Genomic DNA, 57,671 nt, shown 5'->3' with positions numbered 1-57,671 from the left:
GCCGATCGAAATTTCACCGGGGATATCGGGGCGCATGACACGCGCGCGGATATCGACGGTCTGGTAGCGGCCGTCGAGCGCCTGGGTGAGAAAGGGGAACCCATAGATGACCACGTCGGGATCGGCGGTGAGGTCGGCGCCGACACGCAGGGCACGCGACACGCGATACTCGGAGTAGGCGGCGGCGCCGAAATCGATGACTACCGCCAGTGCCACGAGGCACAGCAGCCCGATGATCAGCTTGCGCATGCGCGCAACACTACTTGGCGGTGCGTTTCGGGTATCGCACGTCTGCTGTCGAGGTGCCACACTAACCCCGGATGGCGAGGTCATCGGTGTTCACGCGCTAATCTTGCATCCGATTACCTGTGATTAGCGACGTGGCCCCGGCGGTGTGGCTGTTGTCCGGAGCTACTAGATGGGAGGAGGGCTTGTGGAGCTGCTCCTGCTGACCTCCGACCCCAACCCTGAGTCGGTACTGCCCGCACTGTCGCTGCTGGCGCACAATGTGCGTCCGGCGCCGACCGAGGTGGCGTCCCTGCTCGAGGCGGGGACCGCGGATGTCGCGCTGGTCGACGCGCGCACCGACCTGGCCGCGGCCCGCGGCCTGTGCCGACTGCTCGGCAGCACCGGCTCGTCGGTGCCGGTGGTCGCCGTGCTGACCGAGGGCGGACTGGTCGCGGTCAATGCCGACTGGGGCCTGGACGACATCCTGCTGCCCGGCACCGGACCGGCCGAGCTGGACGCTCGGCTGCGCCTGCTGGTCGGCCGCAACGGCGGTGTCGCGAGCCCGGAGAACACCGGCAAGATCACCCTCGGCGAGTTGGTGATCGATGAGGGCACCTATACCGCCCGGCTGCGCGGTCGCCCGCTGGATCTCACCTATAAGGAATTCGAACTCCTCAAATACCTCGCACAGCACGCGGGCCGGGTCTTCACTCGGGCCCAGCTGCTGCAGGAGGTGTGGGGATACGACTTCTTCGGTGGCACCCGCACGGTCGACGTGCACGTGCGACGTCTGCGCGCCAAGCTCGGCAGCGAATACGAATCGCTGATCGGCACCGTCCGCAATGTCGGCTACAAGGCCGTCCGTCCCGCGCGCACCAACAAGGGCGACCACGTCACCTTCCACGAAGACGAACCCGCCGAGGGCACCGACGACTCCCCACCCGTCACCGTCAACGGTTCCGTCCCATAGCTGCTCGAGATCAGGTGGCATCCATGGAGAAGCCGCCGCTTCCAGTTCCACCTGATCGAGGTCGGATGGAATCGCGCGGGGGATTCGCGCGTTCCTCGCGGTACCGGGTCGACGAGGGAGATGCTCATGGTTGATACGACACTGCGCTGGAGTGCCGGGCTCGATGCCGAGGTGGCGCGGGCGGTGCGTGAGTTGCTCGAGCGCGTGAGTGCCGCGGACGGTGTCGCGCCGGTTTCCGAACAGGCCGTGCTCTCGCTGGCCGCCACCGATTCCGCGGCCGAACATCTGGTCGCGCTGCATGACGGTGTCGTCGCCGGTTACGCGAATCTCGTTCTCGCACATGGCGAACACCCCGCAATGGCCGAGGTGGCGGTCGATCCCGCCGCGCGCGGAAATGGCATCGGTGCCGAATTGGTCTCGGCCGCGCTGGCGAAGGGCGGATCGGGTGCTCGGGTCTGGGCGCACGGAAATCGGCCCGCGGCGGCGGCGCTCGCGACTCGGCTCGGACTGCGCGTCGCACGTGAGTTGTGGCAGATGCGGCGGTCGCTGGCAACGCCTGAGCTACCGGAATTGGTGGTTCCGGAAGGTATCGCCCTGCGGACCTATGACGGGACCGCCGACGACGCTGAATTATTGCGGGTCAATAACGCGGCCTTCGCCTGGCATCCGGAACAGGGTGGCTGGACCGCCCGCGAGATCGCGGTCCGGCGCGAGGAGGCCTGGTTCGACCCGAAGGGGCTGTACATCGCGGTGGACCCGGTCGATCCGGACCGCATCCTCGGATTCCATTGGACCAAGGTGCATTACGAGGAGACGCCGCCGGTCGGCGAGGTTTATGTGGTAGGCATCGACCCGGCCGCACAGGGCCGGGGACTCGGCCGCCTGCTCACCCTCGCGGGCCTGCGCTACCTGCGAGAACGCGGCCTGTCGGAGGTTCTGCTCTACACCGAGGCCGACAACACCGCGGCCGTGCGCACCTACACCCGGCTCGGCTTCGCACCGGCGCATATCGACGTCGCGTATTCGGCCGCCGACTGAATAACAGGCGGACCGCCGGGGTTACTCGAGTAACACTGGGGCAAATGTCACACATAAGCGACGCATTCGCGCCGGGGTGTTCACCCTCCGTTCACCCAGCTTGGTCCAACTGTCAACCGAGCGACCTTACGTTACATAAGGGCGGCACGGTTGCCGCCTGGTGCGCAAGTTCCCCGCGAACGGCACCACGAAACCCGCCCGGGCCGGTGAGGGACCGGGCGTGTCGAACGCGATTCCCCGGAGGAATAAGTGAACTTCAAGCGCAGCAGCGCCCTGATCGGTGTGCTGGCCGCCGTCGCCATGCCCCTGGCCGCCTGTGGCAGTGACGACAACACCTCTGCCACCGGTGATTCCGGCGCCAAGGTCGACGTCGCCTGCGGCGGTAAGAAGGCCCTCAAGGCCAGCGGTTCCTCGGCCCAGAAGAACGCCATGGACCGCTTCGTCGCCGCTTACGAGGCGAACTGCAGTGGCTCCACGCTGAACTACACCTCCAGCGGTTCCGGCGCCGGTGTCAACGAATTCCTCGGCGGCCAGACCGATTTCGCCGGTTCCGACTCGCCACTGAGCGAGAAGAAGGGTGAGCCCGCCAAGGCACAGGAGCGCTGCGGCGCCCCGGCGTGGAACCTGCCGACCGTCTTCGGCCCGATCGCCATCACCTACAACATCGACGGCGTGAGCGATCTGGTGCTCGACGGCCCGACCGCCGCCAAGGTCTTCAACGGTGCCATCGCCACCTGGGACGCCCCGGAGATCAAGGCGCTGAACCCGAGCGCCAAGCTGCCCTCGGACAAGATCTCGGTGATCTTCCGCAGCGATGAGTCGGGCACCACCGACAACTTCCAGCTCTACCTGGACGCCGCCGCCGACGGCGCGTGGGGCAAGGGCGCGGGCAAGACCTTCAACGGTGGTATCGGTGAGGGCGCCAAGGGCAATGAGGGCACCTCGGCCGCCATCAAGAACACCAAGAACTCGATCACCTACAACGAGTGGTCCTTCGCCAAGGCACAGAACCTTTCCATCGCGCAGATCGTCACCTCGGCATCCAAGGACCCGGTCAAGCTGACTCCGGAGTCCGCGGCCAAGGCCGTCGACAGCGTGAAGATCAAGGGCGAGGGCAACGACCTGGTGCTCGACACCTCCTCGTTCTACAAGCCGACCGCGGCCGGTGCGTACCCGATCATCCTGCCGACCTACGAGATCGTCTGCTCGAAGTACGCCGATGCCGATACCGCCAAGGCGGTCAAGGCATTCCTGACCTCGGCCGTCAACAACGGCCAGAAGGGTCTGGACACCGCGGGCTACGTCGCGATCCCGGACAAGTTCAAGACCAAGCTGACCACCGCGACCAACGCCATCAACTGATAGCCGCCACGCCATGACCGTGCACCCTGAGGTGTCCGCCGCGGACCAGTCGGACTCGACTGGTCCGTTGGCGGCTGGAGATACTGCCCCTATGTCGAGTGAACCGAGCACCGAACCGGACTCACCGCGAGATCCGGCCGCGACACCGGCCAGGAAAGGCCACAATCAAGGGGCCGAGGTCGTCTTCCGGTCGCTTGCCACCGCAGCGGGTGCCACGGTCGTGGCGGCCATCGCACTGATCGCCCTATTCCTACTGATCCGGGCATGGCCCTCGATCATGGCGAACGAGGCGAACTTCTTCACCAGCAGCGAGTTCAACACCACCAATGCCGACCACCTGCGGTTCGGCATCCGGGACCTGCTCATGGTCACCGTGCTGAGCTCGATACTGGCGCTGATCATCGCGGTGCCCATCGGTGTGGGCATCGCGCTGTTCCTGACGCACTATTCGCCGAAGCCGATGGCGCGTCCGTTCGCGATGCTGGTCGATCTGCTGGCAGCGGTGCCGTCGATCGTGTTCGGTCTGTGGGGCTTCCTGGTGCTGGCGCCCAAGATCGAGCCCGTTGAGACATTCCTCAACGAAAAGCTCGGCTGGTTCTTCCTTTTCGCCGACGGCAATGTGTCGATCTCCGGTGGCGGCACCGTCTTCACCGCGGGCGTGGTGCTCGCGGTAATGATCCTGCCGATCATCACCTCGGTCTCGCGTGAGGTCTTCAACCTGACGCCGGTCTCGCATATCGAGGCCGCGCAGGCGCTCGGCGCGACCAAATGGGAGATGGTCCGGATGACGGTGCTGCCCTATGGCCGCAGCGGTGTGATCGCCGGATCCATGCTCGGCCTCGGTCGCGCCCTCGGTGAGACGATCGCGGTATTGGTCATCCTGCGCACTTCGGCACAGGCCGGTCACTGGTCGCTGTTCGACGGCGGCTACACCTTCGCCTCCAAAATCGCCGCCGCCGCTTCGGAATTCAGTCAGCCGCTGCCGACCGGCGCCTACATCGCGGCGGGCTTCGTGCTGTTCGCGCTGACCTTCATCGTCAATGCGCTGGCGCGACTCGTGTCCGGTGGAAGGGTGAACGGGTAATGACCACGACTCTCGACAAGCCGGTCAAGGCGCCCACCTTCCGGCATGTGAGCCCCGGGCGACGAATCAAGAACAACATCGCCACCGCGGTGGTCTGGCTCTGCTTCGCGATCGCACTCGTGCCGCTGATCTGGGTGCTGTTCATGGTGGTGTCGAAGGGCCTGGAGTCCGTCGTCTCGCCGGACTGGTGGCAGAAATCGCAGAAGGGCATCCTGCCGGACCAGTCCGGCGGCGGTGTGTACCACGCGATTTACGGCACCATCGTGCAGACCGTCGTCGCCGCGATCATCGCGGTGCCGCTGGGCATCATGGCCGCCGTGTACCTGGTCGAATACGGCCGTGGTGTGCTGGCCAAGGTCACCACGTTCATGGTGGACATCCTCGCGGGTGTGCCGTCCATCGTCGCGGCCCTGTTCATCTTCGCGCTGTGGATCGCGACATTCGGCTTCCCGCAGAGCTCCTTCGCGGTATCGCTGGCGTTGGTACTGCTGATGCTGCCGGTGGTGATCCGCAGCACCGAGGAAATGCTGAAGCTGGTTCCCGACGAGTTGCGCGAGGCCTCCTACGCACTCGGAATTCCCAAGTGGAAGACCATCGCTCGGATCGTGGTGCCGACCGCGGCGCCCGGCATGATCAGCGGCATCCTGCTCGCGCTGGCCCGCGTCATGGGTGAGACCGCGCCGGTGCTGGTGCTGGTCGGCTACAGCAAGTCGATCAACACCAATCTCTTCGACGGCAATATGGCCTCGCTGCCGCTGTTGATCTACCAAGAGTTGGCGAATCCGGAGCCTGCGGGCCGGGCGCGGGTGTGGGGTGCGGCGCTGACGCTGATCCTGCTGATCGCCCTGCTGTACGCGGCGGCCGCGGTCGTCAACAAGCTGCTCACGCGGAACCGATAGAAGCGAACGGAAAAATGGCCAAGCGGATCGACGTCAAAGACCTGAATATCTACTACGGCAAGTTCCATGCGGTTGCCGATGTCAAGCTGTCGGTATTGCCGCGCAGCGTGACCGCCTTCATCGGCCCGTCGGGTTGCGGTAAGTCCACCGTGCTGCGTTCGCTCAACCGGATGCACGAGGTGACCCCGAATGCCCGCGTCGAGGGCGCGGTGCTGCTGGACGGTGAGGACATCTACGGCTCCGCCGTCGACCCGGTCGGCGTGCGCCGCACCATCGGCATGGTGTTCCAGCGCCCGAACCCGTTCCCCACCATGTCGATTCGCGACAATGTGGTGGCCGGACTGAAGCTGCAGGGCGTGCGCAACAGGAAGGAGCTCGACGAGGTCGCCGAGCGTTCGTTGCGCGGCGCCAACCTGTGGAACGAGGTCAAGGACCGGCTGGACAAGCCGGGTGGCGGCCTCTCCGGCGGTCAGCAGCAGCGTCTGTGCATCGCGCGGGCCATCGCGGTATCGCCCGATGTGCTGCTGATGGACGAGCCGTGTTCAGCGCTGGACCCGATCTCCACCCTGGCGATCGAGGACCTGATCACCGAGCTGAAGAAGGAATTCACCATCGTCATCGTCACGCACAATATGCAGCAGGCCGCGCGCGTGAGCGACCAGACCGGGTTCTTCAACCTGGAGGCACAGGGCAAGCCGGGCAAGCTGATCGAGATCGACGATACCGAGAAGATCTTCTCCAACCCGGGACAGAAGGCGACGGAGGACTACATCTCCGGTCGCTTCGGATAGCCGATAGCGAAAGGCCCGTCCCAGGCGCGGGCCTTTATTTCCAGCCGACTCAAATGATTTCGTGAGTGCATGGGTAACTCGCCGGGTACGGGCTGACGCGATTCGCTCGTACCGTCGGCCGCCGATGTCACCTTCAGGCACATGAGTCTGGCGCCTGAAGGTGCGGGGAGGCGGGAAAGCCCGCATTGCGTATGCGGGCCTTTGTTGTCCGGCAGGCGGTTTCGCCGGAATCACAGCTCCGCGTCGGGATCCGCCGGCAGCTCACCGGTGACCAGGAAGATCACCCGGCGGCCGATCTCCACGGCGTGATCGGCGAAGCGCTCGTAGTAGCGGCCGAGCAGCGTCACATCGACGGCCGCCGCGACGCCGTACTTCCAGTCGCGGTCCATCAGCAGCGTGAACAGGTGACGGTGCAAATCGTCCATCGCCTCGTCGTCCTCGTTGAGCTGCGCGGCGCGCTCCGGATCACGGGACTCGAGCACCTCCCTGGCGCCGGCACCCATATTCACCGCGATGCGGCCCATTTCCGCGAAGTAGCCGTTCACCGCTTCGGGTAGCGCGTGGTTGGGGTGCCGCCGCCGGGTCACCTTGGCGACGTGCAGCGCCAGCGCGCCCATCCGGTTGACGTCCTGGACGATCTGGATCGCGCTCACTACCTGCCGCAGATCGCCCGCTACCGGCGCCTGCAGCGCAAGCAGGGCAAACGCCTTCTCCTCGGCGTCGGTGATCATTTCGGCGATCCGGTCGCCCTCGCTGATCACCGACTCAGCCAGAGTGAGATCGGCCTGGAGCAGCGACTGGGTGGCCCGTTCCATCGCCGAACCCGCCAGACCGGCCATCTCGCCCAGCAGGTGGGCGAGGTCAGCCATTTGCTCGTTGTAGATGACACGCATGAAAAGAGACACTAATGCCAGGTGCTGACCTAGTCACCAACACAGGGTTAATGGGCGGTGCTGAACGATTGCGGCGGTGTTGCCCCTGCTAGCGCCCGCCGCTACTTGCAGGTTTCGTCCGCGGCGTTGACGTGCTCCAGGTCCGAGGGCAGTGTGACCGGTTCCGCACTCGACACGGTGACCGAGACATTCGAGATCGGATCGCCGACCGGGGTCGGAGTTCGAATGGTCGGGTTATCGGCACCGATCACCACCTCGACGATGCCGCCGAGACTATTCGACTGCTCCATCGTCGCCCCGGGCAGGGAACTAGCCACGGTGGCCGCCTCGGCCTCGTGGCCGGGTCCGAAGCGCACCTTGGTGGCGACCTCGGAATTCCCGCCGGAGTAATTGCCGGTGTTGTAGATCTGGAAGCCCTGATTGCCGAGCTTGGTCGCCGCCTTGTTGGCCGCACCCGGTGTCTCCGAACCATTGGAGACCAGCAGCGATACCGAACTCGGATCGACCGCGGTCAGCTTCGGCGGCGCGGGCTGGGACGACGGAATCGAACCGGGGGCCGGGGTCGTCTTCTTCTCGCCGGGCAGCGGCTGGTCATCGATGATGGCGCGGAAGATCGCCTTGATATCCGTATCGCGGGGAATCTCGTTGCCGTAGGAGGTGGTGCCCGCGGTCGGGATGGTCAGGAAGGTGACCGCGCCCGCGTCCACCTTCTGCAGCGAACGACCGAGGGTAAGCAGGTCGGTCGGCTGTACCTTGTCGACGAAGGTATGGCTGGTGAATGCGGAGATGAAGCCGTTCAACTTGCCGGGATCGAAGAGCACCCGGCTCGACAGCGCGCCGCGCAGCAGCGAGGCCAGGAAGCGCTGCTGCCGGTTGATCCGGTCGTAGTCGCTGCGTTCCTCGCCGTAGACGTGCCTGGCGCGGACATAGTTGAGCGCGGTCTCGCCGTTGATGTGCTGGCGGCCCGGGTTTTCCAGCACGGTGCCGAGGATGCCGTCGACGATCGGCTTGGGCGTGCAGACTTCGACGCCGCCGACCTGATCGACCATCGCCTCGAATCCGGCGAAGTCGATGCCGATGAAGTGCCCGATGCTCAGACCCGTCATCTTGCGGATCACGTTGACCAGACACTTCGGTCCGGCGAGCGCGTACACGGCATTGAGCTTGTCGCCCATGGCCGCAGGGAAGACCTCGTTGGTGTACTCGGCCTTGTCGTTGTCCCAGCCGTTGCACTGCGGACGGCTGACATCGAGGTCGCGGGGGAACGAGACCACCACGACGCGCGAGCGGTTCTTGGGGATGTTCACCAGCATGACGGTGTCGGCGCGGGAGCCCTCGGCATCGTCCAGTGTGCCCGCGCCGACCTGGCCGTTGACGCCCGCGCGGGTGTCGGTGCCGACGAGCAGGTAATTCTCGTCGCCGAGCTGGGCGCCGGAATCGAGGACGTCTTCCGGGTGGTCGTCGAGTGCGGAGACCTGGGTGAAGCCATTGGCGGTCGAGCGTAGATAACTCCAGCCGCCGCCGGTGACCAGTAGTGCGACCACCGCGCAGATTGTCAGCCCGGCGCGGCCGGCGACCTGCAGCCGCCTATTGCGGCGCTGCCGACTCGCGGCGAGCCGGGACAGGCCGACGCGGGTGGATGCGGCCGCGGCCGCGGTTTTCGGGGCGTCCGGATCGGTGGTCGGCCAGCCGTTGGCGCGCTTCTTCGGGCGCGGGGTTTCCTCGACCGGTGGGATTACGTCGGTGACGACCTCCGGTGGCTCTTTCCCGGTAATCGTCGATGCGCGGCGTTTCCCGGTGCGCGCGGTTGTCGGGGTGCCCGCGATGTCGTCGACGACCGGGGAGGCCGAACGGCTGGCAGCTGGGGTGGCCGTCGTGCGGGGTGCGTCGGCTTTGCGTGCCGCCGGGGTGCTCGAGGTGCGGGGTGCGTCGGACTTGCGTCCGGCTGGGTTGCTCGAGGTGCGAGGTGCCGCGTCGTTACGTCCGGTGGGCATGGCCGATGTACGGGGTGCGTCGGCTTTGCGTGCGGCTGGGTTGCTCGAGGTACGTGGTGCGTCGGCTTTGCGTCCCGCTGGCATGGCCGAGGTGCGCGGCGGCGCGTCCGCTTGGCGCGCGGATGCGGCGCTCGATTTGCGCGGCGGGGTATCGGCTTGACGTTCGGGCGGCGTCGGAGCGGCCCGGTTCGCGTTCGTGGGCGGTGCGTCCGGTGTCGTGGACCGACGTCTGCGCCCGCTGCGTTCGTTGTCGACCTTCTGGACCAGGTCCTGAACCGTCAGCGGTGCCGAGCCGGAATCCGGATCGTTATGTCGGGCTCTGCGGGACGACCGTGCACCGTCGCGTTCGGTGTAATCCGCCGTGGGATAGCGCTCCCACGGGGCGCGACCTCCGGGCCGTGGCGACTGCCCGTGCCGATCGTCACCCACCAACGAACCTCGCTTTTCGTCTACGCTGCCGTTTCGGCCGCTTTCGACCGGCATGACCGATTCCGCCAATGATAACGATTCCGCCACGGCGAGCCAGCCCAGTGCGAAATCAACGGGCCGAGGTTCTGTTGCGAATCTGGATGTGTGCTGGTCGGAGGGTTTCTGGCAATCGGGTAACAGTGCGATTGCACTTACCGATCAGCCACCGCTGTGCATCAGATCCGCGCCCGCGGGGACGGCCGGATCATCGGGATCATCGAGCCAGCCGTGCGGCAGCGCCACCTTGCCCGGCGAACCCTGACGCCCGCGCGGGCCCTCGGCGTCGCGAGGGAATGGCGCGGTCGGGTCGAGTTCGCCGATGAGATCCTGCAATTGAGTGAGGCTCGACACGGTGGCGAAGGACCGGCGTAGGTCCGCGCCGACCGGGAAGCCCATCAGATACCAGGCCATATGTTTGCGCAGATCGCGCATGGCCTTGTCCTCGCCGAGGTGTTCGGCGAGCAGGGCGCCGTGCCGATACAGCACCGCCCCGACCCGTCCGAGATTCGGTGCCTCGGGCAGCGCTTGGCCGCGCAGTGCCGCCTGCAATTCGGCGAACAGCCACGGACGGCCGAGGCAGCCGCGGCCGACAACGACTCCGTCGCAACCGGTTTCGTCCATCATCCGCACCGCGTCGGCGGCGGAGAAGATATCGCCGTTGCCGAGCACCGGGATGGTGGTGACGGCCTCCTTGAGTCGGGCGATGGCCGTCCAGTCGGCCTGGCCGGAATACCGCTGCGCGGCGGTGCGGGCGTGCAGCGCCACGGCCTTGGCGCCCTCGGCCTCGGCGATGCGGCCCGCGTCCAAGTAGGTGAGGTGGTCGTCGTCGATGCCGATGCGGAACTTCACCGTCACCGGGACACCGGCCGGTTCGGCGCCGGAAACCATCGCCTTGACGATCTTGCTGAACAGTGCGCGCTTGTACGGCAGCGCCGCGCCGCCACCCAGTCGCGTGACCTTCGGCACCGGGCAGCCGAGGTTGAGGTCGATGTGATCGGCCCAGCCCTCGCCGACAATGATCCGCACGGCCTCGCCGAGTGTGGCCGGATCCACACCGTAGAGCTGCATCGAGCGCGGATGCTCGTCCTCGTCGAAGGACATCATGTGCAGCGTCTTCTCATTGCGCTCGACCACCGCCCGCGCGGTGATCATCTCGCACACATAGATCGACGTGGAGCTGCCGAACTCCCGGCACAACTTCCGAAACGCCAGGTTGGTGATGCCCGCCATCGGCGCGAGCACCACCGCCGGATCGACCGGATACGGTCCGATCCGCAGCGTGCTCTCGGCCTCAGCAGTAATCGTCACGCCCACCAGTGTCTCATCAGCGGTACAACGCCCTTTTCGGGCCGGGTCGTGATGCCGGTCATGGGACGTTCAGACGGTCACCCGCGCTGGTGACCTGTCGACCGCGACGGTGGCAAGGTCAGGGCTTTCGGCTTATCGGCCGCGCAGCCTGCGGTGGTATATCTCGCGCACGGCCGGGTCGGGTTGGGTGTAAGCCGTTGTCGCACCGGTGAATTCAGCGACACCCAACTGTGCTCGGTAGGGCAGTAACTGTGCTGATCTGATGATTGCCGCGAGCCGCCGCGGCACGGTCACCAGCGGTTTGTCCTGCCGTACCGATTTCACGATCGCTTGCCCGACATCCTCCGGATCCACCGTGGTCAGCGGCGTAATCCAGTCCGGCATATTGGCACCGGCGGACAGTTCGGTGCGTACGATGCCCGGCAGCACCGCGCCGACGTGCACGCCGTGCTCCTTCATCTCCAGATGCAGCGCCGAGGTGAACCCGACCACGGCGTGCTTGGTCGCACAGTAGGTTGCCAGACCCGGAAAGCCCTGTGTCCCAGCCAAAGAGGCGATATTGATCACGTGTCCGCTGCCGCGTTCCATGAAGCGCTGAACGGCCAGTCGCGAGCCGTAGATCATGCCGTTGAGGTTGATATCGATGATCCGCGCCGTCATCGCCTCGTCCTCGTCGGCGAACAACCCGGTCGGCATGATGCCCGCATTGTTGACCAGCACATCCAACGGGCCGAGTGCGCTGTCCACGCTGTCGAGGAAGGCGGCGAAGGAGGCCTTGTCCGTGACGTCCAGCGGCAGCCCGACGATCTTGGCATCCGGATCGGCACCCAACTCCGCCGCCGTCTTGGCGACCAGTTCGACATCGATATCGCCGATCGCTACCGCGGCGCCCGCAGCGAGGAATGCTTCCGCGGTGGCCCGTCCGATCCCGCGTGCGCCGCCGGTGATCGCGACGACCTTGCCGCCGAGCGTGGCCTTTTTCGGCATGTCCTGGCCTCCTGTGATCGGTATCACCCCAGTGTCGATGCTGCTGGGCGAATCGTCCGCGGTTTGCGGCGATACGTAGCCTGTTACCCGCGGGTAATACCTGTAACCGCCAGACACACGGAGAGGGCCGATGACGGAACGGATCGAGGGCACCGGATCGGGTGCCGACCGCAGCTCCGGCGTGGAGCTGGGCAAGACAACCGAGACGAAGGCAACCGGCGCGTCCGGGCGGCCGTCGGACCGGCGGCCGGGCACCCTGTCGATTCGGGTGTCCACCGTGGTCGTCGCCGCGGTAATCGGCGCGTTGGTGATCGCGGTCACCGTACTGAGCGGCTTTCTCATCTCGGCCCGCGGCGAGCTCGCCGATCGAAACGATCGGGAAGCAGCGGATAACAAGGCCGAGCAGGTGGCCACCGAATACGCGGTCGGTGCGGCCACCGTCAATTATCAGGACATACCGTCCTGGGTGGCCAGGCTGAAGGCGAATACCGTTCCGCAGCTGGCGAATAAGTTCGATGCGACCGCGCCCAAGCTCGAACAGATTCTGGTTCCGCTGAAGTGGACCTCCACCGCCGCGCCGATTACCGCAAAGGTGATGTCGGAGCAAGGCGGTATCTACAAAGTCGATGTCTTCGTAAATGTGAGTTCGACGAATGCGCAGAGTCCGGAAGGCGCGCAGACAACGGTGACCTACAACGTCACGCTGGATAAGAACACGGATTGGAAGATCACCGATGTCGGCGGGGTCGACGGCGCGTTGCCGGTCAAGTAGCGCCGCAAGGAGTTTCGACGGTTGAACCTATAAGTTCGCCACCGAGATCGGCGTTGCCGAACATAAACGCGCCGCCGCCGGATTTCTCCGGCGGCGGCGCGTTTACGTTTGCGGGGGCGAGATCAGCCTGCGATACCGGCGAGCTCGCGCTTCTTGGCCTCGCGGGCGAGCATACGGTCGCGCTGCTCCTCGAACTTGACGACATCCTGGCTCAGCTTCTCCAGGAACAGGCCGAGCCGCTCGCGCACGGCCTCGCCGCGTGCGGTGAAATCGGTGCGCTCGAAGATGTTCCACTTCTTCAGCACCGGCTGCACCACATCTTCGAGGTGCTGGCGCAGATCGTAGATGCCGTGCTTGGCCATCAGCACGCCGTTGCGGCGGAAGTTGGGCATACCTGCGCCGGGCATCTGGAAGTTCTCCAGGATCAGCGTGATCGCCTCGATGGCCTGGTCGGGGGACAGATCCAGGGCCGCGCCGCACATGTTGCGGTAGAAGATCATGTGCAGGTTCTCGTCGGCGGCGACGCGCTGCAGCATGCGGTCGGCGATCGGGTCGTCACAGACCCTGCCGGTGTTGCGGTGGCTGACCCGGGTGGCCAGCTCCTGGAAGGTCACGTACGCGACCGAGTGCAGGAACCCCGCATCGGCCTCCGTCGGCGAAGCGAAGCCGTTGGTCATGTGGATCATGCGCGCCTCTTCGAGCGCCACGGGATCGACACCGCGGGTCACCACGAGGTAGTCGCGCATGACGATGCCGTGGCGGTTCTCCTCGGCGGTCCAGCGGCCCACCCAGGTGCCCCAGGCGCCGTCCTGCGAGAAGTTCTCGGCGATCTCGCGGTGGTAGGAGGGCAAATTGTCTTCGGTGAGCAGATTCGTGATCATGGCCGCCTTCGCGACCTCGTTCAATCGGGACTGCTCAGGGTCCCAGTCGACCCCGCCGAGTGCCGCGAAGTTGCGGCCCTCATCCCACGGGACATAGTCGTGCGGATGCCATTCCTTTGCCAGGGAGAGGTGCCGGTTGACGTTTTCTGCGGCAACCGGCTCCAACTCCGTGAGCAGCTCGAGTTGAGTCAGATCCCTTGCCATATACAAGCCCTTCATGTGTGTGCTCTTGCTGGTCAGTTCCCCGGGGTAGACCGTGTGCCGATGCGGCCATACCTTACGGCACCGTAGGTGTGATGCGAAACGCATCTGGCTGACAAATGAGACCTCGTGATAGAGGTCATACGCCGATGTCGGCGTTCGACAACCACACCGAGTGTAGGGGCTCGGCCCGCAGCAAGGGGTTTATCGTCAGGGGCCGAGAGCTGTTAGCCCAGCGTGCTGTAACGCACAAAGCCCACGGTCTGGCGACCTCGGTCGGCCAGCGTCGGCGGCCGAAAGTTCGCCGAGGAGATGCCCGATCGGACCACCTGCCTTCTGGGCCAACGCTTCTCCGTGCGCGCCGCTGATGCCGTTCGATCTTGCCGCTGCCACCGAGCAGACCACAGGTTTGTCGCCGATGCCGTCGCTGGACCGCGTCTGTGGTGCATCCCACCGCTCAGCTCGGCCGGATAGGCCAGCACGAAGCCGGCATCGGCGATCAGATTGTCGCCGCCGGTGCCATCCGTCACACCGAGCGTTGATCTAGCGCGTTGACCGACGAAGCCGCACCCTCGGACTCTGTCGCCTTGGACTGCAACCCGCCGCGCAATGTCGCCCGCCTTTACCGCATTCGTGGCGGTGGCTTGGTCGACTTGTCCGCCATCGGTGCAATGGGAACCTGCGAGAGCAAATCATCGAGCTGAGTCATCGAGACCGGAAAATGACTCAGGCGTCCGGTATACAAACCGGACGCCTGCCAACGTGCCCCCAGTAGGGCTCGAACCTACGACCTGCGGATTAAAAGTCCGTAGCTCTACCAACTGAGCTATAGGGGCGCGGATGGACAGTGTAGTGGGCCGGGAGCGGATCGGGTAACCGGGGGCGGGGCGCGTCGATCGGGGGCTCGGTTCGGTTCGCTCGGCGTTGTCGGGTACCGGTGTCGAGTGGTGCTGGCGCACCGGGTAACACGATGCGTGCGGGCAGCGATGCTGCCGGTAAACATTTGGTACCCAGCTTTGTTCATTCCTGCCGTGCCGGGCTACCATCCAATCATGTTGCGTACCAATGTCTTTGGATTTGCGGGGGGAGTAGGGTCAGTGCGCGGGGGGACGCAGCGAGGCGGCTGGCCGGTATCGCGCGGTCGGCGCAGCGGTGACCGGGTCGCTGGTCGACGCGGGTGAACAGTGCTGCGTCGCTGTCGAATTCGGAAATCCGAGGCATCACTTTGTTCGATTGCGTGAAGTTTGCTGTAACAGATATCCGGATGTTTCGCCCGCTGGAGTCTTCGGTTTGCCGCGTGTCGGATGGCGTTTCCGGGTACGGTGACGACTTGGTGAATTACGGAAGAATCGCCGACTTACCCGGCGATCCGGAATTCGGCTTATCGTTGGTGTGCCCGAACGTGTCGCGGCCGGTACGGCCGATCGCGACTTCCTACGAGTCGACGCCGGGGGAGGCAGATCCGAGACGAAGTAATGCCCAGGTGCGCACCCCCTGCGGCGCACCTGGGCAAGAAAACTATACCAGCTGGTGTGTTTCAGGATTTTCGCAAGTTTTCGTACCGAAAGTTTGAAACGGGGCGAAATCCCGGTTTGAAGTATTGATAAAACTCATAACTTCGCGCCAAGGGTCCGTTCCTTTGGGGGCACCGATTGGCGACGAGTAGGCTTCGGAGGCGTTTCGAGCATGGCACGGCAGCAAGAGCGGGCCCGCCGGACACGCGCGGCGATAATCAGGTCCGCCGCCGTTGAGTTCGGGAAGAGCGGCTATGCCGCTGCATCGCTCAACCGCATTTTGGAAGGTTCACGCGCCACCAAGGGCGCCATGTACTTTCATTTCGATTCAAAGGAAGATCTCGCACGCGCGGTACTCGAGACCGCGGTCGATCGATATCGCACATCGGCCGAGCGTTGGCTTGCCAGAACGGATCTCGGCCCACTCGACGTCCTGCACGGGATGGTCGACGAGGTGGCGCTGCGACTCGAGCACGACATCATCGTGCAGGCCGAATTCCGATTGATCATCGAACCCGACTTCTATCGCGATGTGCAGACCGGCGGCGGTCGCATACTCGGCCGCGCCACCCGGGCGCTCGCGGTCCGTGCCATCGATCAGGGGCAGCTGCGCGCCGACGCCGACCCGGACCGTTTCACCCGCACCATTTCCGCCGCCCTCGCCGGCCAGCGTTATCTGATCGACACCTTCGGCAGCGGGGTCGATCTGCGGGCGCGCTTCCAGGAGGCGCTGGAGGTCGTGGTCGAGGCGATGGCCACCCCGGAATGGGCCGAGAAGTTCCGCAACGACGGCTGGCGCGCGCAGGCCCGACTCGAAGAGCTCGGTTTGGGAGCCTGAACAGCCGATTTGGGAAACGTGGCCGGTCTGTCATAAGCTATCCCAGCTCCCAACGGACAGCCGTTGAAGCCGGTCCGGAGAAATCCGGGGCGAGCCCCCTTCGTCTAGCGGCCTAGGACGCCGCCCTTTCAAGGCGGTAGCGCGGGTTCGAATCCCGTAGGGGGTACGGTCTAAGGATCGTTGGAAGCAACGCAAGGCCCTGTGGCGCAGTTGGTTAGCGCGCCGCCCTGTCACGGCGGAGGTCGCGGGTTCGAGTCCCGTCAGGGTCGCAAAAGTAAGCGCCGGAGCAATCCGGCGTTTCGCGTATGGCATTCACCACGGGTGCCTGCGGCCAGGTAGCTCAGTTGGTACGAGCGTCCGCCTGAAAAGCGGAAGGTCGCCGGTTCGATCCCGGCCCTGGCCACCAAATCCCCTTGACATTGCACGAGGTCAGGGGGATTTTTGGTGTCAATACCCCGTAGGGGCATGGGGCAGTACTCGACCCGGGTTGACCGCTGAAAACCGAGGCTTGGTGCACGTGGGTGGCACGCCCGAATGGTGATGTTCGCCTCTCCGGCTCGTTCGCCCATCGATAACCGCTTGGTCGGTGAGGTCATCTGCCTGCGTCATCGCTGTTCGCTGCTATCGAAACTTTGTTCGATTCGGAGTAATCTCCGCTCATGCCACTTTCTCGACTCGACTGGGCACGCATGAACCTGGAGCAGGTGCGCACGCAACTCCTGGATGCTGCCGCGTTCGGCAAGTATCTGCCTCCCGAGCAACTGGAGAACGCAGCGGGCAAGATCGCCGAGGGCATGCGTATCTACGCAGAGGAAACCCAGCGCGGGTAGATCGTGAATCCTTCATCTACTGGTCCCGATGGCTTGTGGCATCGGGCGGGTCTGACGGGCGTGCTACAGCTTTCGAGATTTATCGGCTCTCTGTAGCTCAGTGGATAGAGCACCCCTTTCGCAAGGTGGAGGTCGCGGGTTCGAATCCTGCCAGGGACTTGGAAGAGGCGTGGTGCGGCGAAGTCGGCCCCGCGCCTCTTCCGCTATTTCCGTCTCGTTTGCGTTTGACCTGCGTTGTGGATCGCCTATCCGCCGATACCCGTGTCTGGGGGTGATTGTGCCCCGGGGGCGGCGCTGCCCGGGCGTGCCGTTGCTCGGGTGTGGTGTCTTTTGCGCGAGGCCACTTCCCGGGTATGGCGTTTTCGGGTGTGGCCATTTCTCGTGCCGACACGGGTGCGGATCTCGAGGGTTGGGGTGGAAATTGGGGGTCTGTTGATCATGGTGGTGGGATGCTGGGGGGATGGCGGAGAAGTGGTACTACTGCTTGAAGCATCAGCGGGCCGAGAGTGGGAAGCAGTGTTGGTTTCGGGATCGGATGGGGCCGTATCCGGATCAGGCCACTGCTGAGCGGGCGTTGGAGATCGTGCATGCGCGCAATGCTCGCGAGGACGCTCGGGATCGGGATTGGCGCGATGGGGATAAGTGAGGGGGCGTCAGGGATGGTGTGCGGCAACTGAATTCGGGGCGGGTCGGTGGGGTGGGTGACGCGATTCGCGAGATAGTCGGCAGGTCGCAGGTATTCGGGTGGCGGCCGGAGCGTGCGGGCGCTCAGGTGGGCTTCAGTTCGATCAAGTACGGTTCTTGGCAATCAGACGAGTGCTCCGGGTCCAGTCGTGGGTCTGCGGGCTGGAACAGGTGAGCAGGGAGGGCGACCCTTGAGGGTTACCGTTGTTGTGCCGACCTACAACGAGCGGGAGAATCTGCCGGTTGCGGTGGAGCGGCTGACGGCGCTGCCGGTGCCCGATCTGCATGTGCTCGTGGTGGATGACAATTCGCCGGACGGGACCGGTGAGATCGCCGACAAGCTGGCGGCCGAGCTGCCGAATGTCGTGGGCGTACTGCACCGCACCGAGAAGGACGGATTGGGCCGTGCTTACGTGGCCGGGATCACCCGGGCACTGGACGAGGGCGCCGATGTGGTGATTCAGATGGACGCCGACCTGTCGCATCCGGCCGAGGTCATTCCGGCCATGCTGGAGAAGCTGAACACCACCGATGCCGGTGTCGTGCTCGGGTCCCGCTATGTGCCCGGTGGCTCCACCGCAGAGGAGTGGAAGTGGTACCGCAAGGCGCTGTCCGCCTGGGCCAACTTCTACGTGAACCTGATCCTGCGCCTGAGCGTCAAGGACGCGACGGCCGGGTTCAAGGCGTGGAAGGCCGATACGCTGCGCGCCATCGACGTCGCCTCGATTCGCAGCAACGGATACTCGTTCCAGGTCGAGATGAACTACCGGACCGTCAAGAAGGGCATCACGATCGCGGAGGTGCCCATCCGCTTCGAGGAGCGCACCCTCGGCGCCTCCAAGATGAGCCTCAAGGTGCAGCTGGAATCCGCGCTGATGCCGTGGAAACTGCTGTTCGGCCGCTCGGTCTGACACACCCGAGGACGACTCGGCACCCCGTCCGCCAACTAACAGGGCACTCGTCCGTCAGCCGAGCACCCCGTCTGCCATCCAGCCTGGCATCTGTTCGCCAGGTGGGCACCTTGTCCGCCATGTAATGGGGCGTTCGTCGGTCGGCCGGGCACGTTGTCCGGCCAGCAACCGAGCACCCGTCCGCCGACCGGGCCCCGCGTCCCCAACTAATAGGGCACTCGTCCGTCAGCCGGGCACCGCGTCTGCCATCTAGCCTGGCATCTGTTCGCCAGGTGGGCACCTTGTCCGCCATGTAATGGGGCACTCGTCGGTCAGCCGGACAGCTTGTCCGGCCAGCACCCAGGCACCGTCCGCCGACCGGGCCCCGCGCCCACCAACTAACTGGGCACGTTCGCCAGCCGAGCACCCCGTCTGCCATCTAACCGGGCATCTGTTCGCCACCCGGGCACCCTGTCGTCAACTAACGGGGCACCCTGTCCCGGTCAGCAACCGGGCACCGTATGCCAACCGAGCCGCGCGCCCACCCACTAACCGTGCACCCGTTCGCCACCCGGGCATCCCGTCCGGCAAGCACCCAGGCGTCCGTTTGCCAGCCGGGTATCCCGTCCACCAACCGGGCCAACCGGGCATCCCGTAGTACGGAGCATGCGGCGTACAGGGTGCACAGTGAAGGCGCCGGTGGCGTCAGTGGTCCGGTGACGGCCAGTTCAGCAGTGTGTCGGTGTACAGCTGACGAACTGCTTCGACGTTGTCGTCCATATCGGTCGGGTCCCAGCCGCTGACGTCGATCGGGTCGAGGATGGCCACGTCGACGGTGCCTTTGCGGGCGACCATCGAGTTGCGCCAGTTGACTTCACCCGCATTGCGGATCACCACCGGGATCACCGGCACTCCGGCTTGGATCGCGATATGGAAGGCACCCTTCTTGAACGGGCCGATGCCCGGCGTGTACGACCGGGTGCCTTCGGGTGAGACCGCGATCGACAGCCCGTCACGTAACGTCTGCACCACCGGTGCCAGTGCCGCCTTGGCCTGCGTGGTGTTCGCACGGTCGATGAAGGTGACGCCGACGAATCGCATCAGCGGGCCGAAGATCGGGTTCTTCGTCAGCTCCTTCTTGCCGATTCCGGTGACGCCGCCTTCGAGCACCTTGGGCACGATGATCACGTCGAACTGGCTCTGGTGGTTGAACAGGAAGACGGCGGGCCTCGGGGCACGGGCGTTTTTCGCACCGCTGACCCGCAGCCGGATACCGGTCGTGCCGAGCGTCGCGCCGGTTCCGTAGGCCATCAGCGCATCGGCCATCTTCCGGCGCTGGCGGGTATACGACTTGCTCAGCACACCGACCAACGCGCCCGCCAGCAGCCCGGCGAATCCGGCTATGGTGCGCAGATAGTCGATCGGGCGCGGTGGTCGGCGCGGACGGAACGTCAGTACCGGCCAATTCTGTTCGTGGGCAGCGGTACCGAGTTGGCGATCGGGGTTCACCGCCACCGGATGCCCGACCACCGAGAGCAGCGGCAGATCGGCGGTGCTGTCGGCGTAGGCATAGCTGTGGGTGATATCCAGCGCATGCGCCGCGGCGAATTCGCGAAACGCATCGGCTTTGCCATTGCGCCACAGGGTTTTTCCGTCCGGGTAACCGGTGAGCACACCATCGGTGGTCGCCATCCGGGTGTACAGCACATGCTCGACGCCGAGTTCGGCCGCGGCGGGTTCGACCTGGAATCGGGTCAGCGCGGTAACGAGCACCACGGTGTGCCCGGCGGCCTCGTGCGTCCGGATCAGCTGCCACGCTTCGGGATACAGATGTCCGTAGATTTTTTTCCGGAACAGGTGCGTGCCCAACTCGTCCAGCTCGGCTTCCGGTTGATCGGCCAGTGTCCGCATGGCTTGCTGGAGGAACCGGCTGTATCCACCATCGGTGAGTTCGTTGCGGATGCTGTCGAGCAGTATGTCCGCCGCGGTTGCGCCCTTATTGCTCCGGAATGTCCGCCGCCACAGCGATGGCCGCCCGAAACCAGCCACAACGGCGGCGAAGTCGAAAACCGCGGCCACCTCCGGACCCTGCGGCCCGGATCGGATCGCGGCGATGGCACCCGCGAGATCCCGTGGGACCGCGGGGCTCGGTTCGGTCATCAGGCCCCCCGCACGGGAATATTGGACGGATCCAATGCTGCCGCCTGCGAGATCCGGGTCGCGATGATGCGCAGCTGGTCGGCGAATTCGTTTCTGCGTCGGGTCAATTCGGCCCTCGGCTTGGCCGAGTCATGACTCACGGGGGTCAACAGACCGTGGTTGTCCGCGAGTTTGAGTGCGCTGGAGAACAATTCGGTGGAGACCGATTCCGGGCTGTGCAGTCGCTGCTGCAGCAGCATCTGCTTACCGACCGCGACGCATTCGTCGATGAACTCCTTGCGATCGATCTCTTCGGCGCTGTCGTGGGCCGCCAGCCGTTCGGCCACTACCAGCTGCGCGTCGACGAACGCACGCAGTGTGCGGTGCGCCATCATGAATCCGGACGCCGTGAGTTTGTGCAGAATATCCTCGCCGAGGGTGTCCGCCGCGGTGTGTTGGTGCCAGTCCGGGTCCACCAGAAGCATTTCCGCGGTCATCTGCGCGGAGAACTCGGCCCGCTCCGGGAAGAAGAATTCGAACTTCAGCAGATCGCGTAGTCGGAAGGCCTCGTCCCAGCCTGTCCGCAGCTGATCCGGCGCCTGCGTCTCCAAGGCGCACAGGATGGACAATTCCAGGATGGCGCGGTTGATGAACCAGTGCACCGCGCTATTGCGATAGAACGCGGCCTCCAGATGCGCACCCGATTCGATCGAGTACACCGGTTCCAGCCCGCCGCGATACACCGTCACGACCCGGGCCAGCGACAATTGCTCGAGTACCACCGCGAGACTCTGCTCGTCGCGCAGCGCCGCCAGTTCGCCGCTCGGCAACCCGCGCTTGTCGATATACCGCAGCACCGGGGCCAACACGGTTCGCACCTCGCCGAGGGTGAGCGCACGCTCGTGCACACCCAGTAGCGCCAGTGTGACCAGCGCGTTGACCGTGATCGGGGTGACCCTATTGATACCGACGGCGACCTCGAAGGCCAACCGCTGCACGGCCTTTCGCTCCAGTTCGGCGACATCCGCCGAGGTGGTGTCGTTGTTCGGCTCGGTCCCCGCCGCTTCGGTGCGGTGCAGCGGAATGATCGTCGGCGGTGGGGTGAGCGGATCCCCGTATGCGGCAAGGCGATCGCGCGCCGACAGTGGTTCGCCGAATCGCACATAGACATGTCCGGCTGAATGCTGTTGGCTGCGTACATAACGCGCCAGCCAGGCCAGCCCCTCCGGCTTCTTCTTCCCGCCCGCCTGTTCGGTGGCGATGGCGCCGAGTTCGTTCAGTCGCTCATAGGTGATCGAGACCGGGACGAGCATGACATCGTCGATCCGATTCGAACGGACTGCGGCGGCAAGGTAATTCAGCAATCCGTAGCGCGGCGGGCGCAACTTGCCGGTGCGGGTGCGGCCGCCTTCGAAGTACCACTCCATATTGAAGCGCTTGGCCAGCAGGTAGGCGAAGTACTCCTCGACCACCGCCTTGTAGACCTCGTCGTCGCCGAAGCTGCGCCGGATGAAGACCGTGCCGGTGCGCCGGGCGATCGGACCCATCGGCCAGAAGCTCAGATTCGCGCCGCCGATCACATGATTCGGCGGAAAGTCATTGCGGGCCAGCACATCACCGAGCACGAACGCATCGACATAGGACCGGTGCGAGGGCAGGAAGACCAGCGGATGGTTTCGGTTCAAAGCGCGCAGCCCGTCCAGGCCGGAATCGTCGGAGTCGACCTTCCAGGTCGAGGCGTGGATCGGGCGCATCGCCTGGGTGAACAGATCCGAGACCAGCCTGCTCTGTGCTGCGACGAGTTCGTTCAGCGCCTTCTCGGCCCGCCGGTACACCTCGTGCGGACTCGCACCGAGCTGATCGGCGATGAGTTCGAGCCTGCGCAAGAAGTCCGGGGAGTCGAGGATCTCCTCGGCCACCAGCCGCGGCACCTTGTACCGGTCACCGATGACGGAACGTTCGGCGCGTTCCAGGGCGACGACCGCGGCGCGCACGATGGCGCGGGCGAACGGCTCGGCGGAGCCCTTCATGAGCAGCGCCGCTGCCTCCGGATTATTGGCGCGCAATTCGCTGAGCAGTGCGGGCTGGCCGGTGAGCACCACGTGCCGGTCGGGCGATTTGCCGACCAACCGGCGTTGGGCGAACCGGTTCGGCTGACGCGGATTGGTCAGCAGGGCCAGGTCGGCGAAGGTGATGCGGCGGACCCCGTCGCGTTCGGGCGGCAGCCACAGCACCCGGATCGGCACGACCAGCGGATCGTCACGCCGTCCGACCAGCCGGTCGCCGATCGCATCCGCATCCAGATCCACCTGGGTGATGGGTGCGTCGACGCCTAGTTCGTGTTTGATGCCGCCCCCGGCCAGCCAGGTGCCGACGAGTTCGCGTTCCACGCCGGAGCCCGCATCGATCAGTGCCACTACGGAATCGGGTGCCGCCGCTCGAGCCGGAGCGGGCGAATCCCCGCGGTGATCGATCATGACTCCTATTGAAGCCCGCCAGTGGATTCCGCGCAGGAACTCCGGCGGGCGAGTTGGCATCGGGGCCTCGACACGGCGTTTGCGATCGCGGCCGATCGTGATCGCGAACTAGGCTGCGCGCATGGATTGGGCGTTACGCGCGTGCGGCTGGCACGGCCATTACACCTATGCGCCGGATGAGCAGGATCTGGCGGAGCGGCTGCAGGTTCAGACGGTGGCCGGTGTCGCGTGGCGGTGTCTGCGTTGCGGCACTTTCGTACCCGGTGAACCGGTCGGCTCCGGGCCGGCCGACCATGCGCCGGAGGTGCCGCGTGGGCGACTGCTGCGGGACCGCTGGCTGATGCGGGCATTGGCGATCGAGCGGTTGGCGCGGGGCTTGCTCTTGGTGGTCGCCGCGCTCGCGGTCTTCAAATTCCGGTCCTCCCGTGAGGATATGCGGGCGGCCTTCGACGAGGAACTGCCGCTGCTGCGGCCGTTGGCCGATCAGATCGGCTGGGATATCGACCGATCCAAGATCGTGCATCTGATCGATGACGCGTTCTCGCTGTCGAATACCACGCTGCTGTGGGTCGCCATCGGCATCCTCGCCTATGCGACGCTGCAGGCGATCGAGGCGGTGGGGCTGTGGTTGGTGCGGCGCTGGGGAGAGTACTTCGCGGTGGTCGCGACCAGTATTTTCCTGCCGTTGGAGATCTACGAGCTGACCGAGAAGATCACCGTGCTGCGCATCGGCGCACTGCTGATCAATATCGCCGCGGTGGTCTGGCTGGTCTACAGCAAGCGGTTGTTCGGAGTGCGCGGCGGCGGGGCCGCGTATCACGCGGAGCACAGCACGGAGAGTTTGCTCAGCGTCGAGCGGTCGGCGCTCGCGGTGCCCGCGGAGTAGCCAATTGCTGTGGTCTGCAGCACAGTAGCGACCAAGACAGGTAATGCTAACCTTACTTTTCTGAGTTAGGTCAGCATAACCTTGGAGGATCGTTGTCGACCACGGAGCGCTTGCGTGTCGAGTATGTGACCGATCCGGCGGCAGCGATGTCCCGGCTGGCGGCGGCCGAGCGTTTCGGCGAATACGTGATGTACGAACGGCCCGGCGAATGGGTATTCGCGGCGGATCCGCTCGGCAGCGTCGAACTCGACGCGAACGAATTGCGGGTGTCCTGGGACGGGCGCGGCACCACCAGTGCTTGGGAGGGTAGCCCGGCACGGGTCATCGACAACGCGCTCGCCACGTTGCCGCTCGGCGGACGGCACGCCTATGGCTGGATCGGATTCGAATTCTGCGCATGGGCATTGGATGCGACGCGGCATCTGCATCCGCGAACCGCACTGGCCCATCTGATGATTCCGCGCATCGAGGTGCGGGTCGGCGAGTTCGGCGTCCGGATTTCCGGCGCGACACCGGCCGAGGCCAATGACATTCACGATCTCATCGCCGCCTCGCAGGAGACCGAACTGCCGCAGGCGCATCCGGTCGATGTGCGTCTCGATCCGACCGGATATCGAGAGCGGGTCGGCGAGGCGGTCGCGGAAATCCGTTCCGGCCGTTATCAGAAGGTCATCCTGTCCAGGAAGGTCGATCTGCCGTTCGCGGTGGACATCCCGGCCAGTTACCGGCTCGGCCGGGCCAACAACACTCCGGCGCGCTCGTTCCTGCTTCGCCTCGGTGGACTCGAGGCGGCCGGATTCAGTCCGGAGCTGGTCGCCTCCGTCGACGAGGATCGGGTGGTCACCACCGAACCGCTCGCCGGTACGCGCGCCTTCGGACTCGGCGAGGCCATCGATATGGCGGCTCGGGCCGAGCTCGTCACCGATCCCAAAGAAATCGTGGAGCACGCGATTTCGGTGCAGACCTCCTTCGCCGAGATCACCGAGGTGGCCGATCCCGGCACGCCAGCGGTCTCCGATTTCATGGCGGTTCGGGAACGCGGCAGCGTGCAGCATCTGGCCTCAACGGTGCGCGGGCGATTGGCCGCGGACCGTTCCAGCTGGGATGCGTTGGAGGTTTTGTTCCCGTCGGTCACGGCGTCCGGCATTCCCAAGCGGGAAGGTGTCGATTCGGTATTCCGTCTCGACGGTGCGCCGCGTGGCCTGTACTCCGGTGCGGTGGTGACGGTTTCGCCGAGCGGTGCGATGGAGGCGACGCTGGTGCTGCGGGCGGTCTACCAGACCACGGAGGGTGCGTGGCTGCGCGCGGGCGCTGGCATTGTGGGCCAGTCGCGGACGGAGCGGGAATTCGAGGAGACCTGCGAAAAGCTGGGCAGTGTCGCGCCCTATGTGGTCAAGGCCTAGCAATTCGAGATCACAACCCATCAAGGTGGGCCCGCGTTCCGAATCATCTGCTGGGGCAACCCGGTTTTATCCGGGGTTCGCATCGGGGGTGGCGATATCGGACTCGCGCCATCCCCGATCGTTCCGGTCAGCCGTGGCTGGCGCGCAGGGCCTTCTTATCGATCTTGCCGACGGCGGTAATCGGGAGTTCGTCGGCAGGGCGGAGCAGATCCGGGAGTTTGTAGGTCGCCAGGCCGCGGTCGGTGAGGAAGGACTTGAGCTGGGCCAGGGTCGGCATCGCACCGTCGACAACCAGGACGGCGCAGACCTTTTCACCTAATGCGGCATCGGGCAGGCCGACGGCGGCGGCATGCCGGACGGACGGGTAGGCGAGCAGATGTTCCTCGAGTTCGTCGCAGGAGATGTTCTCGCCGCCGCGGTTGATGACGTCCTTGATGCGGCCGGAGACGATCAGATGGCCGCTCGGCAGTCGGCGCACGAGATCGCCGGAGCGGTAGTAGCCGTCGGGGGTGAAGGCGCGGGCGTTGTGTTCGGGGGCGCGGTAGTAGCCGCGGATTGTGTAGGGGCCCTTGGTGAGTAGTTCGCCCTCTGCACCGGCGGCGACGTCGTTGCCGTCGGCATCAACCACCCGCACCTCGTCGGCGGGGGAGAGCGGACGGCCCTGGGTGGTGCAGACGATATCGGCGCTGTCGTCCAGGCGGGTGTAGTTGAGCAGTCCCTCGGCCATACCGAAGACCTGTTGCAGTCGCACGCCGAGTGCGGGCGCCACCTCGCGGGCATTCACCTCGGCCAGCCGCGCGCCGCCGACTTGGAGTAGGCGCAGTGAGCCGAGGTCGGCTTCCTCCCATTCGGTTGCCGCGCACCAGAGTTGGGCCAGCGGCGGTACCACCGCGGTGACGGTGACGCCATAGCGTTCAATGGCGGCGAAGGCGCTCTCCGGGCTCGGATCGGTGATGAAGGTGACGGTCGCGCCGACCGATACGGTGCCGAGGATGCCCGGGCAGGCGAGGGGGAAGTTGTGCGCGGCGGGCAGTGTCGCGAGATAGACATCGTCCGCTGTCAGTCCGCAGACCTGCGCGCTCGCGGTGGCGTTGTAGACGTAGTCGTCGTGGGTACGCGCGATCAGCTTCGGCAGGCCGGTGGTACCGCCGGAGACCAGCAGCAACGCGATATCGCTCGGATCGATGTCGGGGAGTGGACCACCGTCGCGGGGAATCGAATTCAGATCGGTGAATGTTCCCGGATCGCCGAGTACGAGGATGTGGCGCAGCGTGGGTACGGCCGAACGGACGGTTTCGGCCAATTCGCGGTAGTCGAAGTCGCCGAGCCGGTCCGCCACGATGTACGCGACAGCTTCGGAAAGTCCGGCCAGATGCTCGATTTCGGCGCGGCGATGGGCGGGCAGGGTCAGCACCGGAATGATTCCGGCGCGCAGCAATCCGAACAGGACCGTCAGGAACTCCGGCACATTCGGCAGTTGGACGACCACCCGATCGCCCGGCGCGATGCCCAGTGCGAGTAGCCCGTGCGCCATCCGGTCGGCCTCGGCATCCACCCACGCGTAGGTGCGCACGCTGTCGGTATCGAGCAGTGCGGTGCGGTGCGGATGCCTGGTCGCGGTCGCGCGCAGCAGGTCCCCGAGCGGGCGGCCGTTCCAGTACCCGGCAGCGCGGTAGGTCGCGGCGTCGGCGGTGGGGAAGGGGACGTAGCCGTCGCGATGGGTGGGCGAGGTGGATGTCGAAGTCACGGTCTGCCTCACAAGGTCTGCTGCATCATTAGGGTCTCATAACAAAGGTTAGGCAACCCTATCTCTTTGCGATAGGCTACCGCCGAGCAGTCTCGATCCGCCGGATGCGGCGGCGACCAAGGAGTGACAGCGCCAGATGGAGCCAGCACAGCGACCGGGGGACGGGGCGGGAATCAGCCGGGACGAAATTCGCGCGGCTATCGCGAAACAGCTCGACGTACCGGTCGAAACGATCGCCGATGGCGATGATCTGATCCAGCTCGGACTGGACTCCATTCGCACCATGAAGTTGGCTGGCGGCTGGCGCAAGCGTGGACTGGAGATCAACTTCGCGCAGTTGGCGGCGGCGCCGTCGGTCGCGGAGTGGGCGCGGTTGCTGGGCGTCGAGGAGTCTGTCGCGTCGGTGGTTGAACCCGAACCTGTCGAAAACGGGGATCCCGAGGACGAATTCGCACCGTTCCCATTGGGTTCGATGCAACACGCCTATTGGATCGGTCGCTCCGAGGAACAGGATCTCGGTGGTGTCGCCGCGCACCTATATGTCGAATTCGACGGTGCCGAGGTCGATCCCGAACGTTTGGCGCGGGCGGTCACGGATCTCGTCGCGGTGCATCCGATGCTGCGCACCAGGTTCCTCCCCGACGGCACCCAGCAGACCATGCGCACTCCCGGCCGTCCGGTGTTCTCGGTCGTCGATCTACGCACGCATGCCCGAGCGGAGGCCGAGCTGGAGCGGCTGCGCGACAACAAGACTCATCAGCGGCTGGCCATCGAGGACGGCCAGGTGCTCGATGTGACCCTGAGTCTGCTCGCCGACGGCCGCACCCGACTGCATCTGGACGTCGACATGATCGCGGGTGACGCGATGAGCTATCGCGTGCTCGTCGCCGATCTCGCCGAGCTCTACCACGGCGGCACGGTGCCGCCACAGGGTTACAGCTATCGCCGCTATCGCACCGAGCGCACGGTGGATACCGTTGCCAGGGAACGCGATAAGCAGTGGTGGCGCGATCGGCTGCCGGAGCTGCCCGGCGCACCGGAGCTGCCGACCATTCCGGTAAGTGAACGCGCCGAGCCGCATCGGACCGTCCGCTATAACCACTGGTTGGAGCCGGAAGCCAAGGAGCGGTTGCTCGCCGCCGCACATGCCCGTGGGATTACACCGGCGATGGCACTTGCCGCGGTATTCGCCGAGACCATCGGCGGCTGGTCGGCACGGAGCCGCTTCCTGCTGAATGTGCCACTGTTCCACCGGGAACCGGTGCATCCGGATATCGACCGGGTGATCGGTGATTTCACCTCCTCGATCATGCTGGAGGTGGATGTCACCGAGAACGTGACGGTCACCGACCGGGCCAGGGCACTGCAGCGTGCGATGCACGAAAGCGGTGCGCACACCGCCTATTCCGGGCTCGAGGTGCTGCGCGATCTCGGCAGGCACCGCGGCGAGCCGGTGCTCGCACCGATCGTGTACACCAGCGCGCTCAATCTGGGCGAGCTATTCGCCAACTCGGTCACCGAGACCTTCGGCGAGCCGGTCTGGATCATCTCGCAGGGCCCGCAGGTGCTGTTGGACGCGCAGGTCACCGAGGTGCGGGGCGGGCTGCTGCTCAACTGGGACGTGCGCGAATCCGCATTCCCCACGGGCATGATCGACGCCATGTTCACCAGCTACACCGAGGCGATCGGCAGGCTGGGCGCGGGTGAGGCGGGCTGGAGCGCGGAGGCCGCGGTACAACTGCCGGTCGCCCAAGCCGCCGTGCGCGCAACGGTGAACGCGACCGACGGGCCGGTCTCCGGACGGGCGCTGCACCAGGGCTTCTTCGACCACGCCCGCAGTGCGCCCGACGCCCCCGCGGTGCTGTGGCAGCGCGACGGTGTAGATGGTGTCTGGAGTTATGGCGAGCTTGCCGCACAAGCGCTTTCGGTCGCGGCGGTGCTACGCGAGATCGGGGTGCGGCCCGGCGAAACCGTTGCGGTGCAGCTGCCGAAGGGGCCGGATCAGATCCTCGCCGTACTCGGTGTGCTCGCGGCGGGCGCGGCCTATGTGCCCATCGGTTTCGATCAGCCGGTCGGGCGGCGCGCGGAGATCCTGCGTACCGGAGACGTGGTCGCCGCGCTCACCGTCGACGGCGCGAATATGGGTCGCCTGGATATCACCTGTCTTCCGCTGTCGGCCGCGCGTACCCATCCGAATCCGCTGGCCGAGCCGGTGATTCCGGATCCCGAGTCGATCGCCTATGTGCTTTTCACCTCCGGCTCCACCGGTGTGCCCAAGGGCGTCGACGTGCCGCACCGCGGTGCGATGAACACCATCGACGCGGTGAACGAGTGGTTCGAGGTCGGCCCGGCCGACCGGGTGCTCGGCCTTTCCGCGCTGGAATTCGACGCCTCCGTCTACGACATGTTCGGCATGTTCGCCGTCGGCGGTTCGGTGGTCGCGCTGTCGGCCGCGCAGCGCGAGGAGGCCACCAGCTGGGTGGAATTGCTGACCCGGCACCGGGTTTCGATCCTCAACTGCGTGCCCAGCATGCTCGATATGATCCTGGAGATCGGCGGTGAACACCTGGGCGATTCGCTGCGCGCGGTCACTCTCGGCGGCGACTGGGTCGGCGCGGATCTGGCGCGCCGACTGGCCAGGCAGGTGCCGGGCTGCCGGTTCTCCGGTTTGGGCGGGGCCACCGAAACCTCCATCCACAACACCATTTGCGAGGTTGCCGACCCGCCCGAGCATTGGGCCACTGTCCCGTTCGGCGTACCGCTGCGCAATGTGCGCTGCCGCGTGGTGAATTCGGCGGGTCGCGACTGCCCGGACTGGGTGCCAGGCGAATTCTGGGTCGGCGGTACGAATGTCGCGGCCGGCTATCGCAACGACCCGGAGCGCACCGCGCAGCGGTTCGTCGTCCACGACGATCTGCGCTGGTACCGCACCGGTGATATGGCCCGCTATTGGCCGGACGGCACCATCGAATTCCTCGGTCGCGCCGACCATCAGGTCCAGATCCGCGGCTATCGGGTGGAATTGGGCGAGGTGGAAAGCGGACTGCGTACCGCGCCGGGTGTGCGACACGCGGTGGCCGCCGTGGTCGGCACGGGTGCGCCGAAGCTGGTGGCGGCGGTCTCGGGTGCGGTCGACTCCGTCGAAGAGATTATCGCGGCAGTGCGAGATCTGTTGCCCGGCTACATGATTCCCAGCCGCATCGAGATCCTCGAGCAGATGCCGTTGACCGACAACGGCAAACTGGATCGCCGCGCGGTGGTCGCGCTGCTGGAACCCGATGCGGCCGAAGCGGTGGACGCGCGCCCGCGCACGCCACTGGAGGCCGCGCTGGCCGCCATTGTCGCCGAAGTGCTCGGTACCGATCGCATCGGCGCGCACGACGATTTCTTCGGCGCGGGCGGTGACTCGGTGCTTGCCACCGCGGCCGTGGCCAGGATCCGCGAATGGCTGGAGGTCGACCACGCGCTGGTCGCCGATCTGCTCGTCGGCCGGACGGTCGCGGGGTTGGCGGAGCGGCTGGTCGAGCGGGAGACCGGTCGCGGTACGCCCGATCGCCTGGATGCCGTCGCCGAGTTGTATCTGGAGGTGCTGGCCATGACCGACGCGGAGATCCTCGCCCAGGCGTGAGCCGCGCGCACTAGACTTGGCGATCATGAGCCATTGGGATACCTCGAACATTCCCGATCAGAGTGGGCGCACGATCATCGTCACCGGCGCGAACAGCGGGCTGGGGGCGGTGACGGCGCGTGCGCTGGCCGGGGCGGGTGCGCAGGTGGTCCTGGCCTGTCGGAATGTGGCCAAGGGCGAGAAAGTGGCAGGTGAGATCGGTGCGCGGGCCGAGGTGCGCGAACTCGATCTCGCGGATCTGGCCTCGGTGCGTGCGTTCGCCGATGCGGTGGACCGGGCCGATGTGCTGATCAATAACGCGGGCGTAATGGCGGTGCCGCAGCGGCGGACCGCCGATGGCTTCGAAATGCAGATCGGCACAAACCATCTCGGTCACTTCGCGCTGACCGGGCTACTGCTGGAAAAGATTTCGGACCGGGTGGTCACCGTCTCCAGCGGTGCGCACCGGGTCGGCAAGATCGATCTGGACGATCTGAACTGGGAGCACCGCAAATACCAGCGCTGGTCCGCCTACGGTCAGGCGAAGTTGGCCAACCTGATGTTCGCCTATGAACTGCAGCGCAGGCTCACCGCGGCGGGTTCGTCGAAAATTTCGGTGGCCGCGCATCCCGGTTATGCCGCAACGGAACTGCAGTCGCATACCGAATCCATCCTGGACACGGTCATGGCGCTGGGCAATCGGCTGCTGGCACAGAGCGCCGAAATGGGTGCGCTGCCCGAGATCTACGCGGCCACCGAGCAGGTCGAGCCTGGCGCGTTCTACGGTCCGGTCGGATGGGGCGGTATGCGCGGCTATCCGGGGCTCTCCGGTTCCACCCCGGCTTCCAAGGACGAGCAGGTCGCGCGCGGCCTGTGGGAGTTGTCGGAGAAGCTGACCGGCGTCACCTACACCTTCGGCAACTAACCGAATCCATTGCGGCGCGGGGCAACTCGGTTTTGCCGAGCCCGCGGTGTGCCAGTCGCGTGATGCGGGTCACATTCGGGCCTGTCACACTGGGGCGGGCCGCGTCGTCCTCTCTGTGAACCCAACCGAATGGAAAGGCACAGATCATGGAACAGCGCTTCAACCTCTACGCCAACCCCGTCGCGGGCAGCTACGTCAAGCGCCTCATCACCGCGGGCAAGGTCGTCGACGGATCCGCTCTGCCCAAGGCCACCTACGAGCTGGTCAAGATCCGCGCCAGCCAGATCAACGGCTGTGGCATGTGCGTCGATATGCACACCAAGGACGCCGCGCACGCGGGCGAGACCTCCGTGCGACTCAACCTGGTCGCCGCCTGGCACGAGGCCACCGTCTTCACCGAGGCCGAGCGCGCCGCCCTCGCCCTGACCGAAGAGGCCACCCGCATCGGTGACGGCCGCGGCGTCAGCGACGAGACCTGGGAGCAGGTGCGCAAGCACTACGACGACGATCAGACCGCGGCACTCATCGCGGCCATCGCGACGATCAACGCGTGGAACCGGATGAATGTGATCGTCCGCACTCCGGCCGGTGATTACGTCCCGGGTCAGCTGGGGTGAACTTCGGCACGAAAATTGGTCCTGCGGTCATCTCGAGATAGTGCCTGGTACAGTCACCGTCGTGCAGCGCGTCTATTTCTGGTTTAGCAAGCCGGCCCTGGGTGGGTCGGTCTGCGGCAACCATTTGCGCTGACTTCACTCCACCCCGAGCCGGATGATGGACCGGCTCGACGGGTTTCACGTCCGTGGGTCGGCCTTGAAGAAAAGGAACCCACAAGCGATGACTACCGCAGCCGACGTCGACGCGCGGCATTCCGATCTGGATGACCAGCGCACCTTGAGTGTGAGCCCGTTGCGCTCACCCGCCGAGGTGCGCCAGGTGCACCGGATCACCGATCCGCTGGCCGACGTGGTCCGAGCCGGTCGCAAAGCCACGGTCGATGTGCTCAATGGCGCCGACGATCGCCTGATGGTGATCGTCGGGCCGTGTTCGGTTCACGATCCGGCCGCCGCACTGGACTACGCCCGCCGCCTAGCCGCCAAGGCGGCGGAGCTCGACGATCGGCTGCACGTCGTGATGCGGGTGTACTTCGAGAAGCCGCGCACCACCCTTGGCTGGAAGGGGCTGATCAACGATCCGCACCTGGACGGCTCCTTCGATGTCAATACCGGCCTCGGCATCGGCCGCAAGCTGCTGGTCGATATCACCGCGCTCGGTCTGCCGGTGGCCTGTGAATTCCTCGACCCGATCACCCCGCAGTACATCGCGGACCTGGTCTCCTACGGCGCGATCGGCGCGCGCACCGCGGCCAGTCAGGTGCACCGCCAGCTCAGCAGCGCACTGTCCATGCCGGTCGGCATCAAGAACGGCACCGACGGCGATGTGCAGGTCGCCGTCGACGGTGTGCGGGCAGCCGCGGCCAGCCACGTATTCCCCGGCACCGATCTGGACGGCCGCTCGGCGCTGATCCGCACCACCGGAAATCCGGACTGTCATGTGATCCTGCGCGGGGGCAGCACCGGTCCGAACTACGACGCCGCCTCGGTCCGCGAGGCCTGCATCCGCTTGGAGAAGGCATCGCTACCGCAGCGGATCGTGGTGGACGCCAGCCACGGCAACAGCAATAAGGATCACAACAAGCAGGTCGACGTGGTCACCGATATCGCCGGCCGGTTGGCCGCGGGCGAGCCGGGTGTGGTCGGCGTGATGTTGGAGAGCTTCCTCGTCGCGGGCCGCCAGGATCTGACCCTCGGGCACGCCGACGCATTGACCTACGGTCAGTCCATCACCGATGCCTGCATCGATTGGGAGACCACGGCCGCCCAACTCGATCGCCTCGCCGACGCGGTGCGGCAGCGCCGCGATCGCTGAAACTCCGAGCCCGCCGCCCCGGTGAAAGCCGGGGCGCGGCTACGGATTTCGGCGCGGTTTGGCGACGACGCCGAGGATATCGCCGGAGCACACGGTGGCGCCGTCGAAGCCCGCCGTCGCCAGATAATCGATGAGATGTCCCGGTGCGGGCTTGGGACCGGCGCCGGACGGTCCGTCCGGTTGTCCGTATCCGTAGAACAGGTACAGCGTGCCGTCGGACGCGAGGACCTGCCGGATCAGCGCCAGTTCGGCGGTTGGCCGTCTGGTCCAGAACAGATTCACATTGATGGCGACAACTTTGTCGAAGCCGCGGGCCGGGCCGATTTCGGCGAGTACCCGAGCTCGGTCGAGCTGTTCCAGGCCGGCCTGCAACAGGTGGACCTTGCCGCATCTGATCAGTGCGGCATGGCGTTTCCTCGCACGGGCAATGGCCGTCGGGGAACGGTCGACGCCGACTATCCGCCCGCCGTCCAGCCGTGCGGCCAGGTACGCGATCGAGTCGCTGGAGCCCGGACCGATTTCCAGGATCCGGTCGTCGGGCCGCAGGTGCATGGTTTCGGCGATCCACTCGAATCGGGCATCGGCCGCCATATTCGCAATCTACGACTTTTGCGCCGCGCCGGTCAGCGGTTCGGGCCCACCCGTCGCCCGACCGCCACCTCTCATCGAATCGCTACGCGATGCCGAATACATCCGGCGGCCAATCCGGGGCCGGCCCGGGCGGATCGGTCGCCAGCCGTCCGGCCAGCCAGGTATCGCGGCGGCTGCCGCGCTGCATAAAGCCGAGTCGCGCCGTGCCCTCGTAGCGAAAACCGTTGCGGCGGACCACCGCGGCCGAGGCGTGGTTGCCGACGAAGGCGCGCCAGCTGATCCGGCTCAGCCCCAATCCTGTCGGCTGGAAACCGAATTCGCACACCAGGGCGACCGCACGCGACATCAGTCCACGCCCACGTTCCGCGGAGACCAGCCAGAAGCCGATCTCCGATGCCGATTCGTCGCGTGCGCTGAGATCGATCATGCCGACGACCGGACCGTCCGCGCGCGTGCGCAGCGCCCAGATCGGACTGCGGGTGGCCCAGCCCGGCGCGACCATATCGTCGAGGAAGGATTCGGCATTCTTCCGGTGATACGGCACCGGAATCGTCACCCACTCGGCAATGCTGGGCTCCTGGCAGCATGCCACGATATCGTCGATATCGGCCTCGGTCGGCCGCGACAACCAGATGGTTGTGTCCGATAGCGGATGATCCTCCATATGAGCATGGTGTCATGACCGGGTCGTCGGGCCGATCAGCGCGGAACGTAGAATCAGCTCAATGGTTGCCGCTCTTCTCGCCGACTTGTTCGAATCGCATCGGGCGCATCTGCTCTCGGTCGCCTACCGGCTGACGGGCAGTGCGGGCGACGCCGAGGACGCGGTGCAGGAGAGTTGGCTGCGGCTGGCCGGTGCGCATCAATCCGAGATCGAGGATCTGCGTGGCTGGCTGACCACCGTGGTCAGCCGAATCTGCCTGGACCGCTTGCGCAGTGCCGCGGTGCGCAGGGAAACCTATGTGGGGCAGTGGCTTCCGGAGCCGGTCGTGACCGCTATCACGCCATCGACCATGCCGGATCCTTTGGAGGCGGTGGTTCGCAAACAGGAATGCAGTCTCGCGGCCATGGTCGTGCTGGAGAGCCTGACGCCGCCACAGCGGGTGGCATTCGTACTGCACGACGGACTTTCGGTGCCGTTCGACGAGATCGCCGAGATCCTGGGTATTTCGGTGGAGGCAGCGCGTCAACTGGCCGTGCGGGCCAGGAAATCCGTCGCACAGGCTCCGCCGCCGGTCCCGGATGTCGAGCACGCGGCCGCGGTGCGCAAGTTCATCGACGCGCTGTCGGCCGGTGATATCGACGCGATAACCGCTGCGCTGCACCCGGATTCGGTGACGATCGGCGATGCGAACGGCACCACGTCCACCGCGATCAATGTCATCGCCGGTGCGGACAAGGTCGCCCGTTTCTTTCTCGGGCTGGTGCGCAAGTACGGTTTGGACGGCTCCGCGGAGCCGACACTGGAATTCGAATTCGCCACGGTCAATGGGCAATTGGGTCTGGTCGTGTATCGGGTCGGCCCGGGTTACGGGCGGCTCGAAGGTCCGCCCAGGGTGATCGGATTCGCGGTTCGTGACGGATTGGTCTGGGGCACCTACGATCTCGCGAATCCGGAGAAACTCTCGCACGTCCGCCTCGGGTGAAGGGGTGCCAGGCCGGGCCCTCATCGCCAGGCCTGGCACCGCCCTCGGATTACGGCGTGGACGAGCCGAGGAACCAGTCCCCGGTAGACGATCCCGCACCGCTATTGCCGGTCGATGAGCCGTTGAACCAATCGCCGGTGGAGGAGCCGAACCCGGCGATCAGGTCGTGTGCGACATTTCGCAGGAAACCCAGTACCGTTCCGGCGACCTCCGACGCGGCCGGCTGCAGTACCAGGTCCAGATACGAGGCCATAAGCGCCCCTTTCGAGATACCGCCGCAGGTCGGCGGTTTGTGAGGTAGAACACGGCGAGGCTAGCCGCCGTCGGGACAACGCACAACTATGCAGGTAGAAGCCTCAATTCAAAAGTGAAATATAGCCGTTCGCTATCTGATGGCAACAATGGCGATCGCTGGGCTACTCTCCGGATATGTCCTCGCAACCCCGCGACCGTCGCCCGCCTGCGCCCCTTTGCCTCCACGATCTTCGCGGAGATGACCGAATTAGCCGTGCGTCACGAGGCGATCAACCTGGGCCAGGGCTTTCCGGATACCGACGGGCCCGCGGGCATGCTCGAGGTCGCGCGTCAGGCCATTGCCGACGGGCTGAACCAGTACCCGCCCGGCCGCGGTATGCCGATCCTGCGGCGCGCCATCGCCGCCGACCGGGCCCGCCGCTACGGCACCCAGTACGACCCGGAAACCCAGGTCCTGGTCACCGTCGGTGCGACCGAGGCGATCAGCGCGGCCGTGCTCGGCCTGGTGGAACCCGGCCGAGAGGTCGTCCTGATCGAGCCCTACTACGACTCCTATGCGGCCGCGGTCGCCCTGGCCGGAGCGCGGCGGCGCACGGCCCATCTCGTCGCCGACGGTGACCGCTTCGTACTCGACCTGGACAGCCTGCGCGCCGCCATTACGCCCGCGACCAAGATGTTGATCGTCAATTCGCCGCACAACCCGACCGGCACCGTCCTCGACCGCGCCGATCTGACCGCGATCGCCGAAATCGCCTGCGAGCACGACCTATTGGTGCTCACCGACGAGGTATACGAACACCTCGTCTATGACGGCAACGAGCACATCAGCCTTGCCACCCTGCCCGGTATGGCCGAGCGCACCGTCGTGGTGTCCAGCGCGGCGAAGACTTTCAGCGTCACCGGCTGGAAGACCGGCTGGGCGCTCGGTCCGACCGAGCTCATCGACGGTGTGCTCGCGGCCAAGCAGTTCCTGACCTTCGTGGCGGGTGGGCCGTTCCAACCGGCCGTCGCGTACGCGCTGAACAATGAACTCGACTGGGTCGCCGGACTGCGAGATACGCTGTCGGACAAGCGCCTCCGGCTCGCCGCCGCATTGAAGGACACCGGTTTCGGGGTGAAGGAGAGTGCGGGCGGCTATTTCGTCTGCGCGGATATCACACCGCTCGGCGCAACCGACGGCTTGGCCTTCTGCCGAGAACTACCGGTTCGGCTGGGTGTCGCGGCCGTGCCGCTCATCGCCTTCGCCGACCACGCGGAAGCCTGGAATCGCTTGGTGCGCTTCACATTCTGCAAACGCGACGAAACCCTCGAAGAGGGCGTGCGCCGACTCCGGGCCGGTGTTCGAGTGGGCTAGGCCCGGTCCTGCGGGCGACGTCGCGCCTGCGGTGCGTGCCACTCGTACCGCATCGCGAGCAGCCGAAATACGATCGCGCCGAGGGCGGCGCAGCCGCCGGTGATCGCGTTGTAGGCATTGAGATGCAATAGCGTCGCGGTCGTTGCCGCACCGAAAAGTGCTGGTACCGCATAGATCTGCTCGGGTATCAGCACACTCGGCGTCTGTCCGCCGAGTAGATCGCGGATCACCCCGCCGCCGATCGCGGTGACCAATCCGAGCAGTGTGGCCGATGGCGCGCCGAGGCCGTGGTTGTAGGCGATCACCGTGCCGGTCACGCAGAACAGCCCGAGCCCGAACGCATCGGCCACGCCGAGCGGACCGCCGGTCACCCGCGGCGACGGATGCCAGAAGAAAATGACCGCGGCCGCGGCCAGCGCGGTCCACAGATAACTGAGATCGACGAATGACGCGGGCGGTGTCCTACCGATCACCAGATCCCGAATGACACCGCCACCCAGCGCCGTACTGCAGGCCAGCACCACGATCCCGAAGACGTCGAATCCGCGCCGCACCGCGAGCAGCGCCCCCGAGGTCGCGAAGGCGAAGACGCCGAACAACTCCCCGACGTGCTGGGCGGTATTCACCGCGGAATCGAAATGCGCCATGCGCACACGATCACATAGTCCGCGGGGCTCGCGTTCAGGCGGGCGTCGGCCGCGCACGGTCGGTCGCGACAAGTACCGCGATGCCGCCGAGCATGGTGCCCATGAAATAGCGCTGGATCCGCAACCACAGCGGCCGACCGGTCAGAAAGGCGGCGATGCCGCCCGCTCCGAGCACGATCAGCCCGTTCACCGTCAAGGCCACCGCTATCTGCACCGTCCCGAGGCACAGACTCTGCAACCAAACCCGGCCGTGCTCGGGCGACACGAACTGCGGAATCAGGGCCATGTACAAGATCGCGATCTTCGGATTCAGCAGATTGGTGACCAGTCCCATGGTGAACAATCGCCGTGTCGGATCTGCGGGCAGTTCGGCGGGTGCGAATATCGAGGTCCCGCCGGGCCGCACCGCCTGCCAGGCCAGCCACAAGAGGTATCCGGCACCGGCCAGCTTCATCGCCAGATACAGGCCGGGCACGATTGCGAACACCGCGGTAATCCCGGCTGTGGCCGCCGCCAAATAGACTCCGAATCCGGCTGCGACACCGCCGAGCGACACCAATCCGGCCCGGCGTCCCTGCGAAACACTGCGTGACACCAGATACATCATGTTCGGTCCCGGTGTGAGCACCAGCCCCAACTCGGTCGCCGCCACGCCCAGAATCGCCGCAGTTTCGATCATGCTCCCGATCCTCACGCATATGCGGCGGCCCCGTCTCGGTCCAGTCGAGCGGCGGTGGACTGGCGTCACCGCCAGCTCGCTCCACCGAGATCCGGGCGACAATGGGCAGTCAGTGCATTCCGTCCCGGAACAAAACGGGCCGCTCGGACGCTCTATGTGCGAGGCCGACGCGAGCTATGCCCGTCGGCGGGGGCAGGATCGATGCCGCATCCGATGGGTTGTCGGTGGTGTCGGGAAGAATGAGCCGGAGTCGCACGAGCGATCGGGTACGAAGCCGGACGCCGTATACGAGGAGAGAACGTGACCGAGCGCAGCGAGGGCACCGAATACACAGCAGCACCTCCGGCCGCAGCGGAGCCGAGCGCCAGCGAGGCGGAGCTGTGACCGACGGTCCGCTGATCGTTCAGAGTGACAAGACGCTGCTGCTCGAGGTCGACCACGAGTTGGCCGGGGTGGCGCGGCAGGCCATCGCGCCGTTCGCGGAATTGGAGCGGGCGCCGGAGCATGTGCACACCTATCGGGTGACGCCATTGGCGCTGTGGAATGCGCGCGCGGCGGGGCATGACGCCGAGCAGGTGGTGGATGCCCTGGTCAGCTACTCGCGGTATGCGGTGCCGCAGCCGCTGCTGGTCGACATCGTGGACACCATGGCCCGCTACGGCCGATTGCAGCTGGTGAAGAATCCGGCGCACGGGTTGACGCTGGTCAGTCTGGATCGCGCCGTGCTCGAGGAAGTGCTGCGGCACAAGAAGATCGCCCCGATGCTCGGCGCGCGCGTGGATGAGGACACCGTCGTCGTACATCCGTCCGAGCGCGGCCGGATCAAGCAGATGCTGCTGAAGATCGGCTGGCCCGCCGAGGATCTGGCGGGCTATGTCGACGGCGAGGCGCATCAGATCGAGCTGGATTACACCGGCGGCAAGTGGCATCTGCGCGATTACCAGGAGATGGCCGCCGATTCGTTCTGGGCCGGTGGTTCCGGTGTCGTGGTGCTGCCGTGTGGTGCGGGCAAGACCATGGTCGGCGCGGCCGCGATGGCCAAGGCGCAGGCCACGACGCTGATCCTGGTCACCAATACGGTCGCCGGACGGCAGTGGCGGCGTGAACTGCTCGCGCGAACCTCGTTGACCGAGGACGAAATCGGCGAGTACTCCGGTGAACGCAAGGAGATCCGTCCGGTCACCATCGCCACGTATCAGGTGATCACCCGCCGCACCAAGGGCGAGTACAAACATCTCGAGCTCTTCGACAGCCGTGACTGGGGCCTGGTCATCTATGACGAGGTGCATCTGCTGCCCGCCCCGGTCTTCCGGATGACCGCCGATCTGCAATCGCGGCGTCGGCTCGGTCTCACCGCGACCCTGGTGCGCGAGGACGGACGCGAGGGCGATGTGTTCTCGCTGATCGGCCCCAAGCGCTACGACGCACCGTGGAAGGACATCGAGGCGCAGGGCTGGATCGCCCCCGCCGACTGCATCGAGGTCCGGGTTACCCTCACCGATGCCGAGCGAATGGCCTATGCCACCGCCGAGCCCGAGGAGCGCTACAAGCTCTGCTCGACCGCGCGCACGAAAATCCCTGTGGTGGAATCGATTCTGGCTCAGCACAAGGACGCACCGACGTTGGTGATCGGCGCGTATCTGGATCAACTCGACGAACTCGGCGCCGATCTCAATGCGCCGGTAATTCAAGGTTCGACGAAAACCAAAGAGCGCGAAGATCTTTTCGATGCCTTCCGGCGCGGTGAGATTCCGGTGCTGGTGGTGAGCAAGGTCGCGAACTTTTCCATCGATTTGCCCGAAGCCTCTGTCGCGGTACAGGTTTCGGGAACATTCGGTTCGCGCCAAGAAGAAGCGCAACGGCTCGGTCGGCTGTTGCGGCCGAAACAAGACGGTGGCCAAGCCCACTTCTATTCGGTCGTCGCACGTGACACCCTGGACGCCGAATATGCCGCGCACCGGCAGCGTTTCCTGGCCGAACAGGGTTACGCGTATCGCATTACGGATGCCGATGACTTGCTGGGACCGGCCATCGGATAAGCGGAGGAATTAACTCCGATACGTGTGCTAGGAATAAAGACGTGCGACGCTTCGAATTCGCGGTGGACCGGCAGCACGCCCATGCGGTCAACGAAGTCTTCGCCGACCTACGTCGACTGCGCGTCATGGCGATCGCGGCCGCGGTCATCGCCGCGACCGGCACCGCGTATCTGATCTGGCTCAACCATCCGTGGGCCTATCTGCTGGCGATCGCATTCGCACTCGGCGCGGTGGTCGCGGTGTGGGTGGCGTTCTGGACGCCGCACCGCTCCAGCATCGACAAGCTCTACGCCGACGGTGAGCTGGTGCCCGCGGTGGTCTCCGAAACGCATCCGAGCGGCGTCGTGCTGCTCGCGCTTGTCGATGTCTCGAAACCGGAGACCCGTGACCGGCGCTATGCGCTGGTGATCAGGAAGGTCAGGGATCTGCCCGGCCACGAGAAGCGCGCGGGCGAGCGGGTGCCGTCGGTCGCGGTGCGCACCGATCGGGCGCCGCGTCAGGTCGGCGAGCGCTGGCAGTCGGTCAGTGCCATGCCGATCGCCTGGGGCACCCGCGACGGCACCGTCATCGATCGGGCGCGCGCGGCCATCAGCGAGATCGAATGGCGGTTGCTCACCGATAATCTGGAACTCGCCGACAAGGTGCGGCGCACCTCCGCCAAACGGTTGTTGCTCGACCCGCACCAGCTCCCCGGCGACCTGGGTTCCTGATCGGCCGAATTCCCTTGCGCCGCCGAATAGACTCGGTAAATGGTTCCGGCGTCCAACTTGCTGGCTTTCATCGCCGCATCGATTGTCATCATCGTCATCCCCGGCCCGGGGGTGCTCTTCACCATCGGCCGCGCCCTCGCGCTCGGCCGCCGCGCCGCTCTGGTCTCGGTATTCGGTCACGCCGCGGGCGTTTTCATCGCGCTGCTGCTGGTCTCGGTGGGCCTCGGCACCCTGCTCGCGGCCTCGGCGCTCGCGCTCACCGTGGTCAAGTTCGCCGGTGCGCTGTATCTGATGTACCTGGGGATCCAGGCGATTCGCGAGCGCAAGGCATTGCGGGCGGCGCTGAACGCGCAGATCGAACCCGCCGATGCCAAGGTGTTTCGGCAGAGCGTGTTCGTCGGGCTGACCAATCCCAAGGCGATCGTCTTCTTCTCGGCGGTACTGCCGCACTTCGCCGAACCGTCGGCGGGTTCGCTGCCATTGCAATTCCTGATCCTCGGCACCATCTTCCTGGCGATCGCCTTGGTCTCCGATAGCGCGTGGGGGCTGCTCGCCGCATCGGCCCGCGCCTGGTTCGCGCGCTCGCCGCAACGACTGGAGGCGGTCGGCGGCGCGGGCGGCGCGATGATCTTCGGGCTCGGCGCGTCGGTGGCGCTCAGCGGTAGCGCCGACTGAGGCGACTACCATCCACCGAGGTCGGGTGGGACGGTGGAAGGGGTGGTGGTCGTATGAGGTGGTCCGGCTGGTTGTGCGCGGCCGTGGTTGCCGCGCTGGTCGCCGCCCCGGTTCCGGCGAACGCCGATCCGCTCGTCGGCGCGCCGGGGCTGGACGATCCGTACTACCCGCTGGACGGCAATGGCGGCTACGACGTCGGCCACTACGAGGTCGGTATCGACTACGACCCGTCGAGCCATCAGCTCACCGGCACCACCAGGGTCGACGCCACCGCCACCCAGCCGCTGCGAATGTTCGACCTGGACTTCGACGGCCCAGATGTGCGCATGGTCTCGGTGAACAACCTGCCCGCCGCCTTCGATCGCAACGGCGAGCACGAACTGACCGTGACCCCACTGCTGCCGCTGCTGCCCGGCCTGCCCTTCACCGTGACCGTCGACTATGCCGGGCAGGCCAGGAACACCGAGGGTGAGGGCTGGACCTATTCGCCCAGCGGCGGAGCCTTCGTCTCGGGTGAACCGCATTCGGCCACCACCTGGTATCCGCTCAACGACACTCCGCTGGATAAGGCCACCTTCACCCTGCACGCGTCGGTTCCCGCGGAATGGGAGGTGGTTTCCAACGGTGTGCGGACCGAGAATACGGTCACCGGCGCCAAACGTAATGTCACCTGGGAGTCGCACCAACCGGTGCTCGGCTATCTGACCACCGTCGCGATCGATCATTACCGTTACCTCGAGCAGCGCCGTGCCAACGGCACCCCACTGATCAGCGCCTTCGCCCCGCAAGCGGAGCGCAATCGGGAAACCGAGCAGCGCCTGCCGGAAATCCTCGATTTCGAGGAGACGCTCTACGGCCCCTATCCCTTCGAGGCCGCGGGTGGCATCTACGTCGACGCGGATCTGGAGTTCTCGCTGGAGACCCAGACCCGTCCGATCTACGCGCCGTGGACCGACCTGCAGACCGTGGTGCACGAAATCGCGCACCAGTGGTGGGGCGATTCGGTATCGGTGCGGCAATGGTCCGATATCTGCCTGAACGAATGCTTCGCCAGCTACACCGCCGACTATCTGTGGCCGGAGCAAAAGGAGGACAAGGACGTCGACGCGGCCTACCGGGAGACCATTCGGAAAAACCGTGACAATCAGAAATTCTGGGATATCCCGCTGGAAAATCCGGGCGTCGGAAATGAATTCACCGCCGTCTACTATCGCGGCCCGCTGTTCCTGCACGCCCTGCGCAAACAACTCGGTGACGACGTATTCTTCACGGCCGTCCGGGAATTCTATGCCGCCCACGCCTATGGGAATGCCTCGATGCCGGAGTTCCGCACCTTCATGCAGTCGAAATCCCCGACCGATCTGACCGGCTTCTTCGATGCCTGGTTGAACCGCACCACACCGCCCCAGGACGAGTACCTCTATCCGGGCGCACTGCGCGGCTGACGTTCAGTCGACGCGCTCGCGAGCCCGTTCCACCCAGCGCTCGGCCCGGTCGAGTTGTTTCTGGGCCGCGCGCAATTGCTCCTGTGCACCGCGCTCGGTGGTGCGGGCGAACTGTTTCTGCTGTTCGGCATGTGCCAGCTTCTCGCGCAATGCCTCGATGCGGGATTCGCTCTCGGCCAACCGGTTTGCCGCCGCATCCGCTTCGTCTTGCGCCGAATCCCTTGCCGCACGGGCGGATTCGAGGGCTTCGAGTGCGTCGTCGAGTTCCTGCTGCGCGTTGTCCTCGGTTACCGGATCGACGGATTTCGTTGTGCCCGTACCCTTTACCGACGTGAGTGCGGCCCCACCGGGGCCGAACCCCGCATAGCTCGCGGCGCTCACCAGTGTGCCGCTGCGCACCTGCTCGGCGACCGCGTCATCGGCCAGCGCCGCGGTGAGCGTCTGGCCCACCTCGCGCAGCACCGCCTCGGTGACCGGATGTCCGCGATCTGCGGCCAGTGCGCCCGCCCGCTTGGCAAGTGCATTGACCACCTGCTGGCGCTGTGTGGTCAGTGCGCGCAACTGCTCGCCGGACAATTCCCGTTGTGCCGTACGCAGTGCGGATCCGAGCTGTAGCAGCGCATCGACATCATCCGGCGCAGCGCGGGCCAGCAGATTTACCGTCCATGCCACGACCGTCGGCTTACGTAGCTTGCCGACGGCGGCCGCGAGTTCTTTATCGCCCGCATCCTTTGCCTCGGCCACGCGTGCCGCCCTGGCGGCGACGAACTCACCAGGGTCGAGTCCGTACAAGTCGGCGGCGACCTCTTCGAGCCTCATACTCGCCAAGCGTAACGACCGGGTCTCGGGAAGCGACAGAGTGCACATACTGGACAAAAGTCCACGTGTTCGTAGTGCGAAAGGCATTGATAGTGAACAGTTTAGGACTCACGGTCATCGGCACCCTGATCCCGAAATATGTCGGTCTCGTACTGCTGGGACTGTCCGGGCTGCTCGGACACTACTGAGTCGCGCTTGCTCCTGGTCGGTCGTCCGAGCTGCTGATGCGGTTCGGGCGACCGGAACGGTATTCTCACCGCGTTCACAACTGCTGTGAACGCGTTCGGTGAGAGAGGGTTTCACGTTGAAGTTCCCAGGAATGAGGCTGCTGGCACGCATTGTGCTCGCCCTCCTGGCGGTGGGCGCATTGGTGGCCGCGGTGACCGGTTGTTCGGCGCTCGACAATGCAAGCAAGTCCGACACCGCCAAGGCGAAGGTCGGTGATTGCATCAATGTCACCGACAGTTCGTCATCGGCCACCAAGTCCGAGCCGGTCGACTGCTCGTCGCCGAAGGCCGTTTACAAGGTATTCCAGACCGCGGACAAGAAGCTCGAATGCGCGGCCGAATACACCACCTACACCGAGGACCTGGTCGGTGGCGGCCAGGCCTACATGTGCCTCGCGCCGAACTTCAAGCAGGGCAGCTGCTACGCCGATGTCGGCACCAACCCGTACAAGTACGTGGACTGCTCCTCCTCCGAAGCCACCTTCAAGGTGGTGCAGCGCATCGACGGCCAGGCCGACGAATTGCAGTGTGGCGCCGACGCGACCAGCTTCGTGACCGTCCCGGACCCGAAGGTCACCTTCTGCCTCGGCGCTGCCAAGGGCTGATTATTCGAGTAGGGCGACCGACGCGATCCGGTGCAAGGTGAAATGCCGGATCGTGCCGGTTACCGGGTCCAGTGCGTCGAGCTGGCCGTTGCCGACCTTGAGCGGTTCGACCACACGCTGTGACGCGACGCCCTGGGCGTCGACATAACCGATATTGACCGACCGCCGCACCCGGGCCGCCAATTGCAGCAGCGCCAGGGTTGCGGCGGTACTGGTTCTGGTGCCGTCGGGGCGCACCGACTGGCCATTGCGGGCGCTGGCGGCCCGCTCACCCGCGCGCAACTCCGCGACGAGCAATGTCAGCTGTTCGGTGCTCGGCGGCGTCGGGCGATACGGCTGCCTGGCATGCGGGCGCACCGCGATCCGGGCACCGCGCGGGCGTAGATCGACAATGGTGCCCGCGGAATCCTCACCGGCCGGGGCGAATCCGGCCGCGCGCAACCGCTCGAGCAATTCGCCGAGCGGGGCCTGGGCAATGGCGACGGTGGGTGCGATGGCCCGCAGCGCGAGTTCGCTCGCCACCGGCGAACTCAGCACCTGCGCGAGCAGTGCCGGATCGTCACTGCGGACGAACGACTGCGCCATACCGGCCCGTAGCTGGCCGTGTCGGCGCGCGACGTCATCGATGAGGTAGGTCAGCGACTGCGGGATCGGTGTGCGGGAATGCGTGCTGAACAGCGTGTGCAGTTCGGCTGCGGTCATCCCGGCATCCAGCGCGCGCCGCACCGATGTGTCGCTGATCCGATAAACCGTTGCCGCACCCGCGGATTCGATATCGGCCGTGAGTGCCACCCGGCTCTGTAACTCCGGGGTCAGCGGACCGGGCGCGATGACCGTCAGATCCGCCTGGACCAGCACATGGTCGATCGGCTCTGGCAGTGCCGATTCCATTTCGGCCTCGGCATCGGACGCGCTGGTCGGAGAACCGTGCAGCAGAGCTCGCGCCGGTGAGGCGAGCGCACCGCGTCCGATGAAACCGAGCGTCGCGGCTTCGTGCAGCGTGCGCTCGACCGCCTCGGCGCGAAAGTGCCTGCGCCACCGCGGTTGCCGCCAGGCCAGCAGTCGGCCGATATCGGTGGGGTCGAATGCGGTGCCGGTCGGATATTCGGCGAGCAGATTCAGCATGGCGCGCCGGTCGCGTGGCGCGTGCGGGGTGCGCAGTTCGATCGACAATGCCGCCAGCGGTTTGTCATTGGCGTCGCGCATGCCGACCATCCACGGCATCCGGTCCAGATCCAGCCAGGCCTGGGCCAGCGCCACCCAGCGCCGCGCGGGCGGTGCGTCCCGCCAGCCGTCGGCGGCCGGTGTCGGCGCCCAGAAGTCGTCGGTGGAGTCGAATTCCGGTGGTGGGTCCGGCATACCCTTCTCGATGAGTTTGGCCGCGGCGAGCAGTTCGACGAGCAGTCCGGCGCGTGGTTCATCGATACCGGTCTGCTTGGCGACGCGGCGCAACTCTCGCACCCCGAGCCCACCCGCGCGCAATGCGGGCGCGGGCGCTTGGCCGAGCGCCTCCAGAATGTCGGCACAGTGCCGTAGCAGCTCGCCGACTTCGCCCGCCGCGACCGCATTCACTTCGGTGGGGGTGTGCTCGGTCGGTGTCGGCTCCGGCGGCTTCAGCGCGTGCGGGTGGGTCACCGGCTCCCGGCGCAGTACCTGGCCGACGGTGACCGGTAGTTCGACCGTCTCCTCGTCGATCCAGTGCAGTAACCGGCGGCCGAGCAGTTGCTGGATCGGGCGGTCGGCCGGTGTGCCCGGTGCGGCGTCCCTGGTGCGTCCGCGCGGACCGGTGCTGGCCAGCTTGTCGAGCAGCGCGCGTTCGGCGGGGGATACCGCCGCGAGGGCCGCGACCACTTCGGGCTCGGTCAGCGCATCCGGAATTTCGGTGGTGCTGCCGATCGGCCACGGCAGCGCCTCGGCGGTGGCGGGGATCAGATGTAGGTCGTCACCGTCGTTCCAGACCAGCGCGCGATCGGACAGGCGGGTCAGCGCGGCATCGATCGCCGCGACCCGCACCCGATCTTTCAATTGCACGCGCAATGCCTTGCGACTCATCGGCGTCCCGCCCGAGCCCGTCGCCCGATGCACCGCAAGGGTTTCCACGATCGCGAACTCGAGTGTGTCCAGGTCGTCGGTGGCACGCAGGACCGACGCGCGCTGCTCGGCGCGGGCCGCGAGCACCGCCATGGAGGATGGCAGTGGTACGGCCAGATCGGGCCGGAGTTCGAGCAGGGCGACCAGCTGCGCATCGCTGCGGGCCGCGAGCCACCCGGCCAGGGATTCGGTCGCAGCCTCCCCGGGCCTTTTGCCGGTCGGGAGTGCCGCGTGACTGTCGCCGCGGGCTTGCGGTCGTGTGCCCGGTCCGGTTTTGGGCGTCCCCGACGAGTTACCCATGTGCTCTCGAGATCAGTCGTTGCGTCGCAGTCCGAATATTGTCGATTCTGTCAGCCTAGTAGATGTCGTTTATCGATCGCCGGGCGTGGGCAGCACCGGAGGGCAGCGTGCTGGCGGGTCGCTCGCGTGCCACAATGTGGTCGTGGTGAACAAATCGAAGAAACCCTATGTCGACAATGGCTGGCCTGCGACCGACGACGGTGGCCACGCGGTCACCGAGCTGTCGTCGACTCGTTCCGGTGGGCTCTCGCCGTTCGGTGAGGACACCGAGTTTCCGGTACCGGCCGATCAGCTGCCCTACATGCACCCGAACACGGTGATCAACCGCTGAGCGGCGAATCGCTCGGCAACCGGACGGAAAACCCGCGGATACGAAGAAGGTCCCCGCATCACGTGGATGCGGGGACCTTCTTCGTATGGTCTGCGTGACGAATCAGGCGGGCAGCATGCTCTTGTTCGCCTCGTAGAAGTTCACGACTGCCGGGTCGAGCTGAGTGCCCTTGGCGGCATTGAAGAAATCGAGGGCCTCCTGCGGAATCTGCACGCCCTGGCCCTGGACGACGGCGACGGCACGGTCGATCGCGTCGAACACCTGCTGGCTCGAGTCGGCGACGGCCTGCTCGGGCGCGGCCGGGGCCGGATTCCAGCGCGGGGTCTCGGTGGAGGAGGGGGCGCTGCGCGGAGTGGATCCGCTGCTCAGGCCCAGCGAGGAGGAGCAGGAGGGCCAAGCGCCCCAGCCCTGGCTGGCGAGGACTTTCTCGGCGACCGCGATCTGCTGTTCGCGGGTGGCCTGGTTGGCCGTCGCGGCGTATTCGCCGCCGCCGTGGGCATTCCAGGTGCTCGGGGAGAACTGCAGTCCACCCTGGAAACCGTTGCCGGTGTTGATGCCCCAGTTGCCGCCGGCCTCGCACTGCGCGAGTCGATCCCAGTCGGAGTCGGGTGCCGCGCTGGCGTTTCCAGCGAGAGCCACACCAGCGGTGCCGATGATCGCGCCGGTGACGGCGACCTTGGCTACGGTGCGCCCGGTGGAGGTTGGCTTGCGATGGCGTCCACTCATATCGGGTTCTTCTGCCTCTCGTACGCATCTGCAAGTGGTCCGGACTGAGAGGTCGTCCGTCCCGCCCTCACCCCTGCTTCCGTTGGGGTCCGGTACCCGCGGGGTGAGGCTGATGCGGCGGGCCGGTGGTTGCCGGTTGTCCCGGCTGGGTAAGACCGTACGACGATCCGCGCGAAAAATCACTATTTGGTAACCGGCGGGTCCGCGCGGGTCTCGGACCGGTATCGGTTGCGGCGGAGAAGCTTCCGCGCAGCTGAGACATGGTGCGGGCGGGCCGGTCGCGGGCCACTGCCGCCCTGTTACCGCGCCGTTATGTGACGAGGATCACATCGATGCTTTGGTAACGATCAGCACGGGTAACCGGTTTACCGCGACCGTCGGCCGGACCAGAGTGCGAAGACGATCGCGCAGAGGAAACCGAGCGGCGCCGACATCGCCAGCAGATATAGCCACAGACCGGGGTCGGAATCGCTCAGCACCGGTGTCAGGAATATGGCGACGATCGCGAGCAGGCCGATCGCGAACAGACCGAGTGCCACGTACAGCAACGGCTGCCCGGCGCGGCGCGGTGGACGGCTCGGGGGCGGTGGCGCGGATGGGTTCGTCACTGCTCGACCGTAAAACTGATGTGCTTGCGTTATTCGCACCGGGGTAGACTCGGTGTCTATCGCGTCCTGCATAGCTGTGGGGCGCGTTCTTTTCGCAAACTGACAGGCGCTGTCCGAGGCGGTATGCCGGACCAGCACCTGGGCAGACGGATGTGCTCGGGCCGCTGGGGTCCGGGTTTCGATGACGAACGGGTGAGTGCAGTGCCGACCGGCAGGGTGAAGTGGTACGACGTCGAAAAGGGCTTCGGCTTCCTTTCCCAGGACGAGGGTGAGGATGTCTATGTCCGTTCGTCCGCGCTGCCCGCCGGCGTCGATGGGCTCAAGCCCGGTCAGCGCGTCGAATTCGGGATGGCCGCCGGTCGGCGTGGGCCGCAGGCGCTGAGTCTGAAGGTGCTCGAATCGCCGCCCTCGGTCCGTCAGGGCCAGGACCGCGATCGCGCGGCGCACAAGGAACCGGCCGCGCGCAAGCACACGCCGGACGAGCTGCACGGGATGGTCGAGGACATGATCACCCTGCTCGAGGCCAAGGTGCAGCCGGATCTGCGCAAGGGTAAGTACCCGGATCGCAAGACCGCGCAGCGCATTTCCGAAGTGGTGCGGGCGGTCGCGCGCGAACTCGATCACTGACCTTCGCGGATAACGAATTTCGCGCGCTGCCGGTCTATCGGGCAGCGCGCGAAGCGTTTTCGGACCGTTTCGAGCGACCTGCGAGCAGTCGCTACCGACCGTTTCGAGCGACCTGCAAGCAGTCGCTACCGACCGTTCCGAGCGACCTGCAAGCAGTCGCTACGACGAGGTGCTGATCGACCAGGCCGCGTGCGGGACGTAGAACTCCCGGCCGGTCTCATCGCGCGCAAGGATCGGCAGCTGCAATTCGATACCGACGAGCCGCAATTCGGGCTCCGGCTTCGAGTCGATGGTGACGGCGCGCGCGCCTTCGGGAAAGTCGTTGCGGCTCACCACCCGATCCACCTTCTCGCCGGTGGGCATGGCGTAGACCAGCTGCGCCAGCCAGGGCGCGTCGGCGATCTTCTTCGGCAGGGACAGCTGCAGCGGATATCCGGCGGGGACGTCGAGGGTGGCTGTCTCGCCGTACTTGCAGTCCTCCATTTTCACTGTGCAGTACAGGAATGGGGACACCGTGACGGTCTTGCCGTGGGCGTATGCCGTGACGGTCGGGTCGGGGTGGTCCGCTTTACGGACGAGCACCGTCAACACGCCGACGAAGGCGACGGTGAACACCAGTAGGGCCGCCACGGATAGCGCGACGACGGTGCGGGTACTTGGCTTGTTCACCAGATCGGGTCTCCTGTGCCTCGTTGCATGTGTTGAGTGTCGCTACCGCGCTCCTTGCCGCGTTGCGCGGCTCGGTCGGCATCGGCGTGTCGGGATGTCGCGACGGCCTGCTCCGCATGTTCTGGGCGGTGTCCGCCCAGACCGGGCAGCAGGGAGTGGCCGCGGTCGCTGATGAAGGTTTGCAGCAGCCCGAAAAGCAGGACGGCGGAGATGAATGCGAAACCCTGCCAGTAGGTGGTCGGCATCAGCACGCCCGCCGCACCGCCGAGGACCCAGCTGAGCTGCAGCACGGTCTCGGACCGGCCGAAGCCGGACGCGATCGATTCCGGCGGCAGATCGTCCTGGATGGAGGCATCCAGCGATACCTTCGCCAGCGCGCTCGCACCCGCGGCGACCAGGGTGGCCAATGCGGCGCCGAGCAGATTGTTCAGGAAGACCGCGAGCAGGGCGACCGCGCAGCAGGCGGCGGTGCAGCCCAGCACGATCAGTGACGGCTTGCCGAGTTTGATCCGGGCCCCGGTCGCATTGCCGACGAAGTTGCCGACCGCCGCGGCTACGCCGACCACGCCGAGCATGGCGGCCTGCTGCCAGCCGCCGTGCTCGGTCGCCTTGGCGACGAAGGCCACATAGAACGTCAGGAAGCCGGTCAAGACGCGAATGGCGCTATTGCCCCACAGTCCGGTCACCACCGCGCGGCCCAGCGGCTGCCTGCGCTTGCGGGGCGGAACGGTGGCTTCGGTTGCCGGACTGAAGACTTCGGTTTTCGCGTGATAGCTGAGGGTGGCCGGGACCTCGCCCTCGGTGACCTCGACCCAACGCGGGATGCGCAGGCTCAGGAAGGTGCCCGCGATCGCGATAGCGGCGGCCAGCACAAGTGCGCCATTGGAACCGGCGATCGCGGCGGCCAGTGCGGCGACCGCGCCCGCGCCGATGGTGCCGCCGACCAGACCGAAGACGGTGAGCCGAGAGTTGGTGCGCACCAAATCGATTTCCGGTGGCAGCACGCGCGGCGTCACCGCACTCTTGAGCACCGAGAACGATTTACTGCCGATCATCATGCACAGGGCGAGCGGATACAGCGCCCAACTGTCGAAGGCCATGATCAGCACCACCGCGACCACTACGCGCAGCGCGAAGGAGGTGGCAAGTGCGAGTCTGCGGCCGCGCTGCAGGCGGTCCAGCATCGGTCCGATGAGCGGGGCGATCACCGCGAACGGGGCGATCGTGATCAATAGGTACAACGCGACTTTGGTCTTGCTCTCGGCCGTCGCGCTGGCGAAGAACAGTGTGTTGGCCAAGGCCACCGCGATCGCGGCGTCCAGTGCGAAATTCGCCATGGTGGCGTAGGTCAGCGCGGTGAGGCCGGATTTGTCGGCGCCGTCGGCCTTGGCGGCCCGCTGGAAGGTGGCGACGCCACGGGAGGTGAGTTCGCGGCCGCGCATGGCGGCGACACGGGTGACGGTCAGCTTGCGCGGGGGGCGCTGCGGCTCGGCCGGGGATTCGGGCTCCGGTGGCGGGTCCGCGGGGTTCGCGAACGGCCTTGTCGGCGGTGGTTCTCGGCGTTGCTGCGGTTCGGGCGGTAGGGGCGGAAGGGGGGACCGACGCGATGGGGCGTGGGGTGGCGGGTAGCGGTCGTAACCGGGGTGACGCTGAATCGGTGGGGACTCCTCGCCATCCCACGGACCACGGTCGGAACCGGAGGGATCGCGGGGAGTAGTCACAACCTCAATTCTGTCGTATATCGGCGCATCGGGTTCAATTGCCGCTCCAAGCCGTCCGGAAAGGTGACCCGGCTCGCTCAGTCCGGTACGAATCGGACCTCGAAGATGGTCGGCCAGTATTTGCCGGTGACCAGGAAGTGGTCCGTGCCGGGGAGTTGGGCGATGCCGTTGAGCACATCGGTGCCCGCGCGCACGGTCGCGGGCAGCAGGCCGCGCGCGTCGATGATCGCGAGCACACGGCCGGTTTCGGGATCGATGCGCAGGATCTCGTCGGTGGGATAGGAATTGGCGTAGACGGAACCGTCGGCGGCGCAATCGAGTTCGTTGAGCTTGGCGCGGTTTCGGGAGGTGAGGGTGACGGTGCCGGTAGTCGCGAAGGTGACCGGATCGCGAAAGGTGAGGGTGTCGGTGCCGTTGCTCATCACCAAATTGCCCGCGCGGGTGCACAGACCCCAACCCTCGCCGTCATAGGACGCCTTGCCGCGTTCGGCCAGCGTCGCCGGATCGCGGGCGATCGCCACCCGGTTCTGCCAGGTGAGCTGCCACAGCGTGGCACCGGCTTTGGTGACGCCCTCGCCGAAGTAGGGCGCGGGCAGTGCGGTACGGGCCAGTTCGTTGCCGGTAGTCAGATCGGTCGCCCGCACATCCGACGCGCCCGGCATGCCGGTGCCTTCGTAGAGCACGTTGCCGTCGACCTCCAACCCCTCGGTAAACGCCCGCGGATCGTGCGGACGGGTGCCGACCACCTCGATGTGCAGTCGCGGCGGATCGTCGTCGGAGCCGCCACACCCGGTGAATCCGAGCATGCTGACCAGGACAACGACGGCCAACGAACGCCGATTGCGCTCCATACGGCAAAATGTAGGCCGTGAGCGCAGTATCTGTTTCGCAGTCCGGCGTGCGGCCGATCCTTGCCGATGCCGTCGACGTCGCCCGCCGTGCGCTCTTGGAGCTGGAACCGACCGGCGTCGGCGCGCATCTCGGTGTCACCGCCGAGGACGAGACCGCGGCGACCCACCGGTTCGAGGCCACCCTGTCCGGTTATCGCGGCTGGCAGTGGGCGGTCGTGGTGGCCGCACCGCCCGGCGCGCAGTACGCGACGGTGAGCGAATCGGCTCTGCTGCCCGGTCCGGACGCGCTGGTCGCGCCCGAATTCGTCCCGTGGGAGCAGCGCATCCGCCCCGGCGATCTGGCGCCCGGCGATCTGCTTGCCCCGCCCGCCGGCGATCCGCGGCTGGTGCCCGGCTACGTCGCAAGCGGTGATCCGGCCGTCGACGATGTCGCGTTGGAAATCGGCCTCGGCCGCACCAAGGTGCTCAGCCGCGAGGGCCGCGAAGAAGCCGCCGAACGCTGGTACTCCGAATACGGCCCCGAAACCGATATGGCCAAGGCCGCCCCATCCACCTGCGGCCGCTGCGGCTTCTACCTCCCCCTCGCCGGCGCCCTCCGCTCCGCCTTCGGCGTCTGCGGAAACGCCATGGGCGCCGACGGCCACGTAGTCCACGCCGAATACGGCTGCGGCGCGCACTCGGACGTCGAAATCCCGACCGGCGGAGGATCGCCGCTGTATGAGGCGTATGACGACGCCGCGTTCGATGTGATCCCGGCGGAGGCGCTGCGAAAGTCCGCGACCGAAGCCGCACCGGATGCGGTGACCGGGGGTGCCCCCGGCACCAGCGATGCCGCGACCACGGCCGAGCCGAGCGACCGCGCACCCGATACGGCCGCCGAGCCGAGCGACGCAGCGGACAAGGTTGCGACCGACTCGGGGGAGTCGGCTGCCTCCTCGACGGATGATGTTGCGGCTGAGCCGGTTGCGCACGACGTCTCGGCGCCCAACGCGGAGGCTGCGGCCGCTGAAGACCTGACAAGTGATGTCGCTGAGCCGACCTCGGTCGCGCCGGGCACCGGCACGTCGAGCGATGTCGCTGCCGAGTCGCCCAGCACGTTGGAGTCGGGTCGTGTCGCTGCGTCGGATGATGTTGCGGCTGAGTCGAATTCGGTGGTTGCGCCGGATATCTCCACGTCTGGAGAGGGCGAGACCAATGCTGGGGTCGGCGCGGGCCTGACGTCTGCGGCGGCTGAACCGGCCGCTGTCGAGCCGGGTGTTGCGGCCGAGTCGACCAGCTCGGTGGAGCCGGGGACCGCCAGTCCGTCGGAAGCCGGTGCGGCTGAAGGGAATACGGCCACCGCGCACGATGCCTCCATGCGGAGTGCGGTCAGCGAGCCCGGCGATGCGGCTGCCGCAGATCTGATGGCTCCCTCGCCGGCTGAGCCTCGTTCCGCGGATGCTGCGGTGCCGGGTGTCGGCACCGAGGCAAGTGATGCGTCTGCCGCAACCCGGACTGCCGCGATTGCTCAGCCGACCGCCCCTGAGCACGGCCCTGCTGCGGCGGACCCGAGCACCTCGGGTGAGCCCAATGCCGTCGCCCAAGGCGAGGCCGACATATCCAGCACCGCAGCTGTATTCAGCCCCGCTGCGGACGTGGTCGCCGAGCCGAGCGCGGTGATCGAACCTACTGCTGACGCGTCAGATGTGGCTCGCGAGCCGATCGGCGACGTGGTGTCCGGCGCGGATGTGACGGAAGGACCGGCTGGCACGACCACGGATCCATCCGCCAGTGACGAGGCCGAGCGAAGCAGCGCCACCACCGAGAGCGTGCCAAGCCCTGAGACCGCGGGCCCAGCAAGCGTCCCCACTTCGGCCGAGCCGATCGCTGAGCCGGGATCGAGCGCCGAGATCGCGTCTGCTGGATCCGGCGGGAGCACCGAAGTCGTTGCAAATGGCGCGGCCGCCCTGTCCAGCGCCGCACCCACATTCGGTCCGGCTGCTGACATGGCGGCCGCCGAGCCGAGTGCGATAGCTGAGCCTGCTGCTGACGCGTCAGATCTGGGTCGCGAGTCCAACGGGGGCGTGGTGTCCGGTACAGATGCGCCGGCAGACCCGGCTGGCTCGGCCACGGATCTCTCCACCAGTGGCGAGGCCAGGTCGAACGATGCGGCTGCTGACAGTGTGGCGGGCGCTGCAGGCCCGGCGGCCGAGTCGGCAAGCGTCGCCACTTCGGTCGAGCCGGGTGCTGAAGCTGGTGTGTCGCAGCCGGGATCGGATGCTGGCGTCGCGACTGAGGCGGCCGCTGGGAGTGATGCTGCCGGTGCGGCGATTCATGGGGCATCGGCGACCATCGGTGTGGCAGGTGGCGTCGCTGCGGGCGAGCCGAGTGTCGATGCGGCTGTTTCGGAGGCGGGTGCTGGTGTGGCGCCGGGCGTCGACCACGCGGCTGGGGCGAGCCCCGCTGCGGCGGTCCAAGATGATGCCGCAGTGAGTGAACCAGGCACTGAAATTGCTGGGGCGCAGCCGGAATCGGATACCGATGCGGCCGGTGGGGCGGCTTTCGCAGACGAAGCTGCGGGTGGCGAGTTTTCCGCCGTTCACGGCGCGGCGGCCGATGCAGGTGGCGCGGCTGCGGACGATGACGGTGGGGATGGCGACGATGACGGCGGGGTCACGGGTGCTGGTGGGAGTGGACCTGGGGCTGCGGCTCGGCCGGGGTTCGGGTCATCGCCGCAGGGGTGAGTGCGGAGGGCGGGGCTGCGGATCCGTTCGGGACGGCGGAGCTGCGGGCGGGGGTTCTTGCGGCTTGGCGAGATTCGCCTACTCGGTTGCGGGAGGATGCGGCGACCGAGGCGGATCTGGTGCGCACGGGGTATCGGGATCGGCTGCTGACCGAATTGGCGCAGAACGCCGCGGATGCGGCGGCAAAGGCCGGTGTCGCGGGCCGAGTAATGGTGCGTCTCGTCGATCGCGACGTGCACATCTCGAATACCGGTGCACCGCTGGATCTCCCGGGCGTACACGCGCTGACCGCATTGCGCGCCTCCGGTAAGGCCGATCCGACCACGAGCGTCGGCCGCTTCGGCGTCGGCTTCACTGCGGTACGAACGGTCAGCGACGAGATCGAGGTGCGATCCACCACCGGCTCGATACGGTTCTCCCACGACCTCACTTGGAAAGCCCTGCGCGACAACGCGATCACCGTCCCGGACTCGGCCGCAACCTTCACACCACCCGTCCTGCGCCTGGCCTGGCCCATCGATGCCACCCCGCCACCAGGAGCAGACACCGAGATCGTCCTTCGCCTGCGCCCTGACATCGATCCCCAATCCTTGCTCGCCGCAATGCGCGCCGAAGCCATCGACCTCCTCCTCGAACTGCCCGCCCTACAGAGCATCCGAATCGGCGACGACGAAATCACCAGCACCCTCACCGATTTGTCGAACGAAGATTCGCACGAACACCCCGCGCAGGTCAGTGAGGATTCCGGCGCTGGCAATTCCGATCCGCATAGTCGACATGGCCTGCCAGCCGCTGCAAATCTGAGTGCACACCGATCCGCGGGGCGAGGACTGCGGGAATTGCGCATCGATGGCCCCGGATCGGAGCGACGGGTTTGGTGGGAGTACCGAACTGCCTGGGCCCGCTGGTTGCTGCCGCTTCGGGATGGCAGGCCGGTGTCCGCTGCACATGATGTGCTGCGCGCTCCCACGCGATCCGACGAGGAGTTGTCGTTACCGGCGCTGCTGATCGCCGACATTCCCATGCAGCCGGACCGGCGGCGCGTCCTACCCGGTGCCCGCCTTGCCGAGTTCGCCCAGGGCTATGCCGATTTCGCACGCGCGATCCCGCCGCGCGACCGCCTCGTCCTGGTTCCCACCCCCGGATTCGCCCGCAGCGAGGTCGACGGCATCCTGCGCGAAGCCCTGATTCGCGAACTACAGACCCACCCGTGGCTACCGGTTTTCACCGCTCGCCCGAAAAGCGGTACGCGAGCAGCCGTGCCAGACCAACCCGAGCCGGTCCATGACGCAACCGCAGTGCCCACGCGAGCAAGCGTATTCACCGGTCTGAGTCGGGAATTGGCCGATCTACTCGATGACATCGTCGGCCCCCTGGTCATACCCGAATTATCGGGGCGCGCACAGAGCGAGGCCTTGGGTGTACTGGACGTGCACAGACTGGGACTTGCTCGCCTGGCGGAACTTTCGGGCGGGCTCGAACGGTCCCCGAAGTGGTGGCAGTCGCTGTATGCGGCGTTGGAGCCATACGTCGTCGATCCGCTGGCCGCCGAGGAGCTGGGAGCGCTCGCGGTTCCGCTGGCCGATG

General features: G+C 66.2%; 49 protein-coding genes and 4 tRNA genes (2 of these 53 running past the window's edge). 31 read left to right on the top strand and 22 right to left on the bottom strand.

Annotated elements, in window-relative coordinates; genetic code table 11:
* Positions 1-249 carry the start of an LmeA family phospholipid-binding protein gene (locus ACQP1T_RS36185; RefSeq protein ID WP_433757468.1) on the bottom strand. 558 nt of this gene lie to the left of the window's left edge, so the window shows 249 of its 807 coding nt (coding positions 1-249); its start codon is at positions 247-249; its stop codon lies beyond the left edge, outside the window.
* A 184-nt stretch (positions 250-433) separates the two neighbouring features.
* Here ACQP1T_RS36185 and ACQP1T_RS36180 point away from each other — a divergent pair, with 184 nt between their 5' ends.
* The 6 genes from ACQP1T_RS36180 to pstB all read left to right on the top strand — a co-directional run bounded on the left by ACQP1T_RS36180 (position 434) and on the right by pstB (position 6,372).
* Positions 434-1,198 (top strand): winged helix-turn-helix transcriptional regulator, encoded by a 765-nt coding sequence (locus ACQP1T_RS36180; protein WP_433757467.1) that lies wholly within the window; start codon positions 434-436, stop codon positions 1,196-1,198.
* A gap of 126 nt (positions 1,199-1,324) precedes the next feature.
* Complete coding sequence (gene mshD, locus ACQP1T_RS36175; protein WP_433757466.1) at positions 1,325-2,236, top strand: mycothiol synthase; 912 nt, start codon at positions 1,325-1,327, stop codon at positions 2,234-2,236.
* 249 nt (positions 2,237-2,485) lie between these two features.
* Positions 2,486-3,598, top strand: coding sequence for a phosphate ABC transporter substrate-binding protein PstS (gene pstS / locus ACQP1T_RS36170; RefSeq protein ID WP_433757465.1), 1,113 nt, complete (start codon positions 2,486-2,488; stop codon positions 3,596-3,598).
* A 91-nt stretch (positions 3,599-3,689) separates the two neighbouring features.
* Positions 3,690-4,682 (top strand): phosphate ABC transporter permease subunit PstC, encoded by a 993-nt coding sequence (gene pstC, locus ACQP1T_RS36165; protein ID WP_433757464.1) that lies wholly within the window; start codon positions 3,690-3,692, stop codon positions 4,680-4,682.
* Positions 4,682-5,581 carry a phosphate ABC transporter permease PstA gene (gene pstA, locus ACQP1T_RS36160; RefSeq protein WP_433757463.1) on the top strand — a complete coding sequence of 300 codons (900 nt, stop codon included), beginning with the start codon at positions 4,682-4,684 and terminating at the stop codon, positions 5,579-5,581. The genes pstC and pstA overlap by 1 nt, the downstream gene beginning before the upstream one ends.
* A 14-nt stretch (positions 5,582-5,595) precedes the next feature.
* Positions 5,596-6,372, top strand: coding sequence for a phosphate ABC transporter ATP-binding protein PstB (gene pstB, locus ACQP1T_RS36155; RefSeq protein ID WP_433757462.1), 777 nt, complete (start codon positions 5,596-5,598; stop codon positions 6,370-6,372).
* 230 nt (positions 6,373-6,602) lie between these two features.
* On the opposite strand, the gene phoU is transcribed toward pstB, so the two are convergent.
* The 4 genes from phoU to ACQP1T_RS36135 form a co-directional block, all read right to left on the bottom strand.
* Entirely contained in the window at positions 6,603-7,265 is a 663-nt protein-coding gene (phoU, locus tag ACQP1T_RS36150) for a phosphate signaling complex protein PhoU (protein ID WP_433757461.1), read from the bottom strand.
* Positions 7,266-7,366: 101 nt separating this feature from the next.
* The gene (locus ACQP1T_RS36145) at positions 7,367-9,688 is read right to left on the bottom strand and encodes an LCP family protein (RefSeq protein WP_433757460.1); all 2,322 of its coding nucleotides are present in this window, start codon (positions 9,686-9,688) and stop codon (positions 7,367-7,369) included.
* Between the two features lie 198 nt (positions 9,689-9,886).
* Positions 9,887-11,035, bottom strand: a complete 1,149-nt coding sequence (dusB, locus tag ACQP1T_RS36140; protein ID WP_433757459.1) for a tRNA dihydrouridine synthase DusB — start codon at positions 11,033-11,035, stop codon at positions 9,887-9,889.
* Positions 11,036-11,167: 132 nt separating this feature from the next.
* On the bottom strand, positions 11,168-12,022 hold the full coding sequence (locus ACQP1T_RS36135; RefSeq protein WP_433757458.1) for an SDR family oxidoreductase: 855 nt from the start codon (positions 12,020-12,022) through the stop codon (positions 11,168-11,170).
* A gap of 130 nt (positions 12,023-12,152) precedes the next feature.
* Between ACQP1T_RS36135 and ACQP1T_RS36130 the strand changes: the two genes are divergently transcribed.
* Positions 12,153-12,794 (top strand): hypothetical protein, encoded by a 642-nt coding sequence (locus tag ACQP1T_RS36130; RefSeq protein WP_433757457.1) that lies wholly within the window; start codon positions 12,153-12,155, stop codon positions 12,792-12,794.
* A gap of 122 nt (positions 12,795-12,916) precedes the next feature.
* On the opposite strand, the gene ACQP1T_RS36125 is transcribed toward ACQP1T_RS36130, so the two are convergent.
* Together ACQP1T_RS36125 and ACQP1T_RS36120 are read right to left on the bottom strand one after the other, a co-directional pair.
* Positions 12,917-13,879, bottom strand: coding sequence for an acyl-ACP desaturase (locus ACQP1T_RS36125; RefSeq protein ID WP_433762494.1), 963 nt, complete (start codon positions 13,877-13,879; stop codon positions 12,917-12,919).
* Between the two features lie 760 nt (positions 13,880-14,639).
* Positions 14,640-14,712 (bottom strand) — tRNA-Lys (locus ACQP1T_RS36120).
* Between the two features lie 850 nt (positions 14,713-15,562).
* Between ACQP1T_RS36120 and ACQP1T_RS36115 the strand changes: the two genes are divergently transcribed.
* The 7 genes from ACQP1T_RS36115 to ACQP1T_RS36085 all read left to right on the top strand — a co-directional run bounded on the left by ACQP1T_RS36115 (position 15,563) and on the right by ACQP1T_RS36085 (position 18,653).
* Positions 15,563-16,228: a TetR family transcriptional regulator gene (locus ACQP1T_RS36115; protein ID WP_433757456.1), complete on the top strand. Its 666-nt coding sequence runs from the start codon at positions 15,563-15,565 to the stop codon at positions 16,226-16,228.
* 93 nt (positions 16,229-16,321) lie between these two features.
* Positions 16,322-16,394: transfer RNA gene (locus tag ACQP1T_RS36110), tRNA-Glu, on the top strand.
* 29 nt (positions 16,395-16,423) lie between these two features.
* Positions 16,424-16,497 (top strand) — tRNA-Asp (locus ACQP1T_RS36105).
* A 60-nt stretch (positions 16,498-16,557) separates the two neighbouring features.
* Positions 16,558-16,634: transfer RNA gene (locus ACQP1T_RS36100), tRNA-Phe, on the top strand.
* Positions 16,635-16,887: 253 nt separating this feature from the next.
* Positions 16,888-17,058: a DUF6374 family protein gene (locus ACQP1T_RS36095; RefSeq protein ID WP_433757455.1), complete on the top strand. Its 171-nt coding sequence runs from the start codon at positions 16,888-16,890 to the stop codon at positions 17,056-17,058.
* A gap of 460 nt (positions 17,059-17,518) precedes the next feature.
* On the top strand, positions 17,519-17,704 hold the full coding sequence (locus tag ACQP1T_RS36090; RefSeq protein ID WP_062988306.1) for a hypothetical protein: 186 nt from the start codon (positions 17,519-17,521) through the stop codon (positions 17,702-17,704).
* Between the two features lie 229 nt (positions 17,705-17,933).
* Positions 17,934-18,653: a polyprenol monophosphomannose synthase gene (locus tag ACQP1T_RS36085; RefSeq protein WP_433757454.1), complete on the top strand. Its 720-nt coding sequence runs from the start codon at positions 17,934-17,936 to the stop codon at positions 18,651-18,653.
* 684 nt (positions 18,654-19,337) lie between these two features.
* On the opposite strand, the gene ACQP1T_RS36080 is transcribed toward ACQP1T_RS36085, so the two are convergent.
* The gene (locus ACQP1T_RS36080; protein ID WP_433757453.1) at positions 19,338-20,792 is read right to left on the bottom strand and encodes an HAD-IB family hydrolase; all 1,455 of its coding nucleotides are present in this window, start codon (positions 20,790-20,792) and stop codon (positions 19,338-19,340) included.
* On the bottom strand, positions 20,792-23,248 hold the full coding sequence (locus tag ACQP1T_RS36075) for a glycerol-3-phosphate 1-O-acyltransferase (protein WP_433757452.1): 2,457 nt from the start codon (positions 23,246-23,248) through the stop codon (positions 20,792-20,794). Before ACQP1T_RS36075 ends, ACQP1T_RS36080 begins: the two co-directional genes overlap by 1 nt.
* A gap of 121 nt (positions 23,249-23,369) precedes the next feature.
* Here ACQP1T_RS36075 and ACQP1T_RS36070 point away from each other — a divergent pair, with 121 nt between their 5' ends.
* Positions 23,370-24,134 (top strand): DUF2127 domain-containing protein, encoded by a 765-nt coding sequence (locus ACQP1T_RS36070; protein ID WP_433757451.1) that lies wholly within the window; start codon positions 23,370-23,372, stop codon positions 24,132-24,134.
* 92 nt (positions 24,135-24,226) lie between these two features.
* Complete coding sequence (gene nbtS, locus ACQP1T_RS36065) at positions 24,227-25,537, top strand: nocobactin biosynthesis salicylate synthase NbtS (protein WP_433757450.1); 1,311 nt, start codon at positions 24,227-24,229, stop codon at positions 25,535-25,537.
* Between the two features lie 127 nt (positions 25,538-25,664).
* Here nbtS and ACQP1T_RS36060 read toward each other — a convergent pair whose 3' ends face one another.
* Entirely contained in the window at positions 25,665-27,284 is a 1,620-nt protein-coding gene (locus ACQP1T_RS36060) for a (2,3-dihydroxybenzoyl)adenylate synthase (RefSeq protein ID WP_433757449.1), read from the bottom strand.
* 136 nt (positions 27,285-27,420) lie between these two features.
* Here ACQP1T_RS36060 and ACQP1T_RS36055 point away from each other — a divergent pair, with 136 nt between their 5' ends.
* The 4 genes from ACQP1T_RS36055 (at position 27,421) to ACQP1T_RS36040 (ending at position 33,745) form a co-directional block, all read left to right on the top strand.
* A complete protein-coding gene (locus tag ACQP1T_RS36055) occupies positions 27,421-30,912 on the top strand; it encodes an amino acid adenylation domain-containing protein (RefSeq protein ID WP_433757448.1) in 3,492 nt (1,163 codons plus the stop codon).
* Between the two features lie 25 nt (positions 30,913-30,937).
* Positions 30,938-31,816 (top strand): oxidoreductase, encoded by an 879-nt coding sequence (locus tag ACQP1T_RS36050; RefSeq protein ID WP_433757447.1) that lies wholly within the window; start codon positions 30,938-30,940, stop codon positions 31,814-31,816.
* 146 nt (positions 31,817-31,962) lie between these two features.
* Positions 31,963-32,433, top strand: a complete 471-nt coding sequence (locus ACQP1T_RS36045; protein WP_433757446.1) for a carboxymuconolactone decarboxylase family protein — start codon at positions 31,963-31,965, stop codon at positions 32,431-32,433.
* Between the two features lie 220 nt (positions 32,434-32,653).
* Positions 32,654-33,745 carry a 3-deoxy-7-phosphoheptulonate synthase gene (locus ACQP1T_RS36040; RefSeq protein ID WP_433757445.1) on the top strand — a complete coding sequence of 364 codons (1,092 nt, stop codon included), beginning with the start codon at positions 32,654-32,656 and terminating at the stop codon, positions 33,743-33,745.
* A 39-nt stretch (positions 33,746-33,784) separates the two neighbouring features.
* On the opposite strand, the gene ACQP1T_RS36035 is transcribed toward ACQP1T_RS36040, so the two are convergent.
* Together ACQP1T_RS36035 and ACQP1T_RS36030 are read right to left on the bottom strand one after the other, a co-directional pair.
* Entirely contained in the window at positions 33,785-34,336 is a 552-nt protein-coding gene (locus tag ACQP1T_RS36035; RefSeq protein WP_433757444.1) for a class I SAM-dependent methyltransferase, read from the bottom strand.
* 82 nt (positions 34,337-34,418) lie between these two features.
* A complete protein-coding gene (locus ACQP1T_RS36030; protein ID WP_433757443.1) occupies positions 34,419-35,000 on the bottom strand; it encodes a GNAT family N-acetyltransferase in 582 nt (193 codons plus the stop codon).
* 61 nt (positions 35,001-35,061) lie between these two features.
* Here ACQP1T_RS36030 and ACQP1T_RS36025 point away from each other — a divergent pair, with 61 nt between their 5' ends.
* Positions 35,062-35,982 (top strand): sigma-70 family RNA polymerase sigma factor, encoded by a 921-nt coding sequence (locus tag ACQP1T_RS36025; RefSeq protein WP_433757442.1) that lies wholly within the window; start codon positions 35,062-35,064, stop codon positions 35,980-35,982.
* Positions 35,983-36,031: 49 nt separating this feature from the next.
* Here the strand turns inward: ACQP1T_RS36025 and ACQP1T_RS36020 are convergent, their stop codons facing one another.
* Positions 36,032-36,235: a hypothetical protein gene (locus ACQP1T_RS36020; protein WP_062988281.1), complete on the bottom strand. Its 204-nt coding sequence runs from the start codon at positions 36,233-36,235 to the stop codon at positions 36,032-36,034.
* Positions 36,236-36,409: 174 nt separating this feature from the next.
* Here ACQP1T_RS36020 and ACQP1T_RS36015 point away from each other — a divergent pair, with 174 nt between their 5' ends.
* A complete protein-coding gene (locus tag ACQP1T_RS36015) occupies positions 36,410-37,591 on the top strand; it encodes a pyridoxal phosphate-dependent aminotransferase (RefSeq protein WP_433762493.1) in 1,182 nt (393 codons plus the stop codon).
* Here the strand turns inward: ACQP1T_RS36015 and ACQP1T_RS36010 are convergent.
* Both ACQP1T_RS36010 and ACQP1T_RS36005 read right to left on the bottom strand, forming a co-directional pair.
* Positions 37,588-38,238: a trimeric intracellular cation channel family protein gene (locus tag ACQP1T_RS36010; protein WP_433757441.1), complete on the bottom strand. Its 651-nt coding sequence runs from the start codon at positions 38,236-38,238 to the stop codon at positions 37,588-37,590. The two genes, ACQP1T_RS36015 and ACQP1T_RS36010, sit on opposite strands and share 4 nt — an antisense overlap.
* A 34-nt stretch (positions 38,239-38,272) precedes the next feature.
* Positions 38,273-38,917: a LysE family translocator gene (locus ACQP1T_RS36005; protein WP_433757440.1), complete on the bottom strand. Its 645-nt coding sequence runs from the start codon at positions 38,915-38,917 to the stop codon at positions 38,273-38,275.
* A 380-nt stretch (positions 38,918-39,297) separates the two neighbouring features.
* Between ACQP1T_RS36005 and ACQP1T_RS36000 the strand changes: the two genes are divergently transcribed.
* Genes ACQP1T_RS36000 through ACQP1T_RS35985 form a run of 4 tightly spaced genes read left to right on the top strand, consistent with a single transcriptional unit; the run spans position 39,298 to position 43,786 of the window.
* On the top strand, positions 39,298-40,956 hold the full coding sequence (locus ACQP1T_RS36000) for a DNA repair helicase XPB (protein WP_433757439.1): 1,659 nt from the start codon (positions 39,298-39,300) through the stop codon (positions 40,954-40,956).
* A gap of 41 nt (positions 40,957-40,997) precedes the next feature.
* A complete protein-coding gene (locus ACQP1T_RS35995; RefSeq protein ID WP_433757438.1) occupies positions 40,998-41,666 on the top strand; it encodes a DUF3239 domain-containing protein in 669 nt (222 codons plus the stop codon).
* Between the two features lie 39 nt (positions 41,667-41,705).
* Entirely contained in the window at positions 41,706-42,341 is a 636-nt protein-coding gene (locus ACQP1T_RS35990; protein WP_433757437.1) for a LysE family translocator, read from the top strand.
* Positions 42,342-42,394: 53 nt separating this feature from the next.
* Positions 42,395-43,786, top strand: coding sequence for a M1 family metallopeptidase (locus ACQP1T_RS35985; protein WP_433757436.1), 1,392 nt, complete (start codon positions 42,395-42,397; stop codon positions 43,784-43,786).
* Positions 43,787-43,789: 3 nt separating this feature from the next.
* Here ACQP1T_RS35985 and ACQP1T_RS35980 read toward each other — a convergent pair whose 3' ends face one another.
* The gene (locus tag ACQP1T_RS35980; RefSeq protein ID WP_433757435.1) at positions 43,790-44,605 is read right to left on the bottom strand and encodes a hypothetical protein; all 816 of its coding nucleotides are present in this window, start codon (positions 44,603-44,605) and stop codon (positions 43,790-43,792) included.
* Between the two features lie 319 nt (positions 44,606-44,924).
* On the opposite strand from ACQP1T_RS35980, the gene ACQP1T_RS35975 reads away from it, so the two are divergent.
* The gene (locus tag ACQP1T_RS35975) at positions 44,925-45,437 is read left to right on the top strand and encodes an LppU/SCO3897 family protein (protein ID WP_433757434.1); all 513 of its coding nucleotides are present in this window, start codon (positions 44,925-44,927) and stop codon (positions 45,435-45,437) included.
* Here ACQP1T_RS35975 and ACQP1T_RS35970 read toward each other — a convergent pair whose 3' ends face one another.
* Entirely contained in the window at positions 45,438-47,828 is a 2,391-nt protein-coding gene (locus ACQP1T_RS35970) for a helicase-associated domain-containing protein (RefSeq protein ID WP_433757433.1), read from the bottom strand.
* 142 nt (positions 47,829-47,970) lie between these two features.
* Here ACQP1T_RS35970 and ACQP1T_RS35965 point away from each other — a divergent pair, with 142 nt between their 5' ends.
* The gene (locus ACQP1T_RS35965) at positions 47,971-48,159 is read left to right on the top strand and encodes a hypothetical protein (protein WP_433757432.1); all 189 of its coding nucleotides are present in this window, start codon (positions 47,971-47,973) and stop codon (positions 48,157-48,159) included.
* Positions 48,160-48,261: 102 nt separating this feature from the next.
* Here the strand turns inward: ACQP1T_RS35965 and ACQP1T_RS35960 are convergent, their stop codons facing one another.
* Positions 48,262-48,885: a resuscitation-promoting factor Rpf1 domain-containing protein gene (locus ACQP1T_RS35960; RefSeq protein ID WP_433757431.1), complete on the bottom strand. Its 624-nt coding sequence runs from the start codon at positions 48,883-48,885 to the stop codon at positions 48,262-48,264.
* A 365-nt stretch (positions 48,886-49,250) separates the two neighbouring features.
* Positions 49,251-49,493, bottom strand: coding sequence for a hypothetical protein (locus ACQP1T_RS35955; protein WP_433757430.1), 243 nt, complete (start codon positions 49,491-49,493; stop codon positions 49,251-49,253).
* A 201-nt stretch (positions 49,494-49,694) separates the two neighbouring features.
* On the opposite strand from ACQP1T_RS35955, the gene ACQP1T_RS35950 reads away from it, so the two are divergent.
* The gene (locus tag ACQP1T_RS35950; RefSeq protein WP_433762492.1) at positions 49,695-50,120 is read left to right on the top strand and encodes a cold-shock protein; all 426 of its coding nucleotides are present in this window, start codon (positions 49,695-49,697) and stop codon (positions 50,118-50,120) included.
* Between the two features lie 159 nt (positions 50,121-50,279).
* On the opposite strand, the gene ACQP1T_RS35945 is transcribed toward ACQP1T_RS35950, so the two are convergent.
* From ACQP1T_RS35945 to ACQP1T_RS35935, 3 genes are all read right to left on the bottom strand, one after another.
* Positions 50,280-50,789, bottom strand: a complete 510-nt coding sequence (locus ACQP1T_RS35945) for a DUF2771 domain-containing protein (RefSeq protein ID WP_433757429.1) — start codon at positions 50,787-50,789, stop codon at positions 50,280-50,282.
* Positions 50,786-52,510, bottom strand: a complete 1,725-nt coding sequence (locus ACQP1T_RS35940; RefSeq protein WP_433757428.1) for an MFS transporter — start codon at positions 52,508-52,510, stop codon at positions 50,786-50,788. Before ACQP1T_RS35940 ends, ACQP1T_RS35945 begins: the two co-directional genes overlap by 4 nt.
* Before the next feature lie 77 nt (positions 52,511-52,587).
* Positions 52,588-53,361: a glutaminyl-peptide cyclotransferase gene (locus ACQP1T_RS35935; protein ID WP_433757427.1), complete on the bottom strand. Its 774-nt coding sequence runs from the start codon at positions 53,359-53,361 to the stop codon at positions 52,588-52,590.
* A 17-nt stretch (positions 53,362-53,378) separates the two neighbouring features.
* Between ACQP1T_RS35935 and ACQP1T_RS35930 the strand changes: the two genes are divergently transcribed.
* Together ACQP1T_RS35930 and ACQP1T_RS35925 are read left to right on the top strand one after the other, a co-directional pair.
* A complete protein-coding gene (locus ACQP1T_RS35930) occupies positions 53,379-56,084 on the top strand; it encodes a DUF3027 domain-containing protein (RefSeq protein ID WP_433757426.1) in 2,706 nt (901 codons plus the stop codon).
* On the top strand, positions 56,081-57,671 hold the 5' portion of the coding sequence (locus ACQP1T_RS35925; protein WP_433757425.1) for a sacsin N-terminal ATP-binding-like domain-containing protein. The gene runs 1,361 nt beyond the window's last position; the window shows 1,591 of its 2,952 coding nt (coding positions 1-1,591); it begins with the start codon at positions 56,081-56,083; its stop codon lies beyond the right edge, outside the window. The genes ACQP1T_RS35930 and ACQP1T_RS35925 overlap by 4 nt, the downstream gene beginning before the upstream one ends.

Origin of the sequence: Nocardia sp. CA-135398 (assembly GCF_050955845.1) — a bacterium.
GTDB lineage: Bacteria > Actinomycetota > Actinomycetes > Mycobacteriales > Mycobacteriaceae > Nocardia.
This window is presented reverse-complemented; position numbering and strand designations above follow the sequence as displayed.

Bases quoted from the DNA above. Each gene is read 5' to 3' on its own strand.
- mshD (WP_433757466.1), top strand. From the start codon at position 1,325: ATGGTTGATACGACACTGCGCTGGAGTGCCGGGCTCGATGCCGAGGTG.
- pstC (WP_433757464.1), top strand. From the start codon at position 3,690: ATGTCGAGTGAACCGAGCACCGAACCGGACTCACCGCGAGATCCGGCC.
- pstA (WP_433757463.1), top strand. From the start codon at position 4,682: ATGACCACGACTCTCGACAAGCCGGTCAAGGCGCCCACCTTCCGGCAT.
- pstB (WP_433757462.1), top strand. From the start codon at position 5,596: ATGGCCAAGCGGATCGACGTCAAAGACCTGAATATCTACTACGGCAAG.
- phoU (WP_433757461.1), bottom strand. From the start codon at position 7,265: ATGCGTGTCATCTACAACGAGCAAATGGCTGACCTCGCCCACCTGCTG.
- ACQP1T_RS36135 (WP_433757458.1), bottom strand. From the start codon at position 12,022: ATGCCGAAAAAGGCCACGCTCGGCGGCAAGGTCGTCGCGATCACCGGC.
- ACQP1T_RS36130 (WP_433757457.1), top strand. From the start codon at position 12,153: ATGACGGAACGGATCGAGGGCACCGGATCGGGTGCCGACCGCAGCTCC.
- ACQP1T_RS36125 (WP_433762494.1), bottom strand. From the start codon at position 13,879: ATGGCAAGGGATCTGACTCAACTCGAGCTGCTCACGGAGTTGGAGCCG.
- ACQP1T_RS36115 (WP_433757456.1), top strand. From the start codon at position 15,563: ATGGCACGGCAGCAAGAGCGGGCCCGCCGGACACGCGCGGCGATAATC.
- ACQP1T_RS36095 (WP_433757455.1), top strand. From the start codon at position 16,888: ATGCCACTTTCTCGACTCGACTGGGCACGCATGAACCTGGAGCAGGTG.
- ACQP1T_RS36090 (WP_062988306.1), top strand. From the start codon at position 17,519: ATGGCGGAGAAGTGGTACTACTGCTTGAAGCATCAGCGGGCCGAGAGT.
- ACQP1T_RS36080 (WP_433757453.1), bottom strand. From the start codon at position 20,792: ATGACCGAACCGAGCCCCGCGGTCCCACGGGATCTCGCGGGTGCCATC.
- ACQP1T_RS36075 (WP_433757452.1), bottom strand. From the start codon at position 23,248: ATGATCGATCACCGCGGGGATTCGCCCGCTCCGGCTCGAGCGGCGGCA.
- ACQP1T_RS36070 (WP_433757451.1), top strand. From the start codon at position 23,370: ATGGATTGGGCGTTACGCGCGTGCGGCTGGCACGGCCATTACACCTAT.
- ACQP1T_RS36055 (WP_433757448.1), top strand. From the start codon at position 27,421: ATGGAGCCAGCACAGCGACCGGGGGACGGGGCGGGAATCAGCCGGGAC.
- ACQP1T_RS36050 (WP_433757447.1), top strand. From the start codon at position 30,938: ATGAGCCATTGGGATACCTCGAACATTCCCGATCAGAGTGGGCGCACG.
- ACQP1T_RS36045 (WP_433757446.1), top strand. From the start codon at position 31,963: ATGGAACAGCGCTTCAACCTCTACGCCAACCCCGTCGCGGGCAGCTAC.
- ACQP1T_RS36040 (WP_433757445.1), top strand. From the start codon at position 32,654: ATGACTACCGCAGCCGACGTCGACGCGCGGCATTCCGATCTGGATGAC.
- ACQP1T_RS36035 (WP_433757444.1), bottom strand. From the start codon at position 34,336: ATGGCGGCCGATGCCCGATTCGAGTGGATCGCCGAAACCATGCACCTG.
- ACQP1T_RS36030 (WP_433757443.1), bottom strand. From the start codon at position 35,000: ATGGAGGATCATCCGCTATCGGACACAACCATCTGGTTGTCGCGGCCG.
- ACQP1T_RS36025 (WP_433757442.1), top strand. From the start codon at position 35,062: ATGGTTGCCGCTCTTCTCGCCGACTTGTTCGAATCGCATCGGGCGCAT.
- ACQP1T_RS36020 (WP_062988281.1), bottom strand. From the start codon at position 36,235: ATGGCCTCGTATCTGGACCTGGTACTGCAGCCGGCCGCGTCGGAGGTC.
- ACQP1T_RS36010 (WP_433757441.1), bottom strand. From the start codon at position 38,238: ATGGCGCATTTCGATTCCGCGGTGAATACCGCCCAGCACGTCGGGGAG.
- ACQP1T_RS36005 (WP_433757440.1), bottom strand. From the start codon at position 38,917: ATGATCGAAACTGCGGCGATTCTGGGCGTGGCGGCGACCGAGTTGGGG.
- ACQP1T_RS35990 (WP_433757437.1), top strand. From the start codon at position 41,706: ATGGTTCCGGCGTCCAACTTGCTGGCTTTCATCGCCGCATCGATTGTC.
- ACQP1T_RS35985 (WP_433757436.1), top strand. From the start codon at position 42,395: ATGAGGTGGTCCGGCTGGTTGTGCGCGGCCGTGGTTGCCGCGCTGGTC.
- ACQP1T_RS35980 (WP_433757435.1), bottom strand. From the start codon at position 44,605: ATGAGGCTCGAAGAGGTCGCCGCCGACTTGTACGGACTCGACCCTGGT.
- ACQP1T_RS35975 (WP_433757434.1), top strand. From the start codon at position 44,925: ATGAGGCTGCTGGCACGCATTGTGCTCGCCCTCCTGGCGGTGGGCGCA.
- ACQP1T_RS35970 (WP_433757433.1), bottom strand. From the start codon at position 47,828: ATGGGTAACTCGTCGGGGACGCCCAAAACCGGACCGGGCACACGACCG.
- ACQP1T_RS35960 (WP_433757431.1), bottom strand. From the start codon at position 48,885: ATGAGTGGACGCCATCGCAAGCCAACCTCCACCGGGCGCACCGTAGCC.
- ACQP1T_RS35935 (WP_433757427.1), bottom strand. From the start codon at position 53,361: ATGGAGCGCAATCGGCGTTCGTTGGCCGTCGTTGTCCTGGTCAGCATG.